This is a genomic window from Microbacterium sp. UCD-TDU (assembly GCF_000340625.1).
GTDB lineage: Bacteria > Actinomycetota > Actinomycetes > Actinomycetales > Microbacteriaceae > Microbacterium > Microbacterium maritypicum.
This window is the reverse complement of sequence record NZ_KB454448.1, coordinates 320,074-377,744: the sequence shown is the minus strand read 5'-3', so window position 1 is coordinate 377,744 and position 57,671 is coordinate 320,074. Positions and strand designations below refer to the sequence as shown.

General features: G+C 68.0%; 51 protein-coding genes (1 of these 51 running past the window's edge). 13 read left to right on the top strand and 38 right to left on the bottom strand.

Annotated features, from left to right (window positions below):
* Both D514_RS37025 and D514_RS37020 read right to left on the bottom strand, forming a co-directional pair.
* Positions 1–614: the 5' end (the start) of a VCBS repeat domain-containing M23 family metallopeptidase gene (locus D514_RS37025; protein WP_017831472.1), read on the bottom strand. It extends 757 nt beyond the left edge of the window; 614 of the gene's 1,371 nt are visible here — the first part of the coding sequence; the start codon lies at positions 612–614; its stop codon lies beyond the left edge, outside the window.
* Between the two features lie 87 nt (positions 615–701).
* Positions 702–965 carry a hypothetical protein gene (locus D514_RS37020; RefSeq protein ID WP_235563402.1) on the bottom strand — a complete coding sequence of 88 codons (264 nt, stop codon included), beginning with the start codon at positions 963–965 and terminating at the stop codon, positions 702–704.
* Between the two features lie 134 nt (positions 966–1,099).
* On the opposite strand from D514_RS37020, the gene D514_RS37015 reads away from it, so the two are divergent.
* The 3 genes from D514_RS37015 (at position 1,100) to D514_RS37005 (ending at position 3,630) form a co-directional block, all read left to right on the top strand.
* Complete coding sequence (locus D514_RS37015; RefSeq protein ID WP_017831470.1) at positions 1,100–1,405, top strand: hypothetical protein; 306 nt, start codon at positions 1,100–1,102, stop codon at positions 1,403–1,405.
* A gap of 49 nt (positions 1,406–1,454) precedes the next feature.
* Complete coding sequence (locus D514_RS37010; RefSeq protein ID WP_236611004.1) at positions 1,455–1,979, top strand: hypothetical protein; 525 nt, start codon at positions 1,455–1,457, stop codon at positions 1,977–1,979.
* Between the two features lie 229 nt (positions 1,980–2,208).
* On the top strand, positions 2,209–3,630 hold the full coding sequence (locus D514_RS37005) for a hypothetical protein (protein WP_017831468.1): 1,422 nt from the start codon (positions 2,209–2,211) through the stop codon (positions 3,628–3,630).
* Between the two features lie 86 nt (positions 3,631–3,716).
* Here the strand turns inward: D514_RS37005 and D514_RS37000 are convergent, their stop codons facing one another.
* The 4 genes from D514_RS37000 to D514_RS36985 all read right to left on the bottom strand — a co-directional run bounded on the left by D514_RS37000 (position 3,717) and on the right by D514_RS36985 (position 7,684).
* The gene (locus D514_RS37000; protein ID WP_036323944.1) at positions 3,717–4,826 is read right to left on the bottom strand and encodes an acyl-CoA desaturase; all 1,110 of its coding nucleotides are present in this window, start codon (positions 4,824–4,826) and stop codon (positions 3,717–3,719) included.
* Between the two features lie 155 nt (positions 4,827–4,981).
* Positions 4,982–5,266 carry a hypothetical protein gene (locus D514_RS36995; protein WP_144053107.1) on the bottom strand — a complete coding sequence of 95 codons (285 nt, stop codon included), beginning with the start codon at positions 5,264–5,266 and terminating at the stop codon, positions 4,982–4,984.
* 201 nt (positions 5,267–5,467) lie between these two features.
* On the bottom strand, positions 5,468–6,424 hold the full coding sequence (locus tag D514_RS36990) for a hypothetical protein (RefSeq protein ID WP_017831465.1): 957 nt from the start codon (positions 6,422–6,424) through the stop codon (positions 5,468–5,470).
* A 75-nt stretch (positions 6,425–6,499) separates the two neighbouring features.
* Entirely contained in the window at positions 6,500–7,684 is a 1,185-nt protein-coding gene (locus tag D514_RS36985; RefSeq protein WP_236611003.1) for a low temperature requirement protein A, read from the bottom strand.
* A 309-nt stretch (positions 7,685–7,993) separates the two neighbouring features.
* Between D514_RS36985 and D514_RS36980 the strand changes: the two genes are divergently transcribed.
* From D514_RS36980 to D514_RS36970, 3 genes are read left to right on the top strand one after another with little or no spacing between them, the layout of a single operon-like run.
* Positions 7,994–9,520 carry a sugar transferase gene (locus D514_RS36980; RefSeq protein ID WP_017831463.1) on the top strand — a complete coding sequence of 509 codons (1,527 nt, stop codon included), beginning with the start codon at positions 7,994–7,996 and terminating at the stop codon, positions 9,518–9,520.
* A 4-nt stretch (positions 9,521–9,524) separates the two neighbouring features.
* Positions 9,525–10,721: a glycosyltransferase gene (locus D514_RS36975; protein WP_017831462.1), complete on the top strand. Its 1,197-nt coding sequence runs from the start codon at positions 9,525–9,527 to the stop codon at positions 10,719–10,721.
* Positions 10,718–11,854 (top strand): glycosyltransferase, encoded by a 1,137-nt coding sequence (locus D514_RS36970; protein WP_017831461.1) that lies wholly within the window; start codon positions 10,718–10,720, stop codon positions 11,852–11,854. The genes D514_RS36975 and D514_RS36970 overlap by 4 nt, the downstream gene beginning before the upstream one ends.
* Positions 11,855–11,919: 65 nt before the next feature.
* On the opposite strand, the gene D514_RS36965 is transcribed toward D514_RS36970, so the two are convergent.
* From D514_RS36965 to D514_RS36925, 9 genes are all read right to left on the bottom strand, one after another.
* On the bottom strand, positions 11,920–13,230 hold the full coding sequence (locus D514_RS36965; RefSeq protein WP_017831460.1) for a lipopolysaccharide biosynthesis protein: 1,311 nt from the start codon (positions 13,228–13,230) through the stop codon (positions 11,920–11,922).
* A gap of 10 nt (positions 13,231–13,240) precedes the next feature.
* Entirely contained in the window at positions 13,241–15,997 is a 2,757-nt protein-coding gene (locus D514_RS36960; RefSeq protein WP_017831459.1) for a right-handed parallel beta-helix repeat-containing protein, read from the bottom strand.
* A 191-nt stretch (positions 15,998–16,188) separates the two neighbouring features.
* On the bottom strand, positions 16,189–17,541 hold the full coding sequence (locus D514_RS36955) for a polysaccharide biosynthesis tyrosine autokinase (protein WP_017831458.1): 1,353 nt from the start codon (positions 17,539–17,541) through the stop codon (positions 16,189–16,191).
* Positions 17,542–17,597: 56 nt separating this feature from the next.
* Entirely contained in the window at positions 17,598–18,908 is a 1,311-nt protein-coding gene (locus tag D514_RS36950) for a hypothetical protein (protein ID WP_051056637.1), read from the bottom strand.
* A gap of 11 nt (positions 18,909–18,919) precedes the next feature.
* Positions 18,920–23,620, bottom strand: coding sequence for a PKD domain-containing protein (locus D514_RS36945; RefSeq protein WP_051056636.1), 4,701 nt, complete (start codon positions 23,618–23,620; stop codon positions 18,920–18,922).
* A gap of 92 nt (positions 23,621–23,712) precedes the next feature.
* Positions 23,713–24,246: a DUF4352 domain-containing protein gene (locus tag D514_RS36940; RefSeq protein ID WP_017831456.1), complete on the bottom strand. Its 534-nt coding sequence runs from the start codon at positions 24,244–24,246 to the stop codon at positions 23,713–23,715.
* 198 nt (positions 24,247–24,444) lie between these two features.
* Entirely contained in the window at positions 24,445–25,062 is a 618-nt protein-coding gene (locus tag D514_RS38250; RefSeq protein WP_017831455.1) for a hypothetical protein, read from the bottom strand.
* Positions 25,059–25,778, bottom strand: coding sequence for a CDP-alcohol phosphatidyltransferase family protein (locus D514_RS36930; RefSeq protein ID WP_017831454.1), 720 nt, complete (start codon positions 25,776–25,778; stop codon positions 25,059–25,061). The genes D514_RS38250 and D514_RS36930 overlap by 4 nt, the downstream gene beginning before the upstream one ends.
* Entirely contained in the window at positions 25,769–26,722 is a 954-nt protein-coding gene (locus D514_RS36925; RefSeq protein ID WP_236611002.1) for a glycosyltransferase family 2 protein, read from the bottom strand. The genes D514_RS36930 and D514_RS36925 overlap by 10 nt, the downstream gene beginning before the upstream one ends.
* 190 nt (positions 26,723–26,912) lie before the next feature.
* On the opposite strand from D514_RS36925, the gene D514_RS39325 reads away from it, so the two are divergent.
* Positions 26,913–28,910, top strand: coding sequence for a glycosyltransferase (locus D514_RS39325; protein WP_017831452.1), 1,998 nt, complete (start codon positions 26,913–26,915; stop codon positions 28,908–28,910).
* A gap of 27 nt (positions 28,911–28,937) precedes the next feature.
* On the opposite strand, the gene D514_RS36920 is transcribed toward D514_RS39325, so the two are convergent.
* Positions 28,938–29,960: a glycosyltransferase family 4 protein gene (locus D514_RS36920; RefSeq protein ID WP_017831451.1), complete on the bottom strand. Its 1,023-nt coding sequence runs from the start codon at positions 29,958–29,960 to the stop codon at positions 28,938–28,940.
* Positions 29,961–30,039: 79 nt separating this feature from the next.
* A complete protein-coding gene (locus D514_RS36915) occupies positions 30,040–31,260 on the bottom strand; it encodes a glycosyltransferase family 2 protein (RefSeq protein WP_017831450.1) in 1,221 nt (406 codons plus the stop codon).
* Between the two features lie 120 nt (positions 31,261–31,380).
* On the opposite strand from D514_RS36915, the gene D514_RS36910 reads away from it, so the two are divergent.
* Positions 31,381–31,836 (top strand): adenylyltransferase/cytidyltransferase family protein, encoded by a 456-nt coding sequence (locus D514_RS36910; RefSeq protein WP_017831449.1) that lies wholly within the window; start codon positions 31,381–31,383, stop codon positions 31,834–31,836.
* Between the two features lie 19 nt (positions 31,837–31,855).
* Here the strand turns inward: D514_RS36910 and D514_RS36905 are convergent, their stop codons facing one another.
* Positions 31,856–32,248, bottom strand: a complete 393-nt coding sequence (locus D514_RS36905) for an SIP domain-containing protein (RefSeq protein ID WP_017831448.1) — start codon at positions 32,246–32,248, stop codon at positions 31,856–31,858.
* 141 nt (positions 32,249–32,389) lie between these two features.
* On the opposite strand from D514_RS36905, the gene D514_RS36900 reads away from it, so the two are divergent.
* From D514_RS36900 to D514_RS36890, 3 genes are read left to right on the top strand one after another with little or no spacing between them, the layout of a single operon-like run.
* Positions 32,390–32,653 carry a glutaredoxin domain-containing protein gene (locus D514_RS36900; RefSeq protein WP_017831447.1) on the top strand — a complete coding sequence of 88 codons (264 nt, stop codon included), beginning with the start codon at positions 32,390–32,392 and terminating at the stop codon, positions 32,651–32,653.
* 31 nt (positions 32,654–32,684) lie between these two features.
* Positions 32,685–34,079, top strand: a complete 1,395-nt coding sequence (locus D514_RS36895; protein ID WP_036323865.1) for an MFS transporter — start codon at positions 32,685–32,687, stop codon at positions 34,077–34,079.
* A gap of 28 nt (positions 34,080–34,107) precedes the next feature.
* The gene (locus D514_RS36890) at positions 34,108–35,904 is read left to right on the top strand and encodes an aldehyde dehydrogenase family protein (RefSeq protein ID WP_017831445.1); all 1,797 of its coding nucleotides are present in this window, start codon (positions 34,108–34,110) and stop codon (positions 35,902–35,904) included.
* 3 nt (positions 35,905–35,907) lie between these two features.
* On the opposite strand, the gene pip is transcribed toward D514_RS36890, so the two are convergent.
* Complete coding sequence (pip, locus tag D514_RS36885) at positions 35,908–36,885, bottom strand: prolyl aminopeptidase (RefSeq protein ID WP_017831444.1); 978 nt, start codon at positions 36,883–36,885, stop codon at positions 35,908–35,910.
* A 66-nt stretch (positions 36,886–36,951) separates the two neighbouring features.
* A complete protein-coding gene (locus tag D514_RS36880; protein ID WP_017831443.1) occupies positions 36,952–37,836 on the bottom strand; it encodes a neutral zinc metallopeptidase in 885 nt (294 codons plus the stop codon).
* A gap of 52 nt (positions 37,837–37,888) precedes the next feature.
* On the opposite strand from D514_RS36880, the gene D514_RS36875 reads away from it, so the two are divergent.
* Positions 37,889–38,878, top strand: coding sequence for a malate dehydrogenase (locus D514_RS36875; protein WP_017831442.1), 990 nt, complete (start codon positions 37,889–37,891; stop codon positions 38,876–38,878).
* Between the two features lie 54 nt (positions 38,879–38,932).
* Positions 38,933–39,406: a recombinase family protein gene (locus D514_RS36870; protein ID WP_017831441.1), complete on the top strand. Its 474-nt coding sequence runs from the start codon at positions 38,933–38,935 to the stop codon at positions 39,404–39,406.
* A gap of 48 nt (positions 39,407–39,454) precedes the next feature.
* On the opposite strand, the gene D514_RS36865 is transcribed toward D514_RS36870, so the two are convergent.
* The 18 genes from D514_RS36865 to D514_RS36790 all read right to left on the bottom strand — a co-directional run bounded on the left by D514_RS36865 (position 39,455) and on the right by D514_RS36790 (position 57,556).
* Positions 39,455–40,216, bottom strand: a complete 762-nt coding sequence (locus tag D514_RS36865; protein WP_017831440.1) for a hypothetical protein — start codon at positions 40,214–40,216, stop codon at positions 39,455–39,457.
* Positions 40,213–41,424, bottom strand: a complete 1,212-nt coding sequence (locus tag D514_RS36860; protein WP_017831439.1) for a hypothetical protein — start codon at positions 41,422–41,424, stop codon at positions 40,213–40,215. The genes D514_RS36865 and D514_RS36860 overlap by 4 nt, the downstream gene beginning before the upstream one ends.
* The gene (locus tag D514_RS36855) at positions 41,424–41,720 is read right to left on the bottom strand and encodes a hypothetical protein (protein WP_017831438.1); all 297 of its coding nucleotides are present in this window, start codon (positions 41,718–41,720) and stop codon (positions 41,424–41,426) included. Before D514_RS36855 ends, D514_RS36860 begins: the two co-directional genes overlap by 1 nt.
* Positions 41,717–42,019 carry an SAV_915 family protein gene (locus tag D514_RS36850; RefSeq protein ID WP_017831437.1) on the bottom strand — a complete coding sequence of 101 codons (303 nt, stop codon included), beginning with the start codon at positions 42,017–42,019 and terminating at the stop codon, positions 41,717–41,719. Before D514_RS36850 ends, D514_RS36855 begins: the two co-directional genes overlap by 4 nt.
* A gap of 19 nt (positions 42,020–42,038) precedes the next feature.
* Positions 42,039–46,013, bottom strand: coding sequence for a type VII secretion protein EccC (locus tag D514_RS36845; protein ID WP_031206461.1), 3,975 nt, complete (start codon positions 46,011–46,013; stop codon positions 42,039–42,041).
* The gene (locus tag D514_RS38805) at positions 46,010–47,269 is read right to left on the bottom strand and encodes an FHA domain-containing protein (protein WP_186004866.1); all 1,260 of its coding nucleotides are present in this window, start codon (positions 47,267–47,269) and stop codon (positions 46,010–46,012) included. Before D514_RS38805 ends, D514_RS36845 begins: the two co-directional genes overlap by 4 nt.
* The gene (locus D514_RS36835) at positions 47,266–48,630 is read right to left on the bottom strand and encodes a hypothetical protein (RefSeq protein WP_017831434.1); all 1,365 of its coding nucleotides are present in this window, start codon (positions 48,628–48,630) and stop codon (positions 47,266–47,268) included. The genes D514_RS38805 and D514_RS36835 overlap by 4 nt, the downstream gene beginning before the upstream one ends.
* A gap of 64 nt (positions 48,631–48,694) precedes the next feature.
* Positions 48,695–49,105, bottom strand: a complete 411-nt coding sequence (locus D514_RS36830; RefSeq protein WP_081603958.1) for a hypothetical protein — start codon at positions 49,103–49,105, stop codon at positions 48,695–48,697.
* A gap of 68 nt (positions 49,106–49,173) precedes the next feature.
* Positions 49,174–49,650: a hypothetical protein gene (locus D514_RS36825; protein ID WP_017831432.1), complete on the bottom strand. Its 477-nt coding sequence runs from the start codon at positions 49,648–49,650 to the stop codon at positions 49,174–49,176.
* A gap of 142 nt (positions 49,651–49,792) precedes the next feature.
* Entirely contained in the window at positions 49,793–50,338 is a 546-nt protein-coding gene (locus D514_RS36820) for a hypothetical protein (RefSeq protein ID WP_236611001.1), read from the bottom strand.
* Positions 50,272–51,843 (bottom strand): hypothetical protein, encoded by a 1,572-nt coding sequence (locus D514_RS36815; protein ID WP_017831430.1) that lies wholly within the window; start codon positions 51,841–51,843, stop codon positions 50,272–50,274. Before D514_RS36815 ends, D514_RS36820 begins: the two co-directional genes overlap by 67 nt.
* Entirely contained in the window at positions 51,840–52,169 is a 330-nt protein-coding gene (locus D514_RS36810) for a hypothetical protein (protein ID WP_017831429.1), read from the bottom strand. The genes D514_RS36815 and D514_RS36810 overlap by 4 nt, the downstream gene beginning before the upstream one ends.
* A 28-nt stretch (positions 52,170–52,197) precedes the next feature.
* Positions 52,198–52,488 carry a WXG100 family type VII secretion target gene (locus D514_RS36805; RefSeq protein WP_017831428.1) on the bottom strand — a complete coding sequence of 97 codons (291 nt, stop codon included), beginning with the start codon at positions 52,486–52,488 and terminating at the stop codon, positions 52,198–52,200.
* A complete protein-coding gene (locus D514_RS38245) occupies positions 52,488–52,895 on the bottom strand; it encodes a YbaB/EbfC family nucleoid-associated protein (protein WP_081603952.1) in 408 nt (135 codons plus the stop codon). Before D514_RS38245 ends, D514_RS36805 begins: the two co-directional genes overlap by 1 nt.
* Positions 52,896–52,912: 17 nt before the next feature.
* Positions 52,913–54,217: a S8/S53 family peptidase gene (locus D514_RS36800; protein WP_031206458.1), complete on the bottom strand. Its 1,305-nt coding sequence runs from the start codon at positions 54,215–54,217 to the stop codon at positions 52,913–52,915.
* A gap of 180 nt (positions 54,218–54,397) precedes the next feature.
* Positions 54,398–55,789 (bottom strand): hypothetical protein, encoded by a 1,392-nt coding sequence (locus D514_RS39445; RefSeq protein ID WP_017831424.1) that lies wholly within the window; start codon positions 55,787–55,789, stop codon positions 54,398–54,400.
* A complete protein-coding gene (locus D514_RS36795) occupies positions 55,779–57,122 on the bottom strand; it encodes a S8/S53 family peptidase (protein ID WP_017831423.1) in 1,344 nt (447 codons plus the stop codon). The genes D514_RS39445 and D514_RS36795 overlap by 11 nt, the downstream gene beginning before the upstream one ends.
* Positions 57,122–57,556 carry a hypothetical protein gene (locus D514_RS36790; RefSeq protein ID WP_017831422.1) on the bottom strand — a complete coding sequence of 145 codons (435 nt, stop codon included), beginning with the start codon at positions 57,554–57,556 and terminating at the stop codon, positions 57,122–57,124. Before D514_RS36790 ends, D514_RS36795 begins: the two co-directional genes overlap by 1 nt.
* Positions 57,557–57,671: the final 115 nt, after the last annotated feature.

The following is a 57,671-nucleotide window of genomic DNA, read 5'->3' as shown; positions in this document are numbered from 1 at the left end:
GGGCCGGACTCCGTGCGCAGTCCGGGGAACGTCAGGGGGATCGTCCCACCGCGCGCGACATTCGTCAGGCACACGAAGCCGTCGTTGATCCCGGTGTACACCGCTCCGTTCCGTCGGACCTCGAAGTGCAGGTGGTACGCCGGGGAGTTCCCCGTATTGCCCACGATTCCGATCTGCTGTCCACGCTCCACCCGGGTGCCCGGAGCATAGGTTCCCGGCGAAGCCATGTGCGCGTACCGGGTGACGTAGCCGCCCGGATGCTCGACATCGGTGTAGTTGCCGTATCCGCTGTTCACCGTCCGCGACTTGATCACGCCGCTGTACGCGGCGAGGATCGGCGTGCCACCGGCGGCGGAGATGTCGATACCCTCATGCGCCCGATAGTTGCCACGGCAGCCGTCGCCGACCTTCGATTGGATGTTGCCCGAGGCCGGGTACACCATCTGCCCGTCGGTGGCCGCGGTCGCCGAGATGCTCGCCGACAATGACGGCACCAGCGCACCGATCACGACCGCGAGCGCGGTGGCGATCCCGATACGACCAAGACGCAGACGGGACGGACCCTTCATCTCGAAGTTCCCCTTGTTCGACGGCCCCAGGGGCGCGATGCCCACCGTCGTCACCGTAGCAGTGCGCCGTGCTGCGCCGCAGAGCGCGGCCGAGGCTCCCGCACATCCGTCTCCGGAGCCCCCGGCCCGCGATCACAGCAGGTCGTACTCCCCGCCGTAGGGCACAGCACTGTCGCCGGTGTCTCGCGCGTCGTACTCCACCGTCTCGACGGAGATCACGACTTGCGTCGCCGCGGTGATCAGCACGCTCACCGCGCGATTGCCCACCACGACGAATTCGACGAACCCACCGCCGGCGCGCATCGCTCCTTCCATCCGGCCTCTCAGCTCTGCGACGTCCTGGCCCTGCGCCAGGAAGAACTCTGATTCGTTGAGCGCAATCCGCGTACGCGCCATCGTCTGCACCCTGCCCTCCTCGTTGTCATTCCACTGTCGTCATGCTGCGACGGTATCGATCCGACGGCCCTTCGCAGAGGGGGTTGCGCACGGGCCGCAGAAGAGGCAGAACGCGCGCGGTGTAGCGTTCTCTCATGGGCAGACTGCGCTACGACGGGACCTCGGATCCGATCCTCATCGAAGACGCGACGCTGGCGCATCTGAAGATCGTCATCTCGACGAAGCTCCGCCGCCAGGAGAGTTTCATGATGACCTGGCGCCCCGTCACCGACGGAGTGGACAAGCGCGCCACCGTGTGGATCCACCCGGCGATCCCCCTGCAGTTCGGGTACGACGCCGCCGAGCAGCCACCGATCGATCCTCGACTGATCGCGGAGATGATGCAGGCTCTCAACGCGTCGGGCGAGCTCGTGCTCGACCATCTGATGACCTCCGTCTGACGCGCTCTGCGCGAAGGGCACGTCGGGCGTCCGGATATACGCTGTGCCCGTGGATGCTGCTGCGTACCTTCTCCTCGGCCTGCCGATCCTCGCGTTGATCATCGGCGGTCCGATCCTGAAGAGCCGCCTGGGCCGCGGAGCCTCGGAGGCCGGCACCCGAGCCGGCAAGAAGTTCGCCTCAGACCAGCTCGATGCCGCGCTCACCGAACTTGGCGCCACAGTGGTGATCCAGGCCACGGAACCCCGCGCTCGCGAGATCGTGGCATCGGCGATGGCGACGAAGGAGCGGGAATACGTCATCCACGACGACGGCGCCTACGGCATCCGGTTCGTCGAGCCCGACGATACGGTCGCCCGGCTCGTTCCCGTCGCAGACGGGACCCGGCTGCAGATCGAGACCTTCCGCGAGTACTTCGGTTTTCCGCAGACCGTGCAACTGTGGACCGATCTGCGTTCGCGTATCGCCGCCGCAGCGGAGGTCCGCGAGGTCGCGGTCGTCCCAGGAGAACCCGTGCGGTACGTGCGCGGCGAGCCTCTCGACGACAGGAACGCGCGCTGGGTGCACGAGGCCTGACCACCCGGCGCGTCGAACGCCCTCGACCGCCGCGTCGGCGGAGCAGGAAAGACGAAGGCGAAACATTCAGCAGACGCAACTAGGCTGTAGGGCGCGCCCTGCCCGCCGGTCCTCCGCCGGGTCACGGTGGTGGCGTGCGCCCTGACGACCTCCTCCGGTCCACACCGTCCCGACTGTCGGGATGGAGCCGCCGCTCCCGGTGTGGCCCCGCCAGAAAGGCAAGAAACCCATGAGCGAATCCCCCGGTACCTCCGACCGCGACGGCGAGCGCTCGCCGGACTTCTTCGACCAGCTGATCGAGACCGCGCCCCGCGAGCAGCAGGGCGCCTTCACCGTCGGCTTCCGCGGCTACGACAAGGCCGAGGTCGACGCGGCGCTGTCGGCCCTCCGCAACCAGCTCAAGCAGGCCGCCGCAGAGGTCGCAGAGGCCCAGGCCCGCGAAGAGGAAGCCGTCGAGGCGGTGCGGGAAGAAGAGCGCAAGGCTCGCGAAGCTCTCGAGAGCGAGCTGACGGCCGCGAACGCGAAGGTGTCCGACGCCGAGCAGCAGGTCGCCACCCTCACCTCCGAACTCGTCGACGCTCCGCAGCCGGACGGTGAAGAGGCTCCGTCGCGCCAGCAGTTCGAGGCGATCCTGCGGGTCGCCGAGGAGCAGGCGAACGTGCTCATCCAGAACGCGGCCGTGCAGGCCGACCGTCTGATGACCTCTGCCCGTGAGGAAGTGGCCGCGCAGCGCGCCGAGGCCGAGGCCGACGCCGAGCGGATCACCGCCCAGGCGCAGCGTGACGCGGATCAGGTGCGCCTGAAGATGGACACCGAGTACACCGCGCACGAGGCACGCATCGAGCGCGAAGCCGCGCACGCCGCGGAGAAGGTGAACCAGGCCGCGCAGGAGGCCACGGCGATCCGTACCGAGGCCGAGAAGGGCGCGGCCGCGCTGCGCTCGCTCGTCACGCGTGAGACGACCCAGCTGCGCGCCGATGCCGAGCGCGATGTGCGCGACATGAACGCCCGTGTGCTGGAGTTCGAGGAGACCCTCACCCGCCGCCAGGACGACGCGCAGCAGGAGTTCCTCGTGCTGCACAACCAGGCCGTCGCTCACGCGGAGCGGATCACCAACGACGCGAACGAGCAGGTCACGGCATCGCTCGAGCACGCCCAGCGCATCTCGGCACGCGCCGAGGACTACGAGCGTCTGACGCGCTCGCAGGCGCAGGCGATCGAGGCCGAAGCTCAGGTCCGCGCTCGTGAGACGCTCGAGCGTGCTCGCGCCAAGGCCCAGAAGATCGTCGACTCGGTCACCGGCCACACCACTGCGGTGCTGCACGACGCCGAGGACCGCACCCGTCAGCTGCGGTGGCAGCAGCAGCAGCTGACGAGCTTCATGGCCGAGGTGCGCGAGCTGATCCGTCCTGACGGGATCTTCTCCGACGACTCGCTGCCCACGGAGATCACCGGAGCGGACGCACCCGCCGCGCCCGCGCCCGCGCCCGCGCCCGCGCCCGCGCCCGCGCCCGCGACGGTCATCGCCGACGAGGTGCCGGAGGAGACCTTCCTCGGCGACGAGGTGCTCGAGGACGAGCTCGACGACGACCGCCCGCTCGAGAAGATCACGATCGACGTGGTGGAGACCAAGAAGAAGTCCTCCAAGTAGACCCACGAACGACAGAGGCGCGAGCAGGGATTCCTGCTCGCGCCTCTGTGGTTCCCGGACTGATCAGGCCCGGTGATGTCTGGGGGCTACCCCCGGCCGAACTGCGCGACTGCCGGGCAGTCGAAGGGATCTGCTCCGGCCGAGAGTCCCACCCGATTCAGGTACTCGATGACGATCATGTAGGACCGACCGAGGCTGGTCTCCGTGTAGGGCACGTCGTTCGCGGCGCAGTAGTCGCGCACGATCTCCCGCGCCTTGGCGAGGTGCGGTCGCGGCATGCTCGGGAAGAGGTGGTGCTCCACCTGGTAGTTGAGGCCGCCCATGAGCCAGGTCGTCCACCAGCCACCGCTGATGTTGCGGGAGGTGCGCACCTGCTTGGTGAAGAAGTCGAGACGGGCGCCGGGCTCGATGATCGGCATCCCCTTGTGGTTCGGCGCGAACGCAGCTCCCATGTAGACGCCGAAGACCGCGAACTGCACGCCCATGAAGGCGAAAGCCATCCCGAGGGGGAGCATCATGAACACGGGCACGAGGATGAGGGCGAACCGGAGCGCGATGATGCTGAGCTCGGTCCAGCGTCCCTTGACGTTCTTCGTCGTCATGAGGTACTTCAGGCCGAGGAAGTGGAGGTTCAGCCCCTCGAGGGTGAGGAGCGGGAAGAAGAGCCACCCCTGCTTGCGGGTGATCAGCTTGATCAGGCCCTTCGCCTTGGCGGCGTCCTCCTCGAGGAAAGAGATCGTGTCGACCTCGATGTCGGGGTCCTTGCCGACCTGGTTCGGGTTTCCGTGGTGCTTGGTGTGCTTCGAGTCCCACCATGAGTAGCTCATGCCGATGCTGGCGATCACGATGCGCGCGAGCTTGAAGTTCGCAGGCCCCGTGGTCAGGATCTGGCGGTGCGCGGCCTCATGCCCGAGGAACGCGATCTGCGTCAGGACGATGCCGAGCCCCGCAGCGATCAGCAGCTGGAACCAGCTGTCGCCGAGAAGGATGAAGCCGGTGATGAGGCCACCGAGGGCCACGGCGATGCCTGCGGCCACGAAGACGTAGAACCACTGGGTGCGCTGAAGCAGGCCGGTCTCCTTGACCACCTGCGACACCTGCTTGTACGCCTGGGCCATGGGCGGGAAGTCCGCATTGCCGGAGTACGTCTGACGAATCGGGCCCAGCGTTGCCGCGGTCGGTTCGATCTGTGTGATGGAGATAATCTTCTCCTGACGTTCGGAGCCCTCGAGCTGTGGAAGCCCAAGGCAGATGCCCAACGCTTACCTCACAGTAGCCCCGCCCACATGCGCCTTCGGGAATACATCCGCACCCCTTGACGGACACGTTCGTTGTGCGTGAATCGCTGATTTCAGGCGCGGGCGCGGCGGGTGCGGCGACGCCAGGCCCGTGGCAGCATCGGCGGGAAGACGGGCCCACGCCGGGAAGGCTGGTTCGCGTCTTCGAGCGCACGGAAGGCGTCATCGAGCGAGTCGAAGACGCCGAGCTCGGCGCCGTGGTTGTCGCGCACCAGGTGCGCGCTGCCGTCGAACTCGACGAAACCGGCGAATTCGCCGCCGCGCGTCGCGACGTGCACGTCGGTGTCGGCCTGCTTCCAGGTCAACGGATCGGACGGGGGAAATGTGGTGGTGCTCATGGTCATGCTCATTGCTGTGTGGCGGACACGCGTGGCGCTCCGCAAGATGTGAGACCGAGGGCGGATTCCGCACGCATCGATGTGCGCGGTCCGTAATGGCCCTGATCAGTGGCGACGTGGCGGCCGAGAGGGGCGATGCACACACGCTGCTCAATCAGCATAGCAGACCGACCCTCCCGGCCCCCAATCCGCGGTTTCAGCTCAGCTCGACGGCGGCCGGCCCCCGCCGCCAGCCCCGCCCTGGCCTCCGCCCGCAGCCGGGGTGGTCGCCGTGTCGACGCCCACCACGAGCGTGGCCGAGTATCCCTCCTGCACGCTTCCGGTGACGGCGGCCACCTGCAGGACACCGGAGTCATCGCCGAAGACGTTGTCGCTCGCGAGCGTGATCTGCGAGAGATTCCTCGCGGAGCCGTCATACGCAGCCTCTGCATAGACCGCCGCGCACGCCGCCTCGGGAATGGCCAGTTGCGACGTGGCGATGGCAGCGCTCGAGTCGGTGATCGAGGCCACATCCGGGTACACCTCGAAGTGGATGTGCGGCCAGCGGCCCGAGTAGCACCCGGGGAACACCGAGGTGAACGACACTCTGCCATCGGCATCGGCGACCTGCACACCGCGCAGGTAGGTGACATCCTCCAGCCCGGAGGAGTACATCGAGTACTCGCCCTGCGCCGTGCAGTGCCACGCGTACACCGCGACGCCCGCGAAGGGGACTCCCCCATTCGCGAGATCGATCACCTGCAACGCGAACGTGAGGGGAACACCGTCGGCGGTCGCGCCGCCGTCGATCGACGAGCGGATGTCCTGGCGGACGATCCCCGAGTCCTCGAGCACATCGGGACCGTTCGATCCGTCTCCCGGGTAGGGCCCTGCCGTCTCGTCGGGGATCTCGCCGACGCTCACGGCATCGTCTCCTGAGGCTCCCGACGTCGTCGTCGGCGTCGGGCTCGCCGACCCGGCCGATGTCGACGGCGCGCAGGCCGCGAGCACGACGGCGCCGAGGCCCACACCCGCGAGCCCGAGCACACCGCGCCTGGTCACCAGCGTGCGGATGTCGAAGGCGGCCCCCTGATCGACGATCTCCTCATCGCGTCGATCGAGCAGGCGCCCCTCGTACGCGGGACCATCGGGGGTCTGGGTGGGTTCCGGAATACTCATGATCTGTCTCCTCCTCGACGGACTGTTGCGTGTCCTCAGCGTCGCGGAGCTTCCGATCAGGAGACTTTGCCCAACCTATGCCTTGTCTATGCGCGAGGACGCGACCGGGGGGCGGAGCACCAGCACGACCACAATGCCGACGAGCACCAGGGCAGTGAGCGCGACCGGGATCGGCAGGACCGGATCGAGCAGCACCAGCACCGCACCCGAAGGCACCACCGTGTTCACGACACGGTCGGCGTTCTCGCGGATAGCGATCCACCAGATGGCGAGGAGGAAGATCGCGATCGGGATCGTGACGGTGAGCGATGCCGCGATGCTCGACAGATGGCTCTTCCCGGTCAAGACGTCGAGCTCCACCTCGATCCCGGCGGAGAAGGCGGCCGCCGCCCCGAACACGAAGTAGTGCGTGTAGCCGTAGCGGAGCGAGCGTCCGAAGCTCGTGATCGCGCGCTGGTGCGGCGGCCAGAAGTAGATCCACCACAGCGACGCCGTGACGACGAGGGTGAGCACCGAGATGGCGATCAGCGGCCCGAGGCTCTCGACCTTGTCGAGCGCGTCGATGATCGCGTTGGCGGAGGCGAGCAGGCTCTCTCCGAGCACGATGAGCGTGAACAGCCCGTAGCGCTCGGTGATGTGGTGCGGATGCCACGGAGTCTGCCTGCGATACTCGGCGAACACCGGGACGCTGATCTCGGCCAGCACGAAGAGCACGAACGCGACGATCTGCAGCGGGCCCGCCGGGATCAGCAGGAACAGGATCCACAGCACCTGGACCGCGGCGATGCCGAGAGCGTACCGACGCGTGGCCGACCGCAGGGGGCCTGCCGACCGTGATGCCCGCAGCCATTGCGTCACCATCGCGACGCGCATCACGACATAGCCGAGGACGGTGAGGGTGAAGTCGCCCTCGTTGAAGGCCCTGGGGATGCCCGCAGCCAAGACGAGGACCCCGCCCATCTGCACGAACGTCGTGACCCGATAGAGCCAGTCGTCCGTGTCGAACGAGGTGGCGAACCAGGTGAAGTTCATCCAGGCCCACCAGATCGCGAAGAACAGCATCGCGTAGGAGGTGATGCCGTGCAGGAAGTGCCCCTCGCTGAGCGCATGGTGCAGCTGCGCGGAGGCGATGCTCACGGCCACGACGAAGACCAGATCGAAGAAGAGCTCGAGCGGGCTCGCGGTGCGGTGCGGCTGAGAAGGATCGCGTGGCAGCATCGGTCGAAGCTGGAAGCGCGGAGTGTCTGTGTTCACGGTCACCGCGACAGAATAGCCCCCACTCACGGGCATCTCGCAGCTTTCTTTCTTCCATTCATCAGATTTACCTTCCCGTGGCGACGATGTTCCGCTACAGTGGTCAAGGTCTGCAGTGCCTGCTGTCAGCGATCATCGTTTGGGACGATGAGAACGCACTCCGTGATGTGGGAATCACGGGGAGTTTCAGCAGGACCCGAGGGGTCGGGACGCAGACGAAAGCCGTGAACGTGGGGTTCATGGTCTGGGGAAACTGGGGAATCACATGTCGCACTGGGGTTTTTTGCGTACATTCACGGCTCATGAGGCTTCGGCATGACTTCGGTCGAGGATGCCCTGAGCATCGCTCGTACCGGCTTCGTACCGGTCGCAGCTCCGCGAGCCACCAAGTCGGTGACGCGCACGGTGGTCACACCGCGCCCTTCAGCGACTCTGGAACGGCGCCGTCAGTGGGAGCGTCGCTATCGGATGCGGCTGCGGACGACGGATGCGGCCGTCATCCTGTTCGCGATGGGTCTGACGGCAGCGGTCGAGCTGGCCACCGGCGTCTCCGTGCCCGAGGTCCTGCGCGACGGCATCCCGCTCGCCGCGCTGTGGTACCTCATGCTTAGCGCGCTGCACACGCGGGACGCCGCGTTGTTCCGCGCCAGCGCCACCGAGTACCGCGGCGTCGCGCATGCCACCGGACTCGCCTTCGGGATCATCGCCATCGTGGCGGTCCTGCTCGCATGGAAGTCGATGCAACTGACGCTGCTGCTGGGGCTGCCCGTCGGTGTGCTGACGCTTCTGGTGACCAGGTGGCTGTGGCGCCACTGGCTGCAGAAGCAGCGTGCTCAGGGGAGGTTCGCCTCCCGCACCCTCGTCGTCGGCAACAGGGACGACGTGGAGTACGTGGTGCGGACGCTGCACCCGATCGGCGCGTCCGGGTACCAGGTGGTGGGCGCGACGCTGCTCGACGGCAATGCGCGCGACATCGTGATCGACGACACGAGGTTCCCGGTTCTGGGGAACGTGAACTCCGTGTCGTCGGTCGCCGCCGAGGTCGGCGCCGACACGATCATCGTGGCGAGCCGCCCCGAAGGCGAGCCGGAGTTCGTCAAGCAGCTGAGCTGGCAGCTCGAAGGGACCGCTGCCGAGCTCGTGCTCTCCAGCCGGCTCACCGACGTCGCGGGTCCGCGTATCTCCTTCGCGCCCGTCGAGGGCCTGCCGCTGATCCAGGTGCAGATCCCGACCTACGAAGGCGGACAGCACCTGCTGAAGCGGGCGCTGGACGTCGCCGTCGCTACGCTCGCGCTGATCCCGATCGGCCTGCTGGCGCCTGTCCTCGCGCTGCTCATCAAGATGGACTCGCCCGGTCCCGTCTTCTTCTTCCAGGAGCGCGTCGGCCGTGACGGCCGCCGCTTCAAGATGGTCAAGTTCCGTTCGATGAAGACCGACGCCGAGAAGCAGCTCGCCATGCTCAAGGAGCAGAACGAGGGCGCAGGTCTCCTCTTCAAGATGAAGGACGACCCTCGCGTCACCCGTGTCGGCAAGGTGCTGCGCAAGCTCTCACTCGACGAGCTGCCGCAGTTCTGGAACGTGCTCATCGGCGACATGAGCGTGGTCGGTCCTCGACCGCCGCTGCCGAGCGAAGTCACCGCCTACGACGGCACCGTCTTCCGTCGCCTGTACATCAAGCCCGGGATCACCGGCCTGTGGCAGGTCTCCGGACGAAGCGATCTCTCCTGGGACGAGAGCGTGCGCCTCGACCTGCGATACGTCGAGAACTGGTCCGTGATGAACGACCTGCAGATCATGTGGCGTACCGCCAAAGTCATGGTGCAGCCCAGCGGGGCATACTGATCGGATGAGCAATTCGAACCGCCTCACCATCGCGATGGTGGGGACCCGAGGAGTGCCCGCGGCATACGGCGGTTTCGAGACCGCCATCGAAGAGGTCGGACGCCGACTCGCGGACCGCGGTCACGACGTCGTCGTGTACACCCGCGGTTCCGAGCGGCGCGAGAAGGAGTACCTCGGAATGCGGGTCGTGCACCTTCCCGCGGTCCCCGTCAAGCAGATCGAGACGCTGAGCCACACAGGGCTGTCGGCTCTGCACCTCATGTTCCGACGCCGGCCCGACGCGACCTTCGTCTTCAACGCCGCCAACTCGCCGTTCCTGCCTCTGCTCCGGATGCGCCGAGCACCCGTCGCACTGCACATGGACGGGCTCGAATGGCGACGCTCGAAGTGGGGACCGCGCGGCAAGGCCTACTACCGCTGGGCCGAGCAGTTCGGGGTGCGCACCGCTGATGCTCTCATCGCCGACGCACCGGGGATCGCCGACTACTACCGGCACCAGTTCGATGTGCCCACCGAGCTCATCCGCTACGGCGCCCCCATCCTCGATCAGCTGCCCGAGCGCGGAGTCGCCGAGATGGGCCTGGAACCGGGCGGATACCACCTCGTGGTGGCCCGGTTCGAGCCGGAGAACCATGTGCTCGAGATCGTGGAGGGCTACCGTGACAGCGACGCGAAGCTACCTCTCGTGGTGGTCGGCTCCGCACCGTACAGCGCGGGATACACCCAGGAGATCGAACGCGTGGCCGATGGTGACGACCGGATCCGGCTCGTCGGAGGCGTGTACGACCAGGAGCTGCTGGACGCGCTCTATGCGAATGCGCTCACCTATGTGCACGGCCACTCCGTCGGCGGAACCAACCCGTCGCTCCTTCGCGCGATGGGTGCCGGAACCGCCGTCATCGGCTTCGACGTCCCCTTCAACCGAGAGGTGCTCGACGGTAACGGTTGGTTCTTCTCCGGTGCTTCCGACGTCGCCGAGCACGTGGTGTCGGCAGAGGCCGACCCGGCGTCGACCGAGGCCCGAGCCACGGCCGTGCAGGAGATCGCGCGCACCCGGTTCCGCTGGGACGACGTCGCCGACGAATACGAAGCACTCGCCCATCGCATAGCCGAACGCGCGACGATCCACCCCTCCGCTCGACGGGCACGTCGCCGGTCGACGGACTGGGTCCCCGCGCCTGCCGGGTCGGGGGCGCGATGAGCAGCGAGAGCAAGAAGCACACCGTTCTGCTCGTGCATCCCGGCGCGGAGCTGTTCGGCTCAGACCGCATGCTGCTCGAGAGCGCGATCGGACTCGTCGAGGCGGGAGCACGCGTGGTCGTGGCTCTCCCGAGTACCGGACTGCTGGTGAACGAGCTCCGCCGCGCCGGCGCCGAGGTCGTCATCGTGCCGATGCTCGTGCTGCGCAAGGTCCTGCTGACGCCACGGGGCCTGCCGAAGCTGTTCCGCGACACGTTCCGCGGCCTGGGCGCCGCGTGGCGCCTGATCGGACGCGTGCGCCCCGACGTCGTCTACGTGTCGACGATCATCATCCCCGAATGGCCACTGATCGCACGATTGCGGGGCACCCGGTCGGTGAGCCACGTCCACGAGGCAGAGGCGTCGGGCAACCGCCTCGTCAACCGCATCCTCTACTCCCCTCATCTGGCCTCCCACCGCACGCTGGTGAACAGTCGCTTCAGCCTGGATACCATCCGGACTGCGCTCCCGGCCCTCGCGCATCGGTCGCACGTGGTCTACAACGGTGTCGCCTCTCCTGCGCAGCCGATGTCTCCCCGTCCTCGCACCGAGGGTCCGCTCCGTGTGCTGTACATCGGACGGCTCTCCCCCCGCAAGGGACCCGACCTTGTGATCGAGGCCGCTGCCCGGCTGCACTCCGCCGGGCGCCCTGTGGATGTGACCCTCCTGGGCGCCGTCTTCGAGGGGTATGAGTGGTTCGAGCGCGATCTGCGCGCGCAGGCCGCAGAAGCCGGGGTCTCCGTCGACTTCGCCGGATTCCACACCGACATCTGGCCGTTCCTCGAGAAGACCGATGTGCTGCTCGTGCCTTCGCGCATCGATGAGCCTTTCGGGAACACCGCCGTCGAGGGAATCCTCGCGCTGCGCCCGGTGATCGCCAGCGACAGCAGCGGTCTTCGGGAAGCGGCAGGCGGCTACGGCACCGCGAAGCTCGTCACCGCGGGCGACTCCGCTGCGATCGCGTCCGCTCTGACCGACATCGACACCCGCTGGGACGAGATGGTGTCGACCGTCGCAGACAGCCGTGGTGAGGCCCTTCGCCGTCACGCGCCCGAGGTGTACCGCTCCAGCATCACCACGCACCTGCTGGGCTGACGCCCGCGTGCGGGACTGACTCCCCCACCCATCCGGCACGGTTGCCACGGTCGCGCACCGCTCGGCTAGACCTGCTCGAGGTCTCCGACGGTCAGTCGCTTCTTGTTCCGGACGATGTAGATCGAGAACGGGATCAGCTGGCAGACGACGAGCGCGAAGGCGACGCCGATCAGCGGTCCCGCGATTCCCAGCACGGGCGTCAGCACGAAGGAGAGCGTGATCCCCACGGCGGCCATGCTGAGGGTGGGGATCACCTGGAAGCGGATGCCCGGCTTGTCCATGATGAACATGCCCAGCGGATACACCGCCGCGGTCATCATGATCATCAGACCGAAGGCGAAGATCGTGCTGGGACGCACAGTCAGCTCGCCCTGCGTGATGAACCCGAACAGCCACGGACCCACGAGCCACACCATCACGGTGGCGAGTCCGATGGCGACGGCGAACAGCGCCGAAAGCAGGAACGGCCCCCGCCGGAGGTCGCCATCGTGCCGGCTCTTGGCGAAATGGGGCCAGAGTGCGAGGCCGCCCGCCATCACCAACCCGTTGAGGGCGAAGAAGACCTGTCCGGCCACACCGTACTCGGCGACGTCGGTGGGGCCGCCCAGCTGTGCGATCACGTACCGCTGGGAGCCGACCGCGATCGGATAGGTGACCATCTGCGCGAGCATCGGCCAGCCGACATCCATCACCCGCACTCCCGGGTACCGCCGGGGCCGCAGGACCATCCGCGCGGCCGAGGGGATCAGGGGCGACGTGGTGCGCGCCGTGATGAGGATTCCGAGCACCGAGACGAGGAAAGATGCCGCGAAGGACGCGATGGCCACGAAGGAGTGCAGGTTGTCGCCGCCGAACGTGAGCATCAACCAGACACCGGTCATGGTCAGCGGAGAGATCAGCCCTTGGAGGAGGATCACGATGTGATTGCGGCGCTGCCCCAGCATGATCCGCGCCCAGACGCCGAGAGGGATGCCCAGGCAGAAGATCGTCACGCAGTAGAACGCCGCCAGCGAGGCGCCGGGGCGTCCTCCTGCCTCACCGAACACCAGCTCCCAGGCCCCGGTGAGCACCAGGATGGTGTTGATCGCCATCGCCGTGGCAGCGAACATGAGCAGCACGCGCCCGACCGACGTGAGCTGGTAACGCAGCTTCTCATCCGTGCGCACGTTCTCACTCGTCGCGACGGCGTTGACCAGCACCGCCCCACTGCCGAGGTCGGTGAAGGTCAGCAGCGACGGGATGGTCGTCAGAAGCGTGTACAGGGCGAAGCTGTCGACGCCGGCACCGCCGATGATCATCCGGGTCGTGAGGACGCCGCAGACCAGCGCGATGACCATCGTCAGCGCACGCGCGCCGACAGCGAGAAGAGAGCCCATACTTACATCGTCACCGGGGCAGAGCCCCCAGCGCCGTGCCGTTGCCGGGGAGTCGCGATACTGAGGCGATATCAGACGGCACCGGAACCGCCACGGATCCCTGTGCGGCGGCGTACGCAGGCAGCAGCGCATAGCCACCGTCGACCACCGGCGCACCCTCGACGAACTGCGAGCGCCGATCCTGGCCCGTCGCGGCCGTGAAGGCGGCGAGCGTGTCGGTCACCGCAGGGTCTCTCGAGACAGAGCCCTTCGACCACGCGGAGAACCACCTGGGGGTCCCCGGCGACGTGCGGTGGTAGAGGTTGCCCTCGACGCTCGACACCATCTGGGAACCGGTGTACTGCAGCGAGAAGTCCTGCACGCAGACCAGGCAGTTGCCGGCGCTCTCGGCGATGACGTTGTTCGACATCACCACGTTGCGCACGATCCACGAGGCCTGTGGCGCGTACCGGGTCCGCGGGTCGTGGCCCGGGGTGTTGGGGTCGGAGGCGCGGCGGGAATCCATCCCGATGCTGATGTTGCGGTTGCCGTTGCCGACGAACGTGTTGTTCCAGATCTTCACGTTGCCGGAATTCAGCACGAACAGACCGAATTCGCCGTTGCGGGCGATGACGTTGTCGGCGACGACGGCTCGTTCCGAGAGCTCGACCATGACGCCGTGACCGGTGTTGCCGATCACGTCGTTTCCGGTGAATGCGACGTCGAGCACGGACTCGTCGAACCATGGGCCGCGCCCGTCATTACCGGTGAACGCGCTGTCCTTCACCGTCACCCCGCGGGTACGCGTGACCTTGAAGGCTCCCGACACCGGCGAATGATTGAAGTGCTCGGCGTTGTTGCCCACCGAGAGCATCTGCGTCACCGTGAGTCCGTCCGCCTGCGACGCACCTCCGCCGAGCAGGCCGTTGCCGATCAGCGAGACGCGCGTCAGCGTGGTCGCCGGCGCCCAGGAGTAGAAGCCCGTGGTCGAGTTGTCGCGAATCGTCACGTCGGTGAGTGAGACGTTCGGGGCGGCTGCGACCACCGTTCCCATCTGCGGAACGCTGGTGGCGTACCGGCGCACTCCTATTCCCCGGACCTCCGACCCCGCCGAGCGGATCGAGAGAGCCTGCGTGAGCACGCTCGCTTCGACCGACTTGCCCGTCGGGTTCGTGCCGATCACCAGACGCTTGGCGGAGTCATCGACGAAGAAGGTGCCTTCTTCGACCTGCGATGCGGAGGCCACCTCGCGCAGCTGCACGCCCGCGACCCAGATCTGGTCGGGGTGCGCGGCCATCGGGTGGGCCGGGTCAACGAAGCGCCAGTCCGCCGCCGTGTTGTCCGGAGCACCCTTGGTGTACGTCGGGCTCGCGTCGAGAGCCGTGTTCCAGCCGTCGACGACCCACGCGCTTCCCGAGGCCTTCCAGCCGGTGACCGGCTTCGCACCGTCGAGCCACACCGACTCGTTGGGAGCGGGTTGGATGGTGACCCGCTTCTGCGCAGGCACCACGATCTCCTCGTGATAGGTCCCGCCGCGAAGGACGATCGTGCCTCCGTTCGGGACGACCCGCAGCGCGGCAGCGATCGTCTTGACGGGCGAGTTCTTGGTCCCCGACGCTCCGTCGAATCCTGCGGGGGCGACGTAGACGGCCGTTGCAGGGGCGTCATAGGAGAGCGTTCCCGGCGCCTTGGCACCGGGTTCGCCACGCACACCCTCCGGCGTGACCGGGGGTACCGGCTCCGTCACCGGGGGCGCCGGCGTGGGAGTCGGAGTCGGGGTGGGCGTCGGAGTCGGCTCCGTCGTGGGCTCCGGCGACGGCTCGGTCGTGGGTTCCGGCGACGGCTCAGTCGTCGGCTCCGGCGACGGCTCAGTCGTCGGCTCCGGCGACGGCTCAGTCGTCGGAACCGGCGAGGGCTCAGTCGTCGGCTCCGGCGACGGCTCAGTCGTCGGCTCAGGCGACGGCTCGGTCGTGAGCGCGGGGGTGGTGAGGGTGACGTCGTCGATGCCGACCGGCACAGCGGTGCGGGCTCCTGAGGACGTGTAGAGCGCGAACGCGTAGCCGCCTGCGGCCTGGATGCGGGCGTCGGAATCGTCGGTGTACGTCACCTGCCAGTCGCTCGGCTCGGCAGCGCTCGACTCCCAGGCCTTGGCGCCCAGCTCCACAGGACTCGCACCGGTGACGCTGAGCGCGACCGTCATGGTCGTGCCGCTCGTCACCGTGAGGGGGAGCTTGCGCTCGCTGAGGTGCTGCACACGCATGAGGTCGGAGAGCCGCACGATCGACACATATGCCGAGCCGTCGGGATGAACGCGCACGCGCACACCATAGGAGTCGCCACCGGAGACCCGAACCGCTTGAGAGAGGTAGAGCGGCCCTCCGACGGGAAGCTCGGGCACCGTCAGCGAGAAGCGGCTGTCCACGTCGCCCGCAGCGACGCCGTCGAGAGTGGCTCTGGCGGTGATTCCCGGCTTGCGGCTGGCGAGCTGGGCCTGTTCGCCCGACACGCTCGCCGTGCCTTCCACCACACGCCATGCGCCCTCAGGAGACGAACCCCATCCCGAAACGACCGTGCGATCCATGTCGTCGTCGATGACCGGGGTGTCGGTGGACGCCGCACGCTGGGAGAGGGGCGCGGCGTCGTCTGCGAGCGCCGACGCGGGAACGGCCGTCAGCGCGGCGGTGACCGCCAGGACAGCGCTCAGTGCGCCGGCGAGAACCCTTCGAGGGTGCCGGTGAGGCGGAGTGGAGGTCTCACGTGATGCGAGATCGAGGAACGGAGTGGACACGATGTCACCGTCTTCTGGGGCAGATTCATGATCACCCCGCATCTCCGCCGCAGTTTAAACCCCGGCAGCAAAGAGCGAGTCCCCCTCGCAACTCATGAAGAATACCCGGCTACCCGGGCAAAGACAAACGGACACAGCGTCTCACCGATATGCTGCGCTGCTGCGTCTTCCGAGCCTGGCCCGACGATGGCTCAGTCGCTGTAGTACTCGCTGCGATGCCGATCCGGGCGGGCACGGTTGAGCACCGTGCCGAGGATGCGCGCGCCACCCGACTCGAGCGACTTGATGCTCTTCGCGAGCGCGGCACGACGAGTCTTCGTCGCGTCAACGACGAGGATCACGCCGTCTGTCTGGGTTGCGAAGAGGTTCGCATCGGCCACGCTGAGGATCGGAGGAGAGTCGATCACCACATAGTCGTACTCCGCCGCGGCGAAGTCGAGCAGCTGCGCCATGCGCGCCGAAGTGAGCAGCTCTGCGGGGTTCGGAGGGACGGTGCCCGCGGGCAGGATGTCGAGCGTGCTGTCGGCCACGCTGTGCTTGGCGACCTCGAACTCGACCTCGTCGAGCAGTACACTCGTCAGCCCGATCGAGCCGTCGATGCCGGCGTGCTCGTGAGCCCGCGGCCGCCGCATGTCGGCGTCGATCAGCAGCACGGAGTTGCGCAGCCCGGCGAGGGTCATGGCCAGATTCACCGACACCGTCGACTTGCCCTCGGAGGGCATTCCCGACGTCACCAGCAGCACCTTCACCCGCGAGGAGACGTTCGCGTAGGCGAGCGCCGAGCGGATGCGACGGAACTCCTCCGAGGTGTGGCCCAGCGGCTCCTGGGCCACGGCGATGCCTCGCATGGCCAGCAGCGGAGACTTCGAGACGACGCCCAGCACAGGATCGCCGCCCGCCTCGGTCAGCGTCTCCTCGGTGCGCATGCGGGTGTCGAGCACACCGATCAACGCTGCGATGGCGAGTCCGAGGACGGCACCGAGGAACCCTCCGAGTAGGGCATCCCGAGGCTTGCTCGGCGTGAACTGGAACTCGGGCACGACGGCGTCATCGATCACCTGGGCGGTGATCGTGGACTCGCCCTGCGGGTCTTTGGGCGCCACATCCTTGACCACGATGATGAGCTGTTCAGCCACGGCGTCGGCCAGCTCGGCGGCCGCCTTCGCGTCATCGGTGATCCCTGTGATGCGCAGCGTCACGGTGCTCTGCGGGATCGTGACTTCGATGTCACGTGCGAGGGCACGCGGCGTCGTGTCGAGGCCGAGCTCCTCGATCACAGGATCGAGCACCCGCGAACTCGTCGCGAGCTGCGCGAAGGAGAGCATCTGGCTCTGCGTGTACACCGAGCCCTGGTTGAGGTCGGATGCGCTGGTGCCCTGGTTGAGAGCGAAGTACAGCGAGGTCGTCGCCTGGAAGAGCGGAGTCTGCAGAGAGGCGTAACCGTAGGAACCTGCGGCCCCGACGACCCCGAAGAGCACGACCATCCACCAGAACTTGCGCAACGAGCTGGCGATGACGCGCAGACTCACCCGGCTCTCGCCCATGACTCCCCATTCCCCCCTGAGACTTCGATTCTAGAGGAGTGTTCTCTTCGACGACTTCAAGATTGTCCAGACGCTGCTCTGCGCCCTGCTGCGGGTGCGAACGGATCGGGCGATCCCTGCCGCAACTCCGAAGGCACCTCCCGTGCTCCGCGCAGCATGTCGGCGTCACGGGCCCACGTGATGGCGAGCCCCACGCAGAACCAGAGGAACATGCTGTACTGCGTGATGAGCGCGACGACCACCAGGCTCGGCAGCTGGCCGACGACGGCGATCGACGCCGGGCTCCGGGTGGAGCGCCGCACGGTCATGATCGCCGCGCAGACGAGGGCCGCCATGATCAGAAGGGTCGGCACATAGCCGTACCGGAGCAGGGTGAGGACGAGCGCGTTGTCGACGGAACGTGCGAAGTAGCCCAGGTAGTAGTCGCCCGAGACGAGCGAGTGCCAATCGCCCGGGTTGCCGAAGAGCTGCACCTGCTGGAGGAGGACGAGCAGATCGGTGCGATAGTCCGCGCTGCCACCGGCTTCCTCCCCCGCCGCCCCGAAGACCGAGTCGATGATCGGGATCGCGATGGCGGTGCCGATGACACCGGCGACGACGACGGAGATCCGGAACTTCCTGGACACCCCGACGATCAGGAAGGTGGAGAGCACGAGCGTCAGCACGAGGGTGAGCTGACCGGCACGACTGAAGGTCAGAACGGTCGCCACCGCGAGGATCACCACTCCACCGATCTTCGGGATCAGCCGCCACTTGGTCGCCACGACGAACGCCGACGACATCGCCAGTGCGGCGCCGAGGGCGATCGAGTGCCCGAAGGCTCCCTCGACCCTCAGCACACCGCCCCGCTCTTGGAGAGGGCTCCACGTGTCGTAGACGACGCCAGATCCGGGGATCAGGACGAACGGGTTGAACGAGGTGAAGAACTCGACGATGCCGAGGACCGCCGCCACGATCGCGACCACGGCGATCGTCGACGTCACCCACTCCGCGCCGATCCGCGCGAGCACGACGCGACCCCAGAGGTACGGGATCACCCACTCGAGCAGTGCGGCGACGAGCGATGCGAGGTCGACCGTGCCGAAGCCGTACAGCCCCACGATCACGATGACGAACGCCACGACCCACGCATCCGCAGCACGCAGCGGCACCACCGACCAGTTGACGATGATCATCAGGGCCGTGAGCAGAGTGATCGCCGCCCAGTAGAAGCCCACGTTCACGCCGACCCAGAGCGGCACGAAGAAGAGCACGCAGGCCCACACCACGAAAGCAGTGCGCGGCAGCAGCCGGAGCACGAACACGACGATGGCCACTGCTGCGATTCCTCCGACGGCGAGGAGCGCGATCGGAACAGCAGTGGCCATGCGTCAGGATCTTACTGGGGCGCGGTGACGCGGAACGAATCGAACGAGACGTTCAGCGGCGCCGTCGAGCTGCCCGACCGGTTGCCGCTGAGACCGACGGAACCTGCCGCCAGCCCCGTCGCGTCCGTGGCGTTGAGCTGCCAGTTCGCCGGCTCCGTGGTGCCGGTCGCCCAGATCTTCGCCGAGATGGCGGTCGATGCGGATCCGGTCACGGACACCTTCAGGCTGTACGACGTGTTCGCCGCCCAGACGAGTCCGGGTACGGCCTGCGTCAGCAGCACCGTCCCTTCACGGTGGACCACGAGCCACACGGTTCCGTCAGGACGCAGCCACGCACGGGCGAAGTACTTCCCGGCAGCGGTCTGTCGCGCGATGACACCGATGTAGGCGCCACCAGCGGCAGGAGCCTGGTCGACGCGGAACTGCGTCTCGAGGATCGCATCGCCGATCGAGGTCGTGTTGAGCGTCGCGTGACGGGTGTCTCCGGCGACCAGGCTCAGCTTGCCCTGACCGTCGGCGACGGTCGCCGCCGCCTGCGAGCCCCCGGCGATGCTCCAGGCGCCGCCCGTGACCGCCGAGCCCCATCCGGGACCAGCCGTACGGTCGAACTCATCGCTCACCAACGCGGCCGGGTTGGGTTCAGGCTGCGGGTCGACCGGCGGTGCCGTGACCGTGACCTGCTGGGTGGCGGTGTTGGTCGCACCCTTGTCGTCCGTCACCGTGAGGGTCACCGTGTAGGTGCCCGCCGCAGCGTAAGCACGGGAACTCGTCGCTCCGGTGCCCGTGGATCCATCGCCGAAGTTCCAGGCGTAGGAAGCGATGGTGCCGTCGGAATCCGTCGATGCTCCACCGTTGACGTTGACCGTCAGGCCCGAGGCCGTCGCCGTGAACGCGGCCGTCGGGGCGACGTTCGTGGGCTGGGGTTCGGGCTCCGGCTCCGGTGCCACCACGCCGAGGTTCTTCAGCGTGTAGTCGTCGAAGCTCGCGAGGTTGGTACCGGTCGCACTGCCCGCACGGTAGGAGAAGACGGTCGGCGCTCCGGCGGTCTGCAGTGCCGGCGTCGCGTCTGTCATGGAGAGCTGCCAGTTGGCAGGCTCCGCGGCTCCGGCAGCCCACACCTTCGCGCGGATCGTCGTGGTTCCGGAACCGGTCGTCTCCATGGCGAGGTTGAACGTGCTTCCTGCGGTCCAGGTGAGACCGGCGACAGCGGTGCTGGCGATGGCCGTGCCGTTGCGGTGGATCACGAGCCACGTGGTCCCGTCCGCTCGGTGCCACGCGAGCGCCCGGTAGCCGTTCGAACCCGAGCGACGTGCGCCGAGACCTTCGTAGGCGACACCCGTCGACGGACCGGAGGCCAGCGTGTAGCTGATCCGTGCCGAGGTGTCGAGGAGGGACGTGCCCTGCAGCAGCATCTCGCGGGTCTCACCCGGCGAGAGGTTCACCTTGCCGACTCCGTCTGCAACGGAGGTGACGGCGGCCGAACCGCTCATGGGCGCCCAGGTGCCGCCGACATCAGCCGCACCCCAACCGCTCGAGACCACGCGACCGAACGAGTCGGAGGCGGCGAACACCTGCGCCTGGACCGTCACGGACTTCGTGACGCTCGCCGATCCTCCGAGGCTGTCGGTCACCGTCAGGGTGATGTCATGCGCGCCCGGCTGGGTGTAGGTGTGACCGGCGGTCGCACCGGTGCCCGCTGCGCTGCCATCGCCCCAGTTCCAGGAGTAGGAGAGCGTCGCGCCGTCGGAGGCACTCGATCCTGCGGCCGAGACGTCGACGTTCATCCCCGACGCGGTCGAGGTGAAGGTCGCGACCGGGTTCGCGTGGGTCGTGACGGCCTCTCGCGTGGTCGTGGCCGTGCCACCGCGGTTGTCGGTGACCGTCAGAGTGACCGTGCGCGTTCCCGCCGAGGCGTACACGTGGCTGGCGACCTGGCCGGTCGAGGTCGAACCGTCTCCCCAGTTCCAGTCGTACGACGCGATCGTGCCGTCGGAATCGACCGAGGCGGAGGCGTCCGCCGAGACCGAGAGCCCGGCGCCTGTCACCTCGAAGGAGGCGGTGGGCAGCACGTTCGCCGCTTCGACCACGACGGGATTCTCGGTCGTGGTGGTCAGCCCGTTGCTGTCGGTGACCGTGAGCTTGACCGTGTAGGTGCCGGCAGCCGCGTAGGTGTGCGAGGCCGTCGCACCCGAGGCCGTCGCCGAGTCGTCGCCGAAGTTCCAGCTGTAGCCGGTGATCGTGGCCGAGCCGGTCGGCGCGGACGCGCTGGCGTCGAACGCCACAGCGAGATCGGTCGGTGTCGCCGTGAAGGCGGCCGTCGGCGGCTGGAAGCCCTTGCCGATGCCGTAGTGCGTCTGCACCTGTGCTGCGGTCAGCGCGTAAGGGTATACGGCCACCTCGTCGAGGGCTCCCTTGAAGTACTTGGAACTCGGCGCGGAGGGCCAGCTGGTGATGTTGTCCCCACCGATGCGCCAGTACCCGAGGGTGTTCTCTGCGCTGGTCGCACCGGGCGCAGACGCCACGAGCGCACCGTCGACATACAGCTTCATGCCGTCCGCGCTCTGCGTCGCCACCGCGTGGTGCCACGCGTTGTTGTTCAGCGCCGTGGAGTTCTGGATCGTCTGCGTGCTGCCCTGGTAGGTGCCGAAGATCAGGCGACCGTTGTTGGTCATGTAGAGATGACGGTCGTAGCTGGTGGAGTCACCAGAGGCCGCGTTCCCGTAGCCGATCAGCTTCCCACCGGTCGTGGTGTTGGTCTTGAACCACAGCTCCGTCGAGAACTCCGCGGGTGGGGCGACCTTGTTGGTCGATGCGACGCGGCCTGTGGAGGTGCCGGTGAAGGTCGATGCTCCTGTTGCCGTGTTCTCCACACCGGACGACGAGGAGGTCACACCCGAGCCGAACACCGGGGTGTTCGATCCCGCCCAGTCCTGCGGCGCGGTGCCCAGCGGGTAGTACAGCTGAGGGTTGTCATCGATCACCGTGTTGGTGTAGCTCGAGACAGCTCCCGATGCGACGGTCACCGACATGGCCTGGCTGCTCACCGTGTTGCCACTGGCATCCTTCGCGACGACGGTGTACTCCTGCTGCGAGCCCGGCGTAGCGGTCTTGTCTTCGAGAGTGACGGCCGGTCGCTTCCACCAGGTTCCATCGGCCGTGGTCGTGGCGACGGGCGTGGCCGTGCCGGTGCGCCGAAGCTCGTAGGTGAGCGTCAGGTCATCGCGGTCCCAGTTGGCCGGAATCGAGACCCGGACTCGTCCAGGGATGAAGGACTGTGCCGTGCCGGTCCAGTTGGCCGCCGAGAGACGAGGGCCGTCCTTGGCTCCGCCAGGAGGGTTCGTCGAGAAGCGCACGAGCCCCTCGAAGCGACCGTTGTTCACGGAACGGAACTCTCCGCCGATCGAGATCATGTTGCCGGTACCGGTGATGGAGAGTCCGGCCTGTCCCATGCCCGTCGTCACACCGACAGCCCAGTCGGGCGTCCAGGCGTACGGCGACGGACCGGGGGTTCCCGCCCAGTTCTTGTAGGTGCCACCGGCTGCCGGCTGGTTGCCGAGCGTTCCGCGAGCATCGGCCGTGTACGCCTCCGAGTAGCGGTGCGTGCGCGGGCTCTGCTCGGGGTGCAGGCTCATCGTGCCGCAGGCGTGGGTGTGGCTCGTCGTGTAGACGACCTTGCCCGTCGAGTAGACGCCGTAGTGGTCGCCGAGGCAGTCGGCGATCCAGCGGACCTGTCCGGTGCCGGCTTCCGCCGCGAAAGTTCCCTCGAGGTTTCCGGTGGCGGCGTCGGCGTAGACCCAGCCGGTGCCGTAGACGGCCGTCGAGTCGGCGGCGAGGCCGAAGATGCCGGCCTTGCCGGAGTTGCTGCCCGTGTTCGAACCGTTCTTCACGGTCTGCGGCAGCGCCCAGGACGAGTCCACGGCACCGGTCGTCTTGTCCAGCGCGACCGTGCCGCGCATGGTCAGGTCGCCGTTCACCTGCGAGAAGCGACCGGCGGCGATGACGTTCTGACCCGCGGGGTCCATGACCATCGCATCGACTTGGAGGTCGGTCTGCGGAGCCCAGTTCAGCAGGGCGCCGTTGGTGGCGCTGAAGGCGGCGAGGTTCTTGCGGGCGGTGCCGTTGCCCTGGGTGAACAGACCGCCCACGTAGACACTCGATCCGGAGGCTGCGAGGGCGTAGACCCCACTGCCGCCGATCGACGGCGAGAAGCCGGGGACGAGCTGGCCGGTCGTGGCGTCGAGGGCCGCGAAGTTCCAGCGTGCCTGGCCGTTGACCGAGTTGAACGAGCCGCCGATGTAGATGCGGGTGCCGTCGGGCGACGCGGCGACGGCCTTGATCACGCCGTTCACCTGCGGGGCGAACGAGAGCAGCTGACCCGTGTTGATGTCATAGGCGAGCACGTTGGAACGCGCCGTCAGGCTGGTGCCGGGTGCGGCCAGGGGTGCACGGGCGTTGTCGAACTTGCCCACCGCGTACACGGTCGATCCGATCATCGTCTGAGCCCAGACATAGCCGTTGTCGATCTGCACCGTCGGGATCGGATCCGACGTGACGACGTTGTCGTCGCGCTGCAGCAGAGGCGGTGGCGTCGACGGAACGTCTGCCGACGCCGCCTGCGCACCCAATGTCGTCATGCCTGCGACGAGCAACGCCGCCGTCACGACAGACGCAAGCGCGCTCAGCGCCCGCCTCGTGGTCGATGTGTTCCCCATAGTGACTCCCCAGCCGCCAGTTTTCTTCTTTGAAAGTGAGTTAGTGCAAGAACGAAATACCGAAATGTTGCGATGGTGCGCGTGTACGAGCGTCAGGAAAGCTGGCCGGCGAACGTCGCCACCGGCTCCCCCGCCGCGTAGTTGACGCTGATCTTCACCGAGCGCCCCTGCGTCGGATCGAGCATGAACACGTAGGTGCCGGTGGTCTTCGCACCGGCGGCGAGCTCGCCCTGCAAGGGCTTGTTCGGGCCTGCCGTGGTGGCGACCCCGATGTCACCGTCGTCTGTGACGAGGCTGACCACCGCGGAGTCGACGCTCTGTGCGCGCTTCGAGTCGTTGGCGACCGACAGCGTGACGACGACAGCGGACCCGGCGTACTCTCCGGGCGTCTTGGGCTCGATCGTGGTGGTCGAGATCTTGTCGATCGTGACGACCACGTCGGTGGAGAGGGTGATCGGGGCGTCGAGCGCCCCGTTCTCCTCGGTGAGAGCCGGGCCCTCGGTGGGGCCCTCGGCCTCCGTGTCGGCGGGCGGCGTCCAGTCGGTGGTGCTGGTGCCCTCAGGTGCCGGCGTCTCCGACGCGTCTGGCGCTGCCGTGCAGCCGGCCGTCACGAGTGCGAGCGCCACCAACGGCGCGACGAGTATCGCGCGTAGCGATCGCGAAGTGCCGTCCCCAGAACGGCATGATGAAACATTGAACACTGCAGCTCCCCAGAACCCAGATTCCCCATCCCAAAGCCCCCTCGGCTTCGGGTCCCCTTCAACCGCGCAGAACGCGGCGTCGGCTAATGGTAGTGCGAGGAGCGGAATATCGCAAGTGTTCGCTCAGGACGAATGGCGCCGATGCCCTCCGAGTTGAGCGAGGATGGTCGCGACGGAGGCCTCGACCTCCGCGATCGTCTCCAGGTGTCCGCGGCTTCCGTGGCGATCGGCGATGCTCGTCGGGTCGACGGTCGTGCGGCCTCCGAAGCGCTGTCGCAGGCGGGCGCCGACTCCTCCGGACGGAGTCAACGGAACCGCTCGCGAGCGGGCCCGGTCGAGATGGGCGACATACTCCGCCACCCGATCGGGCGCGGACGACGCGAAGCCCTCGCCGAGGTGGGCGGCTTCCTTGATCGTGAACATCCAGTCACGGGACCGCGGCGCGAGTCGCACCAGCTCGCCGCGGATGTCGCGCGATGCCGTGAGCACGATGCTCGCCTGTTCGATCTGCTCGATCGTGACCGGCGTCGCCCGGTGCGCCTGGGCCTGGGCCTGCCACTGCGCGTCATCATGCAGCGACGCCACGGCGGAGCAGATCGGATCGCCGTCGTTGACCCGGACACCGGCGCTGCTCACGGAGAGGGAGGAATCCGCCCGGAGTCCGCGCCGCAGTGCGAGTTCGGCCAACGGCGATCGACAGACATTGGCGGCGCAGACGACCAGGATCTTCTCGTCGGTCATGCGGACGCACCGAGCCTTTCGATCTCGCGGAACCACTTCACCGCGGCGAGCGCGAGGAACAGCACGGCGGCGAGGCAGAGCGCGCCGTAGCCGATCAGGAACGCCGGGGTCCACCCCCACAGGACGAACACGAGGCACACGAGGCCGAAGTCGGTCGGCAGCAGGATGAGGGAGCGCATCAGGGTTCCCCCGCCGCGCTCATGAGTCGATGCCACCGAATGCTTGCCCTTGAGCAGGTCGTTGAGGAGCATGCCGGAGAAGGTGGTCGTCGCGACGATGCTGAACACGATGGGGATCAGCAGAAGCAGAGGCGTCTCCGGAACGACACGGTAGAGCCCGATCAGCACGCCCAGATGCAGCGAGGCGATCTTGAGGGTGTCGATGAAGTGGTCGAGCCACTCCCCCTGGGGACTCCCACCCCCACGCAGACGTGCGACCTGGCCGTCCGCGGAATCCCAGGCATACCCGAGCACCAGAAGGAGGGCGATCAGGAGGCCCATCGGCACGTTCACCGGCCCGAAGGCGATGAGACCGATCGCGACGAACGAGTGCACCGCGCTGATGATCGACACCTGATTGGGGGTGAGCCCGATCCGATAGGCGACGGCGGCGAGCACCCTCCCGATGCGGCGGTTGACGTACACCGAATACGCGGGCGCCCCGCGGGCATGCCCCTTCTGCGCACGCGCGAGACGATGGTAGGCGTCTACGACCATTTCCTGCCCTTCTGGACCGTTGTGTGCGTCCGTGCGATCCGGCGAGCCTCGCGCACACCGCGGAGGTAGGCCCGGATCGGCGCGGCCGACTGGATCAGCTGTCGACGTCCGCCGCGGAGGATGACCTCCCTGGCCGTTCGGGGAATCGAGCGGCGCCAGCGCTGCACGGCCGCGTCATCGAGATGGCGCACGGCGTACAGCATCCGGTTGCGGATGTTGTAGTAGTAATAGCCCTCGGATTTCGCCCGTGAGGTCTCGGGCTCCGCGCGCTGCGTCCCTCCCTCGTCGTGCACCGCCCTGGCGTCTTCGACGAGCATGAGGGAACCGCCGGCTGAGACCACCCGACGCGAGAAGTCGACGTCTTCCCAATACAGGAAGTAATCGTCATCGAAGCCGCCGGAGAGCTCCCACACCTCGCGCGTGATCCACAGGCAGGCCCCGCTCAGCCAGGGCTCGAATGGCTGGGTGTCGCCCTCGACACGCTTGCGGCGAGCGCGCATGGTGCCGTCGTGGAGCAGAAGGTCGATTCCGGCGAACCACGTTCTTCCCTCCGAGTCCGTGATCATCGGCGACGCGAGAGTCGTGCGCGAGGCTGCAGTGGCGGAGGCGAGTCGATGCAGCGAGTCGCGGTCGATGTGCGCATCCGGGTTGATCACGAGCACATCGGTCGCCCCTTCGGCGAGCGCACGCGTCACTCCGAGGTTGACGCCGCCACCGAAGCCCGAGTTCGCCTCCGGCTCCATCAGCACCCAGTCGTGCTCGCGCGCGATGTCCTTCGCGGCGCGACGCTCGTCCGCGTTCGACCAGTTGTCGACGACGATGACGAGAGCGTCCTGCGCGATCGCTCGCGCTTCCTGTTCGACGGCCACCAGGTTGCGCTGCAGAAGCCCGGCCGAGGCGTAGTTGACCACGACCACGGCAAGCCGTCCGTGCACGATTGACACGCGATCCTCCCCCCGGATCCGGCTCGCGGATCGCCTCGGGCGCCGGTCGAATTCCCCAGAGTCGCGACCGACGTCGACTCCCAGGACAAAGACTATACGCGAGCCCGCTCCGCAGACCGGTCTCAGGGGTTCACGATACGATGAGCCGGCGTCGGAGTCGAGGCGCGCTACTGCCATGGGGATGGGGCGGATGACCAGGGGACCGGAATCGAACGACATGATCGCGGTGACGATCGGCGTACCCACGTATCGGAGGCCAGAGCTTCTGGCGGCACTGCTGCGCACGCTGCCATCGCGCATCGCGGAGTGCGACGCCCTCGGCATCGCGGTGGACGTGCTGGTCGTCGACAACGACCCCGCAGGCTCTGCCCGCGACGTGGCCGCGGGCGCGGACCTTCCGGTGCGCTACGTCGTCGAGCCCGCGCCGGGCATCGCCGCAGCCCGCAACCGGATCCTGGATGAGTGCGTGGATCGCGATCTGGTCGCCTTCATCGACGACGACGAGATCCCCCGGGAGGGATGGCTCTCCTCACTGATCGAGGTCTGGCGCGAGCACGGGGCCGACGCGGTGATGGGCCGCGTGATCTCGGTCTTCGATGAGGACGTCGATCCCTGGCTGCTCGCCTCCGGAACTTTCCGGCGACCGCCCAGGCAGACGGGCACCGTGCTGCAGGTGGCCGCCGCCGGCAACCTGCTCCTCGATCTACGCTCCATCCGCCGGCTCGGGCTGCGCTTCGACACGTCGCTCGGCCTGGGCGGTGGCGAGGACACCCTCTTCTCCCGCCAGCTCGCCCATCGCGGTGGACTGATCGTGTGGTGCAACGAGTCCGAGACCGAAGACCTCGTCGTCGCCTCGCGGCTGAGCCGCTCCTGGGCGGCGCAGCGCGCGTTCAGCTCGGCGAACGCCGGCACTCGCATCCAGCTGCAGTTGACCGAGGGGAAGGCCCGGCGCGGCGTCCTGCGACTGCGGGCTCTGATCGGCGGTGTCGCGCGGATCGTCGTCGGCGGTCTGCGGAGGACCTTCGGAGCACTCACCTCGAACATCACCCACCACGCCAGGGGGACACGCCTGGTGCACCGCGGCCGCGGCACGATCGCCGCCGCCCTCGGCCGCCGCTACGACGAGTACCGTCGCCCATCGGAGGATGACACGACCATGACCGATACCGGATCGACCATCCGCGTGATGCAGTCGCTGGGCGCTCCGCGTCCGACGACGAACCCGTACAACAAGATGCTCGATGAGGCACTCGGCTCCACGGAGGGCCTCACCCGTCTGCGCTTCTCCTGGGGCACGGCCCTCTTCGGGCGCTACGACGCCTTCCACTGGCATTGGCCGGAGGCGAAGCTGCACGGGTCCACCTGGTGGAAGTCCACGGGCAAGTTCCTGCTCACCGCAGCACTCGTGTTCCGCCACCGCCTCTCGCGCCACATCGCTGTGGTGCGCACGGTTCACAACATCGAGCTTCCCGACGACAATGCGCCGCGGCTGTGGCTGCTGCGCTTCATCGATCGCCACACCGACTACCGGATCGTCATCAACGAGACGACTCCGCTCGCGCCCGGCACCCCCCACAGCCTGATCCTGCACGGCGACTACCGCGGCTGGTACGCGAAGTTCCCCGCGGCAGAGCGGGTGCCGGGGCAGCTCGGGTCGTTCGGTGGAATCCGCCGCTACAAGGGGCTGGAGGGCTTCATCGACGCGTACGGCGAGGCGGTCGCCGTCGAACCGGCGCTGAGCCTGCGCATCGGCGGGCGCCCGTCCACCCCTGAGCTCGGAGACGACCTCCGCGCACGCACCGCAGACCTGCCCGGAGTGTCGCTGCACCTCGACTTCCTCAGCGACGCCGAACTCGTCCAGCTCGCCACATCATCCGACCTCATCGTGCTGGCCTACCGCTTCATGCACAATTCCGGCAGCGTCCTCGCCGCCCTGTCGATGGATCGCCCGGTGCTCGTCCCCCGCAACGAGGCGAACGAGGCTCTCGGACGCGAGGTCGGCCAGGAGTGGGTTCTGATGTACGACGGCGACCTCGACGCTCCCACGGTCGTCGAGGCGTGGCGTGCCGCGACGACGCTCACGGGCTCACCCGATCTCTCCCGGCGCGACTGGGCCGACGCCGGTCGCGCGCACGCCGATGCGTTCCGCGCGGCCGTGCGGGTGAAGCGACGCGGCGCGAAGGACTAGAGCGCCCCGACCGTCCTCGGTTCGAGGTCAGATCGCGGGCAGCAGCCCTCGCGCCAGGGATGCGACCATGATCTGCGTCGTGAAGTGCCGTTCCACCTCGATGCGGCCGTTCTTCCCGAGCTCTGCGGCGCGCGCCGGGTCATCGAGCAGGCGGAGCACGGCGAGGGCGAGCTCCGCCGGATCCTCCGGGGGGACAAGGTGTCCGGTGCGGCCCTCGCTCACGTACTGGTGCATCCCCGGTGTGTCGGTGACGACGACAGGACGGGCCGTCGCGAGTGCTTCGAGCGCCACGGTCATCCCGGAGGCGTGCAGGTTCGGCCTGGTCGGTATGACGACGACGCTCGCGGTCGCGTAGAGGTCGCGGAGTTCCGCGTGCGGCAGGTGCCGGACGACCTGCACCCCCTCAGGCGGGGCGAGGTCCGACCGCGTCTGCACCACCGCTTCGGTCTCGGGACGGATCGCGAGGATGCGAGTGAGCGCCGCGAAGAGGGTGGCGGGATCGCGATCCCTGTCGTTGCCGACGCTCACGATGCGCGGACGGGCCGGATACGGCCTCGGAACGAAGAACGCGCTGTCGATCCCGAAGGGCACGGCGAACACCCGAGTCGCGCCAGGGCCCAGCATCTTTCGCAGGGGCTCGACCTGTGCTTCGCTGAGCACCCACGCAGCCTCGGCCCTCCCGAGCATCGCGACCATCCGCGTCGGCGCGTCGCCGGTCTCGGCCATGTCCGTCAGCCAGATCACACCGGTGGCGAATCGGGTGCGCGGATGGGTCGTCTGCATCCGATAGGCCGTGTTCTCATCCCAGGTGAGCGCGAGCCCGTCGACGGGCCGCGGCCCGACCGCGAATCGCGCACGGGCTCGAGCGATCCGGCCCGGTGGGGCGAGATCGATCAGCTCGACGTCGGCATAATCGCGCAGCGCGTCGAGGCCGTACGGCCAGATGCTGGGCACCTCCCCCCTGGCGTGACTCTGCTCCCAGATGCGCACCGACTGTTCGGCACGATGCACCCAGGTGAGAGACGACGAGGGACCGCCCTCGGATTCCACGAGCCAACTATGGACCTCCCCAGGCGTCCTGGCAAGAGGCGTCACGGCCGACCGCCCGAAGCGGATGCCAGAGGAGTCTCTAGAGCTCGCCCGGCTTCATGACCTCGACGTCGATGGCGCGGATCACGCGCTGAGCCGCAGTATCCGTCGGCGGCTCGGCACCGATGGCCTCTCCCTTGCGCCGCCGTCGAGGCGCGTACACGACGAGGGAGTGGAACAGGAACCGGGCGAAGAAGGCCACGATGAGCGAGAGACCCGTCGCGACGACGCTCGAGATGTGCCACGACTCGACCATCAGCGCCATCACCGGGATCCGCAGCGCGGCCTCGACGTTGTTGAACGCGAAGGAACTGGCGAAGCGGATGCCGAGGGCGCGCGCATCGGTGCGCATGTCGGCGAACACGAAACGCTCCTGCAGCACGAAGTTGCCGATGATCGTGACCTCGGCGCCGATGATCGCCGCCCAGATGTACGGCACCCCCGCAGCGGTGAGCGCCCACATGATCCCGAGGTTCGCGGCGGCGCCGATCACGCCGATCAGCGCGAACAGCGACATCTTGCCGAAGCGCAGTCGCGCGAGGTGCTCGAGGAACATCGCCCCCTGGCGAAAGCTCGCCTTCGACGTGCCGTGTCGTCGCTCGGCGAACTCCATCGGCACCTCGGCGATGCGCAGGTCGTTGCGCGCGAGGATCTCGAGGAGGATCTTGAAGCCCCGAGGCTGGAGCGTCGACACGTCGAGGCGATCGCGGTCGACCAGGAAGAACCCCGTCATCGGGTCGGTGCTGCGAGCGAGGCGAATCGGGAACATCGCCCTGGTCAGCCAGGTCGCGACGCGGGAGACGCCGAAGCGCACCGCTGTGCCGAGCCCGCTCGTGTCTCCTCCGCCGACGTAGCGGGAGGCGGCGACGACGTCGGCGTCCCCCTGCGCGAATCGAGCGAGCAGGACGGGAAGGAGCTCGGGCGGATGCTGCAGGTCACCGTCCATCACGATGCAGACATCGGAGACCGCCGCCTCGAGGCCGATGACGACGGCGCCGCCCAGCCCTCCGGTGTTCTCGGAGCGATGGATGACGCGCACCGGGATCGGAGAATCGGCCGCGACGCGCTCGACCTCAGCGGCCGTGTCATCGGTGCTGTCGTCGACGAACAGGATCTCGGCGTCCCACCCCTCGAGCGCCACGGCGGTACGAGCGACGAGCTCGGCGACGTTGTCGCGCTCGTTGAACGTCGGCACGATGATCGTGACCGGTGTCCCCACGTCCGCCCCCTGTCCCCCACGCGCATCGCGTGCGGCCTCCATCGTTCCACGGGATCCTGTGCAGAGAGAAACCCGAACCTGCTAGACTCTCGAACCGCGGCTGTGGGAGTCGCGAAGCGGATGGGGATCCGCTTACTGGGGAATTACTGATCTGGGGAGATCATGGGGACGCGTATCGGCTATGCCGTTGGTGCTTTCGACCTGTTTCACGTCGGGCATCTGAATCTACTTCGTCACGCCAAGCAGCACTGCGACATTCTGATCGCAGGCGTCGTCAGCGACGAGATGCTGCGTCAGGTGAAGGGCATCGAGCCCGTCATCCCGACCGCGGAGCGTGCGGAGATCGTGAAACACATCTCGTTCGTCGACGACGTCTACGTCGAGACGACGCCGTCGAAGATGGACTCGTGGCGCGACGTGCAGTTCACGCACTTCTTCAAGGGCGACGACTGGCGCGGCACCGACAAGGGCCTGCGCCTGGAGCGCGAGTTCGCCGAGGTCGGGGTCGAGGTCGTGTACTTCCCGTACACGGCGCACACGTCGAGTTCGTCGCTGCGGCGTGCGCTCGATGCGATCACCGCGGGTGCCAACGCTCCCGCGGTCGCCGCCTCACGCTGAGCAGCACGCCGCCAGGCAGTCAGTTCGCGACGCCGAGCAGGCTCCGCGCCATGCGCGCCACGTGCGGAGGCGTGTGCGGTCCGAGCCACACCGTCCATTGCGACGGCGGCTCGCTGCACGCCCACTCGACGCACCAGGCGTGCACGGCGTTCGCGAGCCGTTCGCCGCGCGTATGCGCCCTGGTGCCGTCTCCCCGCACCAGCCAGCGCACCGACACCCCATCCGGAACGTCGATGTGTCGGAACTGGATGCGAGCCGCAGCCTCGAGGATGACGACGCCCTGGGCGTCCCACGGCAGCCGCGCGGCGATGCTCGCGATGAAGCCGGCGTCAGCCGCATCGCCGGCGATGAGCACGGCACCTTCTATGTCGTCCCAGTCGGGATCCTCCAGGTGCTCGCATGCGCCGCTCATGCCCCCAGTGTAGGTAAGGGCACCCTTACTTACAAGAGATGTGCCCGGATCCGCGCCGACGGGGCCCCTCTTCGCACGAGTCCGACCATGGGCCGCTCGACACTCAGCGCCACCTCACCCGAGCGGTCGTAGGCTGGATGCATGACTTCTCCTGCCTCCGACACCATCACGATGTTCGGCGCCGACTGGTGCCGCGACTGCATCCGCACCAAGAAGCAGCTCGATGCACTCGGCGTCGAGTACACGTACGTCGACCTGGTCGCCGAGCCCGCCGCCGCAGACGTGGCGAAGGAGATCTCGGGTCGCACCAACATCCCCGTCGTCGTGTACCCCGATGCCTCGCATCATGTCGAGCCGTCGAACGCCGATGTCGAGTCGAAGCTGCGCGAGCTCTCGCTGATCTGATCCCGCGGCATCGCGCCACTACACTGGCGCGATGAGCACCGAGGCTCGGTCCGAACGAGCGCCCGTCCGTCTTTCTCCGCGAACGATCGCGTTGTACGCGATCGGCTCGCTCGGGACCGGCGGCTACGCCACGCTGCCCGGGCTGGTGCTGACGTACTTCCTCACCGACAATCTCGGCGTCGCCGCACTCGCGGCAGGGCTGATCGTCACGGCGGCGAAGATCTGGGACGTGCTGATCGACCCGTTGATCGGGGCCGCGTCCGACCGCCAGCTCGCGCGCACCGGCTCTCGCCGCGGGTTCATGGTGACCGGCGCGCTCGCACTCCCCCTCTTCTTCGCCCTCACCTTCGCCGTACCGCCCACCTGGGGTCCCGTCGCCGGAGCGATCAGCGTGCTGCTGGCTTTCCTGGCGACCGCGACGGCTTTCAGCCTGTTCCAGGTGCCGTACGTCGCCCTTCCCGCGGAACTGACCGGCAGCTACGACGAGCGCACGCGTCTGCTCGGATGGCGCGTCGTCGTGCTCACCGCAGCGATCCTGCTGTTCGGCGCCGGCGGCCCCGCACTGCGCAATGCGGGCGATGACCCGGTCAGGGGATACCTCTTGATGGGCATCGCCTCGGGCGTCGTGATCGGCGTCGGGATGCTCGTCGCCGCTCGAACCGCGGATGACGCCGCCCAGCGGAGCGCTGTCTCTCCCGCGACGACCGCGACCGTCTCGACCTGGCGCGACCAGTACATGTCGGGCTTCCGCGCCCTCGGCCGCAGTCAGCCCTTCCGCGCGCTGCTCGGCACATTCGTGCTGCAGGCGCTCGCGACGGGCACCATGCTCGCCGGCGCACAGTACGTCGCGACCTGGGTGCTGCGGTCGGAGGATGCGGTGACCTTCGTCTTCGTCGCGTTGGTGGGACCAGCGCTGCTGGCCACCCCGGGGTGGACGGTCATCGCGCGACGAGTCGGCAAGGAGCGGGCCTTCGCGATGGCCAGCCTCCTGTTCACGGCGGCAGCGGCATCACTCGTCTTCGCGGTGTGGTCACCAGGTGCGTGGATCTACGCATCCGTCGCCGTGGCCGGCATCGCGTATGCGGGCCTCCAGTCGTTGCCGATGGCGATGCTCCCCGACGTGATCTCCCACGACGAGCGCACGAGCGTGCCCGGCCAGGCCGGCACCTTCACCGGCATCTGGACGGCGGGCGAGACGGTCGGCTTCGCACTCGGAGCGACAGCGGTGTCGCTGACGCTCGCGGCGACCGGGTACATCTCGACCGTCGCCGGCACCACCGTCGAGCAACCGGAGGCGGCTATCACGGGTATCGTCCTCAGCTTCAGCATCCTGCCCGCCGTGCTGATGGGCGCCAGCCTGCTGACGCTGCGCCGGTACCGCCTGCGTCGCGCGGACATCGATGCCGTCGCCGATTCCGACGCCTAAGCTGGGATCCCGTCCGAAGGAGACGTCGATGACTTCTGCGAGCACCACCGCCACCTCCGCCACGCCATCGAAGCGTGCGCCGAAGAGCGGGACCCCGACGCTGGGCGAAGCCGAACGAGAGCGCCTCGACTCCGCTGTCGACGCCCTCCGGACCGGAGCCCGCACCTGGTCGGCCCTCACGGTCGCCCAGCGGGTCACGCTGCTGCGCGCGGTGCGCACGAGTGTCGCCGCGACCGCGGAAGACTGGGCGACCACGGCCGCGGCCTCGAAGGGCCTCGATGCCCGCCATCCGCTGCGCGGCGAGGAGTGGCTCAGCGGGCCGTACAGCGTGCTGGGCGCGCTCGACGCCTACATCGAGACCCTGTCTCGTCTGGCGAAGGGCGCGAACCCCCTCGACGGGATCACGCTCGATCGCGCCCCGGGAGGGCGCACTCGCGTGCATGCCTTCCCGCTGACCGGAATCGATTCCTTCCTCCTTTCGGGCTTCACGGGCGAGGTCTGGCTGGAACCGGGCGTCACACCGGGCGCCGCTCGCGCGTCGGCGGGTCTCGCGCAGCGCACGCCCACCGAATCGGGCGGCGTCGGTCTGGTGCTCGGCGCGGGCAACGTGACCTCGATCCCGGTGCTGGACGTGCTCTACGAGCTGCTGGCCCACAACCGCACCGCGCTGCTCAAGGTGAATCCCACGCAGGATGCCCTGGTGCCGGTCTACAAGCGCGCGCTCGCACCACTCATCGAGCCCGGCTTCCTGCGCATCGTCCGCGGCGGCCCCGAAGTCGGCGCCCATCTCACCGCGCACCCCGGTCTCGTGCACGTGCACATCACCGGCTCCGCGGCGACGTTCGACACGATCGTCTGGGGCCCGTCGAAGGGCACGGGCGCGGCGGCGACCACGCGCCGTCGGCGCGAGAACCGCCCGCAGCTGAAGAAGCCGATCACCGCAGAGCTCGGCGGCGTCTCACCGATCATCGTCGTCCCCGGCGCCTGGACCGACGCCGACCTCACCTACCAGGCCGAGCACATCGCCACCATGCGTCTGCAGAACTGCGGCCACAACTGCATCGCCGGTCAGGTCGTGATCATGTCGTCCGACTGGGACCAGGCCGACGCCTTCCGCGCTGCCCTCCGACGGGCCTACGCCAACGCACCGGAGCGTCCGATCTGGTACCCGGGGTCCTCGTCGCGGATGGAGCTCGCGACCGACGCCTACCCCGACGCACTCGTGCTGGGTGACCGGCTGCTCGTCGAGATCGACGCTGATGACGACCCGAAGGCTCTGGAGACCACCGAGTACTTCGCGCCGGTGCTGGGTGTCGTGACGCTGCCCGGCACGGGCCAGCAGTTCCTGGACGCCGCCGTGACGCACGCCAACGACAAGCTCCAGGGCACCCTCGGCGCGAACCTGCTGATCGACCCCGCGACCGAGAAGTCGCTCGGGGCCGGCTTCGAGAGGGCGATCGCGGCACTCCGCTACGGCTCCATCGCGATCAACAGCTGGACGGCATTCGCATTCATCACCCCCACTCTCACGTGGGGCGCGTTCCCGGGCGGGACGATCGGCGACGTGGGCAGCGGCATCGGCATCGTGCACAACGCGCTGCTGCTCGACCGGGTCGAGCGCTCCGTGCTCCGCGGCCCGTTCCGCCCGTTCCCTCGATCTCTGCCGATCGCGAACGGCGGCGGACGATTCACGATCCTGCCGAAGCCGCCATGGTTCGTCTCCTCCCGCACCGGCGCGACCGTGAGCGAGGGTCTGACCCGCTATCGGGTGGATGGGCGCATCGCGGGTCTCGTCAAGACGCTGACGAAGGCGCTGCGGGCCTGAGGGTCAGCGCGCCGCGCGGGCGAATCTGTCGGTCGCCGCGCGGAGCGCCTTCTTCGTGCCGGGCTCGGTGGCGGCGTGGCCGGCATCGTCGACCACCACGAGCTCCGCCTCCGGCCACGCCCGGTGCAGATCCCAGGCCGTCATCATCGGCGTCACGACATCATGCCGCCCCTGCACGATGACGGTCGGGATATGACGGATGAGGTCGACGCCGGCGATCAGCTGTCCCTCTTCCCACCAGCCTCGATGGACGAAGAAGTGGTTCTCCATGCGAGCGAAAGCGGTGGCCTTCACCGGGTCGGACATCGCCTCGATCTGCGCAGCGTTCGGCGTCAGCGTGACGGTCGACGCCTCCCAGGTCGCCCAGGCGACCGCCGCCGGCACGTGCACGGCGGGGTCGGGATCGAACAGTCGACGGTGATACGCCTCGATCATGTGCGACCGCTCCAGCACCGGGATCGGCGCGATGAAGCTCTCCCAGAGGTCAGGGAACAGGGCGGCGGCACCGCCCTCGTAGAACCACTCGAGTTCGACCCTGCGCAGCGTGAAGATCCCACGGAGCACCAGCTCCGTCACGGCATCCGGGTGCGCCTGCGCGTAGGCGAGTGCCAGGGCGCTGCCCCACGATCCGCCGAACACCTGCCATCTCGCGATGCCGAGGTTCTTGCGCAGCAGTTCGATGTCGGCGATCAGGTGAGCCGTCGTGATGTGACGGAAGTCGGCATCCGGAGCGCTCGCGTGCGGCGTGCTCTTGCCACAGCCGCGCTGATCGAGCAGCACGATGCGGTAGCGCTTCGGGTCGAAGAACTGCCGCTGCCACGGCGAGGTTCCGCTCCCCGGACCGCCGTGCAGGAACACCACGGGCTTGCCTTCGGGGTTGCCGCTGACCTCCCAATAGACGCGGTGGCCGTCGCCGACGAGCAGCTCCCCCGTCTCGTACGGTTCGATCGGTGGATACAGTGCATCCGTCTTCTTCATCATCGGCCCCCCAGCCGGTCGTGCTGACTGCTTCGTCAACGGTAGCGGACGTTCACTCGTGCGTCGGGATCACGGATCCAGCTGGTCAGCGGGAAGGCTCAGCGCCTGCTCGCAGACCCCTAGTCCGTTCTGGTAGCCCTCGGCGAACCAGCGCTGCCGCTGCGTGCTGGAGCCGTGCGTCCAGCTCTCCGGGTTCGAGAACCCCGACTGCGCCTGGATGCTGTCGTCTCCGACCGCCGAAGCCGCGTTCAGGGCGTCTTCGATCTGCTGTTCCGTCGGCGCGATCAGGTAGGGGTCGCCGTCGGCATCCGTCTGCTCCGTCATCCGTCCGAGCCATGCACCGGCGTAGCAGTCGGCCTGCAGCTCGATCCGCACGCCGTTGCTGCCGGGACCGGTCCCGTTGTTCGGGTATCGATCCATGTAGCCGGTGATGTTCTGGATGTGGTGGCCCCACTCGTGACCGACGATGTAGAGCTGCGCGAGATCGCCGGCCGATGCTCCGAACTGCTGCTGCATGAGCTGGAAGAACGTGGGGTCCACGTACACGTTCTCCTCGGGCGGGCAGTAGAACGGACCGACGGCGTTGGAGGCGGTGCCGCACTGCGTCGACGTCGCGCCGTCGACGACGATCATCTCCGGCGCGCGGTAGCCCTCGACGTTGTCGCTCCAGAAGGCATCGAGCGCGACCTGTGCCCCGGCCATGCGGCAGTCGACATCGGCGTTCGCGTCGGCACCGGTGTCGCAGTTCTCGATGGCCGACCCGCCGGCGGGCTCGCTCCCGCCGCCCGTGGTTCCCCCACCGAGCAGCCCGGTCAGGTCGATGCCGAGCAGAGGCCCGGCGATGAGGGCGATGATGCCGAGCACGCCGACACCGGCGCCGCCCGCGATGGCTGCCGTGCGTCCGCGACGGCGGGTGGTGTTGCCCGAGATGTCGGCATCGGGATTGAACGTCATGCGTCGAGATTACTCCGAGCAGAAGCATGTCGAACGGACGTAGGCTCGGGGCATGACGACCACGATCACCATCACCGGCGCGGGCGGACAGATCGGCTACGCACTCCTCTTCCGCATCGCGGCAGGAGACCTGCTGGGGCCGGACGAGAAGGTGCGGCTGCGACTGCTGGAGATCCCGCAGGGACTCGGTGCCGCCGAGGGTGCTGCGCTGGAGCTGCAGGACGGTGCGTTCGGTCTGCTCGAGCACGTCGAGGTGACCGACGACGCGGCGGTGGGCTTCGACGGCTGCGACCTCGCCCTGCTGGTCGGGGCACGGCCGCGCGGCCCCGGCATGGAGCGCGCCGACCTGCTCGCAGCCAACGGCGGCATCTTCGGCCCGCAGGGGGCTGCCATCGCCGCCAATGCGGCAGCCGGCGTACGCGTCACGGTGGTCGGCAACCCCGCCAACACAAACGCCCTGATCGCGGCGGCTGCGGCCGACGGTGTGCCTGCCGAGCGCTTCACCGCGCTGACGCGGCTCGACGAGAACCGCGCGCGGGCCCAGCTGGCACACACACTCGGCGCTCCCGTGCACACCGTTCGCCGCGTGCCCATCTGGGGCAATCACTCGGCGACGCAGTTCCCCGACATCTCGCACGCGACCGTCGGCGGGCGACCGGTCACGGAAGCACTCGAGCAGATCGTCGGCGACGTCCCCACCTGGCTCGAGACCACCTTCATCCCACGGGTCGCCAAGCGCGGAGCGGAGATCATTGACGTGCGCGGCTCGTCGTCTGTGGCCTCAGCGGCGAGCGCCACGATCGACCACGTGCGCGACTGGGTAAAGGGTACGGACGACTGGACCTCCGCCGGCGTGGTCTCGCACGGCGAGTACGGCGTTCCGGAAGGTCTCATCTCATCGTTCCCGGTGCGTTCCGTCGACGGCGAGTGGCAGATCGTCGAAGGACTGGAGCTCAGCGACTGGGCCCGCAGCAGGGTCGATGCCTCCGTCGCCGAGCTGGTCGAGGAGCGCGAGTCGGTGCGGGGGCTCGGCCTCTTGTGAATCCGGTCTCCGCAGCGCCGGGCGACAGGGCAGAATGGATGCCGGAGGTGCGCGATGAGCGAGACGATTGATCCCACGAAGACGGCTGCGGTGGATGAGGCTCTCACGAGCCCGCTGCACCTGCCGCACGACGCCGCGGCCTGCCCGAAGTGCTTCACCGAGCTGCAGCAGAACCGCAACTTCTGGACCGCGCGACCGGACGGCTCACGCCTGGTCGGGCTGGTCGTCGCGCGGGACGGTATGCCGTCCGTCGTCGAGCAGCGCGACGACCTCACCCGCTTCGGCGTGCCGATCGAAGGCTTCCGCCACCCGGCCCCCGACATCCTGGAGAGCTGGAACGACCGGCTCGCCCGCCTCATCTCGACGCTGAAGCACGGCGACGTGCTGGTCGTCGTGAACATCAAGGCCCTCGGCCGCGATTCGGACGAGGGAGCACGCACGGTCACCGAGCTGCGCAAACACGGCATCATCGTGAAGGTTCTCAATCACGATGCGCGGCACCTCGCCGACGCTGCAGCCGCCCGCTGATCTTCCGGCAGCGTCCGGTGCCCTCCTCCGCCCAGACCGCCCGCGTTCCTAGAACTCGCCGGATCGCAGACGGGCGAGCGTGCCCGCCCCGATCTCGGCACGGGCGTCGGGACGGTTCGCGTAGAAGGTGACCAGCTCGGCCAGGAGCACAGGGTCGCTGGCGAGGTCGGCCGCCGCCCACGAGGACGGCTGAGCGGTCGCCGTCCGCAGCACCACGCGGTTGCCTTCCACGCCGGCGTCGACGACCTCGTCCCATGCCACGGCCGCGTTGTTGCGCGGAATCCGGAGCTGCAGCCCGTCGGGGCGCAGCGTCAGGCGATGGGCGGAGGGAGCCCGGAACCACGACCGGATGCCGGCGATCGTCATGATCAGCGCGACCACCGGGAGGAGGAGCAGGGTGAGCAGTGGCAGTCGGTCCGCGGGCACCGTGAAGATGCTCCATGACCACGCCGCGAGGAGCAGGGCCCCCACGGGCGCGAGGGCGCGGAGCGGCCAGACGATCCCCGCGGCGCCGCCGAACGCGATCGCGGGACCGTCGACGACCGGCCGGACGACTCGGACGCGGGAGACGCGGGCGTGGGCCACCATCAGCCAGACGCCCACGGCGACGGCCGCGAGCATACCGATCCCCAGAGCCTTCATCGCCGGAGCCGGATCGGCGAACAGGATCAGGCTGAACAGCAGGACCACGATGGCGAACACGACGCCGAACACCGTAAGCGCCGTGGTCGCGCGCTGCTGCCCCTGCCACCCCGGATGACCGGGTACCCAGATCGTCTCCGGAGACGTCGACTGCTGCTGACCTGTCACCCGAACAGTCCCTTCCACGCCTTGCCGATGTTGTGCCCGGCGTCTCCCACGAAGTCGGTCGTGTTCTCCCAGGCGTCCTCCGCGAAGTCCGTCGTGGCGTCCCACGCATCCGCCATGCCGGCGTCGATCGACTCCCGGACGTCCTGCGGGACCCAGTTCTCGTACGCCCACACCGCACCGGCACCGACCGCCACCGCAGCCCCGCCGACGACGACCGCTGTGCCCCACACGGGGAGCGTGACGACACCGGCCGCCGCGAGCGCGGCGACACCGGCAGCCGCAGCCGCACCACCCGCCGCACCGCCGATGATCTCCACCGCGGTGGACGACGGGTCGTCGCCCGACGACATCGCCGAGCCCAGGTTCCAGGCGTCGACGCCCCAGCCGATGAACGGCACCGCCCGACTCGCGCGAGAGAGTCCGCGGGCCAGATCCTCGGCCTCGTCCGCCGCCCACCGCATGCCGGTGGGGTTGGCGGCCTCGGCAGCGGCCTTGACGGCGGGGTTGCCGGAGCGCAGCTCGCGAACGAAGTCCGATGCTCCGAGACGGAGGTCCTCGGCGTGAGAGGTGAGCTCGGCCGCCGTCTCCTTCCACGCCAGGCCCTGGCCCTCGAGATAGATCTTCGGGACCTCGCCGCTCGCCTCCCGCAGACCGGACAGGATCCTGTCCGCTGTGGACTGGCTCGGCATGGTGCCGAGGAAGCCGTCGAGGTTCTCGCTGATCCAGACCTCGAGCTCGCCCCACCAGGAGCCGACGTCGGCGGCGATCTCGTTGTACAGCTCGATGCGGTCGAGGTGCTCCTGCCACTCGTCCCAGTAGGGGTCGTCGCGCGACGTGGGGCACACCGGGATCAGGGATACCGGGCGGCCGATGATCATCCCGTTGACCGGGAGCCCTGCCGCCCTGGCGTTGTCCCGGTGCTTCGCGAAGTCCTCCCTCATCCGCCGCAGCTGCCCGGCGTACGACCGGAGCTTCTCGGCGGAGTCACGGGCGAGGTCCTTGATCTCCTTCGCGGCGTCGGTCGTGCGCGAGAGGATCGTGACGTAGTCGTCCGCCGACTCGCCGTACCAGTGCCCGCGCACGCCGGTCGGGATGAACGTCGTGACGTTCGAGGAGGCGTCTGCGGCATCCTTCAGGTCGGGGTCGAGCCAGTCCGCGGCCGCCTGCACCTGGTCGGCGTCGCCGTACGTGGTCGTGTCGATCGTCATCAGAGGTCCTCGACGATGGCCGCGACCGGGTCGAGCTGATCGATCACGTCCTGCTCGTTCGTCTCCGCGTCGTCGGCGATGGCGCGGACGATCTCTCCCAGGGTGCCGTTGATCCGGTACAGGGCGTCAACGCCCTCCCCCACCCGCTGCATGATGGCGGCGACCGTGTCGGAGGCGAGTCCGCCGTCCACGGCTGTCGGGATGCCGGAGAGCTTGGTCTCGATGAGCTCGACCGCCTCCTCGTGCATGTCCGCATGGACGGCCATCACCTCCGGCTCCATCGCGATGCGGCTCATGCGATGGCTCCGTTGCGGCGGTAGGACGCGGGCACGTCGAGGTCGAAGATCACGACGTCGTAGGGCTGCGTCTCCTTGATCTGACCGAGGTCTTCGGTGCGCACCAGTGCCCAGGGCTGTCGCTCTCCCGCGAGCTGCAGCAGCCGGTCCAGGGCGGTGTAGGCGAGCAATGCACGCCGCCCGTCCTTCAGCTCCCGGATCTCGACGAGCTGCTCCTCGGGCGTCGACGTGACGCTCAGGGGCAGGTACAGCACGGGCGGGACCATCGGCGCTGCGGCCGGCATGGGTTCGAAGGTCATCTCGGTCTCTCCTCGGTTGTCACTCGTAGCTCGGTGGCACCCACAGCAGCTGCGCGGAGACGAGGCCCCGATCGCGGCTGACGATCTGCGCGCGGCCGGGGATGGCCGGGACGGCCTTGACCTTGCCGATCAGCTGGCCTTCCTCCGGGTTGCCCGAGAGCAGGATGCCGGTGGCGCCGAGGTCGGTCATGCGCTGGATGATCGGGTCGTACGCGGCACGGCTCGCGCCACCCGTGCGGCGGGTGAGGATCACGTGGAGACCGAGGTCGGCTGCCTGGGCGAGGAGCGGTGCGAGCACAGCGACCGGGTTGCCCTGTGACGTCGACACGAGGTCGTAGTCGTCGATGAGGACGAATCCTTCCGCGCCCTTCCACCACGACCGGCTGCGAAGCTGATCGGGTGTGACATCGGCACCGGGGATGCGGCTCTGGAAGAACTGCGCCAGCTCGCTCATCCCTCCCTCGGTCATCTCGTGCGATGTGAGGTAGGCGCCGAGGTACTCCTGCGGGATCTCCCCCAGCAGCGCACGACGGTAGTCGACCACGAAGATCTTCGCCTCGGTCGGCCCGTACAGTCGGGTGATCTCGTGCACGACCCCGCGCAGCATCGAGGACTTCCCCGAGTCGGCGTCGCCGTACAGGTACAGCAGCGGTTCGGCGAGCGGATCGATCGAGAACGGGGCGAGGTTCGCCTCGTCGATGCCGAGCAGGATCTCGCGTGGCTCGGAGCCATCGGGCGAACCCGCGGCGGCGACGGCGCGCAGGTCGGCGTGACCGATGCGCGAAGGCAGCAGGCGCAGCTTGGGACCGGCTGGTCCATGCCAGGCGCCGGCGACCCGCGCGACCAGGTCGTCGATGCCGTCGGCGAGCGAGGAGGCGTCGTCGACGCCGTCGACGCGTGGCAGCGCCGTGAGCATCTGCAGGCCGCGATCGTTCAGACCGCGACCGGGGATGGCCGTGACGTTCTCCGCCGCCTTGCGGTTGACCTCGGAGTCGGTCGGGTCGCCGAGCCGCAGCTCGATCCGTGTGCCGATGAGGTCCTTGATGTTGGCGCGGATCTCCATCCAGCGCGCCGCGGTGATCACGACGTGCACGCCGTAGGTCAGACCGCGCGCGGCGATCGCCTGGATCTGCGGCTCGAGCATCTCGAACTCGGCGCGGAGCGTGCCCCAGCCGTCGACCATGAGGAAGATGTCGCCGTAGCCGTCGTCAGCGAGGCCCTGGGCGCGGCGCTGGCGGTACGCATCGATCGAATCGATGCCGTTCTGACGGAAGTACACCTCGCGGGCGTTCAGGAGGCTCGTGACCTCGGCGACCGTCCGCCGGACCACATCCGGCTCCGACCGCGTCGCGACGCCGCTGACGTGTGTGAACTTCTGCAGACCGGTGAAGCTGCCGCCACCGAAGTCGATGACGAAGAACTGCACCTCCTGCGGGGTGTGCGTCAGCGCCAGGGCGACCATGGTGGTGCGCGCGAGCGTGCTCTTGCCGCTGAGGGGCGCACCGACGATCGCCATGTGTCCGGCTGCGCCGCCGAGCGAGACCGCGAGGTTCTCGCGACGCTGCTCGAGGGGCACGTCGACGATTCCGAGCGGCACGGTGAGCGCGCCGGCACCACGCCAACGCGGGGAGATCAGGCCCAGCGACGGATCTTCGACCAGGTCGCCGAAGAGCTGATCGAGCGTGGCCGGCGTCTCCAGCGGCGGCAGCCACACCTGGTGCGCTGCGGGTCCGCGTCCACTCATCATCTCGACGGCGATCTCGAAGGTGTTCCGCTTCTCCTCCGGTTCGGCGTCGACGACGACCTCCGGCTCATCCACGGGTGCCTCAGCGCGCCAGACGGGTGCGGCCGTGAAGAGTTCGACCGCGGTGGACCCGGAGGTCTGCCCTGACCCCGAGGCAGCGCGACGGCGGCGGCGAGGCGGCGGACCCGACACGTACGCGGCACGGAACTGGGTCATCGTCTCGGTGTCGGACTTCAGGATGCCGGCACCCGGCTGGGTGGGCAGGTGATATGCGTCGGGGACGCCGAGGACGGTGCGCGATTCCGCGGCCGAGAAGGTGCGCAGACCGATGCGGTAGGAGAGGTGCGTGTCGAGGCCGCGCAGCTTGCCCTCTTCCAGCCGCTGCGACGAGAGCAGCAGGTGCACCTGGAGCGAACGGCCGAGGCGACCGATGTTGACGAACGTGTCGACGAACTCGGGCTTGGCCGACAGCAGCTCGGAGAACTCGTCCGCGACGATGAGGAGAGCAGGAAGGGGCGCGAGGTCGGTGCGCCCGCCACGGCGGGCCTTCTCGTAGTCGGCGACGTTGGCGAAGGGCCCGGTTGCGCGGAGCAGCTCCTGACGGCGCACCATCTCGCCCTGCAGCGCATCCTGCATGCGGTCGACGAGCGAGATCTCCTCGCCGAGGTTCGTGATGATCGCCGAGACGTGAGGCATGTCGGCCATGCCGGCGAACGTCGCTCCACCCTTGAAGTCGACGAGCACGAAGTTGAGCTGCTCGGGAGAGTGGGTCATCGCGAGTGCGAGGACGAGCGTGCGGAGCACCTCCGACTTGCCCGATCCGGTCGCACCGATGATGAGACCGTGCGGCCCCATGCCCTGCTGGGCCGATTCCTTGATGTCGAGGATCAGGGGGCTGCCGTCCTCGGTCTGACCGATGGGCACCCGCAGGCGGTCGCGTTCGAGACGCGGTGACCATGCCGCGTCGAGGTCGAGGTCGCGCACGTCGGGAAGGCCGAGCAGCTCGACGAGTTCGGCCTGATCAGTCGCACTCTTCTTCTTGGTGATCGTCGTGCCACCCGAGTACAGCGCGATGAGTCGCCGGGCTGTGGCTTCGGCCTCGACGATGCTGATCGCGTCGGCCTCGAAGGGACGGGCAGGAACCTGCAGGCTCACGAGCTCAGCCCGCGCACCCTTGCCGCCCGCTTCGAAGGCGATGCGGAGCGCGTTCGGATCATCGAGGTCGCCCCAGCGCGCCGGGAGGTCGATCACGGTCACACCCTGCACACCCTCACCGCTCACGAGCATGTCGTTGAACGAGGTAGTCGCCCCGTCGGTGACGATCACGATGTGCGGTGCCTTCGCGCCGGAGCCGTCACGGACGAAGCGCGAGCGCTCGCGCACCTCGGCCGGCAGCATGTCCTCGAGCTCCGACAGCTGGGAACCGATCATGCGCGCGGCGCCGAGCCCGTCTCTGACCGTGCGCGAATGCGTGTGCGGCAGCCATTTCGCCCATTCCCACTGCGGCAGCACATCGGGGCCTGCGGCGATGACGATCTGGACGACGTCGGGGTCGTGCATCGTCGCCACGTGCAGCAGCATCGCCCGCGCGAGCGCCCGCGTCTCATCTTCATCGCCGGTGATCTCGATGCGGGCGTAGTCGCGCAGCGTCACGCCCAGCGAGAGGTTCTTCTGGATCTCGTGCGTCAGCATGAAGCGGTGGGCGGCGGATGCCGCGACCGGGTCGAGCTGGGCGAGAGGCGGCAGCTCCGGGGCTTCGAGCGTGATGCACAGCTGCTGGTCGTTCGTGCCGACGCGCACCGAGAGGAAGTCGGGGTCGTTGACACCGCGCTCCCACACACGCGTGCGCTCCTCGGCGATGTACGGGAGGGTCTCCGGCGCGGGGAGGTGCCAGTTCGCGGCACGCCGCTGCTGCCGGGCCGCGACGCGGACGGTCTGTCGCAGCTCGGTCAGGTAGGCCAGGTACTCCCGGCGGGCGCCGAGCGTCGCCGCCTGCCGCTGCGAACGCTGACGCCAGCCGTTGACGGCGACGAATCCGAGCGACGAGAGCAGGAACATGCCACCGGTGAGCAGACCCGTGACCGACTGGTTCGACATGGTGACCATGACGATCGCGCCCACGCTGCCGAGCATGGGCAGCAGCGAGCCGAGGATGCCCATGCCGCCGTCGTTGGGCTGCAGCTCCGGCGGCGCCTGGACGGGAAGTTTCCCGGAGGGGACGCGGGGCGGGGCGAGACGGGGTCCTGTCATGCTCTCTCTCCGGCGCTGCTGTCGGTGCCCAGCAGAAGGCTGATGGTGAAGCTGCGGTTGCCGATCCGGACGCGGTCGGCATCGTCGAGGAGCACACGCTCCCCCGCGACGAGCTCAGTCGTCTGGCCGTCGTCTGCGCGGATGTCGGAGCCGTTGGTCGAACCGAAGTCGGTGACCCAGGTGCGACCGCGCGAGTGCTCGATGCGCAGATGCGTCTTCGAGACCGACGCATCGGGGTCGGTGACGATGATGAGCCGGTCATCGTGGGCGCTGGCGACAGGCGCCCGGCCGAGGTTCGCGGCGAGCGGGAGGGCCAGCTGTGCACGCTGTCCCGTGTCGAAGATCAGCAGCAGCGCTCCGGTCTCGGATGCCGTCGCCGCAGCATCGGTGCCGCCGGCCTGCGGCGCGGGCGTCGGGGCGACACTGAACAGCGGCTTGTCCGTTCCCGGTGCGGTCGGCTCCGGCGTCGCAGTGCGGTGGGATGCGGCACGGGCGTCGGTGGGCTCGGAGTCTTCGTCGATCACCGCGGAATGCGCGCCCAGCGGCACGACCTGCGGCGGGGCCAGCGACTCGACGGCATCGACGGCAGGTGGCTGCGGCTGCGGCTGCGCCTCGGCCGCGGCTGGGGCGGGCACGGAGAGCACGACCGTGCCGGCGACACGATCGGCCCACGACTGCCGCCGCCCGCTGCGGTCCCACGCACCGGACGCGACGATGACCCAGCTGCCCACCGCCACGAGGAACCCGGCGCCGGTGATGATGCCGCGCACGAACTGGCGACCGATACCCGGCGAGTACGGCCGGTCAGCGCGGGCGCTGCGAAGGCGCAGCACGGCATTGCCGAGGGTGATGCCGGTTCGCGCTTCGAGGACCCAGAAGAAGATCGCGAGCTCGAAGACGGCGAGCCCGGCGAGCAGGGGGCTGTGAGAGATCATGAGGACGATGGCCGCGGCGAGCACGACCACTGCGGCATCGAGCGTGAAGGCGGCGACGCGCAAACCGGTTCCCGCCGGCGAACCGGCGAACGCCGGCCCGAGGCCGTCTGCGGGCTGTCGTGCGGCCGTGCGTCGGGATTCGATCCGGGTCGGCGACGGCGGAGTCTGCGCCTGCTGCAGTGGGGCCCCGTCGACGCCGGGAGGCGCCGCGATCAGCGCAGGGGGCAGCGCCGGGATCTCGCCCGGCTGGCCGCCTCCGGGTTGCATCGGAGGGATCGGGCCACTGCCCGGCCAGGGCTGTGGTTCGCCGTTCCCGCTCATCCGGCCATCATTCCACGAACGAGGGCGAGGGCATTCGCGTAGAGCAGCGCGGAGGGCAGCGCGAGTGCGACCGCGAGCCATTCGAAGGCGTCGCCGAACCTCGACCAGATGAGCGAACTCGCGCCGCGCGAGATGGGGATGACGACGGCGACGGCCACGAGCCCCACGCCGAACAGCACGGCGGCGCCGAGCACCTGGAAGCCCGCACCGAGCGCGGTGGCGGCGTGGATGCCGGCGACCAGGAACACGACTGCGGCGGCGGCGCGCGGGAACCAGCGCAGGATGCGCGATGTCGTATGCCGCGGCGTGAGCAGGAGCGCGAGGCCCAGGCAGCAGAAGAGGGCAATGCCGCCGGAGATCACCAGGGGGTCGTCCGGCCATGGACGCAGGAACGCGATCGGCGCCATCAGGGCGGCGACGACGCTCAGCACGGCGGTCCCGGCGATGAGCCGCGCGGACGAATCGTCGACGACGGCGGTGATGCGCTCCGGCCGCAGCAGTCCGACCGACTCGGGGATGGCTCCGCGCACGGTCCACCGGCTGGTCATGAAGTGCTTGTAGTCGATGAAGTAGCCCTCGGGAAGGTTGACGAGGCTGCTCGGAAGCGCTCGCAGGCCCAGGGGGATGAGCCCGAGCGAGATGGCCGCAGCCTCCGCCTGGCCCCAGCGCATCAGCAGGGCGAGGCCCCAGACGGCGGCAAGGGCGACGAGCAGCACGGTCGCCGTGCCGGCGGCAGCCCGCATGGGGCGCACCTTGGCGGTGACGGCGATGATCGCGGTGGTGGTTCCCGCCGCGAGGAAACCGGCTGCGGCCGAGAGATGCGCACTCGCTTCGAGGTCGGCGGGGATCAGGAGCGCGCCGGCCGCGAACGAGAGGAGGACCGGGGCGAGCACGCCGAGGATGCCGCGCACCCCTGCTGCAGAGTCGCGACGCGCCCACGCCACCGCGCCGCTGATCGCACCGGCTGCCACCAGGAGCGCGATCAGAAGCCGGAGCAGCGGATCGCCCGCGCCCTGCGCGAAGACGGCGACGAGCAGCAGTCCGGCGACCGCTAGCATCCACCATCGCGCGCCGTGGTCGGCACGGGTGGAGCCGGTCGTCGTGCCTGCGGGACGAGCCTGCGGGGCCAGGGCCGTGCGGTCGATGAGCGCGTAGAGGCCGCCGTCGACGAGGTCTTCGCACTCGGTGTCGCCCGGAATCTCGAACCCACCGGGGCCGATGGTGACGAAGCGATCAGCCGTCGACAGCCCGCTCAGGATCAGCGCGTCTTCGAGGGTCTCGTCGAGCGGGAGCGAGAGATCGATACGACGATCCTCGCTCTGGAGCACGATCCGACGCCGCTCTACGATCTCGACTGACACACCTGCACCCTATCCACTGTGCGGGACATGCGTCGTGCGGCAACGCTGCGCGATGTTCCCCGCGTCACGACTGCTCCGTGTCCACTGCGTCGATGATCTCGCGCGCACCGTCGGTCGTGAAGCGCACATCATCGCCGACGGTCACCGCGACGACACCCGGGACAAGGCGCTCCATCATCGAATCGAGGTCGATGTCCTCGTCGTTGACGTCTACGACCCCGATCTTGAGTTCATCGATCGGAAGATCGTTCTCATCCACGATGATCTGCAGAATTGACGCGAGTTCGGAGTCTCTAAGTTCATCATCATCGAGATAGACATTCACCGCCAGGTAGTAGGTGAAGCCGGACACCGTCTTATCCGCACCCGCCTTCGTGATCCCGATGTCGGAGGCAAGCAGCGCCGCAGGGATCTCCTCCACCTCATCGTCAGCAAGATCACCCGCGATAAAGGAGCAGCCGGCGAGTGACGCCATCAACGTGGCTCCGAGCAAAGCGGCCGCCAGACGGATGCGGTGACCGCCGGTGCGCGATCCACACTCCATCAATTGTCCGATCCCACGGCATCGATAATCTCGCGTGCACCGTCCATCGTTATCTGGATGTCCCCGTACGACGAGACGACCACCACGCCGGGCACGAGGCGATCCGCAATCTGCTCCACGTCGATCGACTCGCGGTCGGAGTTCATGACCGTCAGGACTATGGTGTCCGTCGGCAGATCGTTCTCGTCCACGATGATCTGGAGAATCGCTCCGAGCTCGGAATCTGTGAGTTCGTCATCATCGAGATAGATAGTCACCGAAAGGTAGTAGGTGAAGCCGGACACTGCCTTATCCGCACCCGCCTCCCTAATTCCGATGTCGGACGCAAGCAGCGCCGCAGGGATCTCTTCGACCTGATCGTCAGCAAGATCACCCGCGATAAATGAGCATCCGGTGAGCGACACCATCAACGTGACTCCGAGCAACACCGCGGCAAGGTTGCGGCGCGGACCCTGCGGGCGCGAGGCCAGACGCATCAGTGCTCCACTCCCGAATACACCTGATGGTCGATGACCTGACCGCCTAGTCCCGCGAGATTCCAGGGGTCTTCACCGTCGTTGCTCGATCGATACTGCTCTTCCGACGCGGAGACAGAGTCGGCATAAAGAGGATTGCGCGTCACGACTGCTCCGACCCCACGGCATCGATGATGTCGCGCGCCCCGTCCATCGTGATCCACACGATCGACGATGAGGAAACCTCGACGACGCCCGGGACGAGGCGCTCCATCATCGATTCCACATCGATGCCGCCGCCATCGGCGTCATCGACACCGAACCTGATGCTGTCCGTCGGAAGGTCGTTCTCCTCCACGACGATCTGCAGAATCGAGGCGAGCTCCTCGTCTGTCAGTTCGGCATCGTCGAGATCCACGCCGACCCAGAGGTCGAAGGAGAGTCCGTTCGTCGCTTTTACCGCGAAAGCTTCGGTAACGCCGATGTCAGACGCCAGCAGCGCGGCTGGAATCTCCTCGACCTCGTCATCCGCCAGATCCCCCGCGATCATCGAGCACCCGGCGACCGGCACCAAAAGCGTGATACCAAGCGCCGCCGTTGCAAGGCGAATGCCGCGCCGTTTCGCGCGCGAGGCCCGACGCATCAGTGTTCCACTCCCGAATACACCTGATGATCGATCACCTGTCCGCCGAGTCCCGCCAGGTTCCACGGGTCTGCGCCGTCGTTGCTCTCTCGATACTGCTCCTCCCATGCGGCGACAGAATCCGCGTAGAGAGGATTGTTGTGCGCATCGAACAGATGCTTCCCGGGAGGATCGGGGAGCGTGATCTGATGCATGTTGGACGGGAGGACGGTGATCGGCGAGTTCGGCACGTCGATCGGTGCGATGCCGGGGAGGCCCGGCAGCGCGACGGCGCTTCCATCAGTCATCGGCACGATGTCCGATGCATGCTGAAAGGCGTAGACGGGGATGTGCGGCGGCACCGCGAAGTTGTCGACGGGCGACCCGTTCGTCACCACCCCGATCGGCTTGTAGGGGAAGGTCGGATCGGCGGCGAGGTTGACCGCCATGATGCCGCCCTGGCTGAAGCCGGTGAGCACGACGTCCGCCCCCGCGGGAATCCCCGCTTCCTTCATCGCCTGCAGGACGGCACGCTCGTACTGGCCCCGGAAGATCGGGTTGTCCATCATCAGTGCGAGGTTGCTGTCACGGTCGTTCATCGCACCGTGCGGCCCATCGAACTCCCACGGCTGCGTCGATGGCAAAGACACCACCCAGTGCGTCGTACCATCCGGCGCCAGCACCTGCTTGATGTCGATGGCTGTCGAGTCCTGGCCACCCATCGCGTCTGTCCACGTGTTGACGTCCACGAGATCCGAAAGTGAGTTGAGTGTGGTGACCTTGTGCGCCTCATTCCATGCCGTGCGCTGCTCTGCAGAGAGGTCATCCGGATCGATCTCCCGCATGTCGACATCCGTATCGAGGAAGTCGTCCAGCACGTTCCCGCCGAGCACTCCGAGCGGGCCGCCGAACAGCACCCCGACGATCGGCATCATGTCGGCGATCACACCACGCAACTGCTGAAGGGCGTCGCCGATGAGCGGAGCGAGCTTGTACAACAGCTGCGCGAGCGACACGACGGCGCTGATCAGACTCTTCACGAGCGCCCCGCCGACCGTGATGAACTCGGAGGCCGACGTCGCGAAGCGCTCGATGTCCTGCAACTTCGACATCGGGTTCAAAGAGAACCCGAAGAGGTCATCGGCGAACCGGCTGAGGCGTCCCAGGAAGTCGCAGATCAGCACCCGGGTCGACTCGATGATCTGCGAGACCATGCGGACGGCGCTCGCGGTCGCGCCCGTCCACTGCACTCCGTCTTCGGCGACGGAGATGAGGTCGGTGAAGCGCTCACGCAGGGCTCTGATCATGCGGCCATCGAAATCGACGAGCGTGCGCTCGGCTCCGCGCAGCACAGTCAGCACAGACCCGAGCGCACGTTCGGAGTCCTCCCAGCGTGAGGCGAAAGCGCCGACGGTGCCCGGGTCGCCGAGCAGGTCATCGAACCACTCCCGGAGCGGGGCGATGTACTGGATGAGAAGCCCCGCGACACCAGGGATGCTGGCGCAGTCCGCCTGGGCGGAAGTGTATCCCGCAGCGCCGGCAGCCCAGGAGCCGGATCGCACCTGACCGCTGACGGCGGCGACCGCCGTCATAGCGCCAGCCCCTCGATGGCGCGGAACGTCGTCACCGCTGTCTCCTCGATCTCGCTGAACTGACCGGCAGCGGCCTGCAGTGCCGCGGAGGTCATGGCGGACAGCGCACTCGCGGTCACGAGCGTCGACCGCGAGGCGTCCGCGAGGCCCGACACGGCGGGGCCGAGCATCGGTCCGCACATGGCGCCGAACGCCTCGACTCCCACGCCGCTACCGGCGTTGGCCGCGGCGGCTCGCAGGACGTCTGCGGCATCCGCGAGCGCGCGCACGTGCGCCTGAAGAACTTCCGGATCGATGATGATCTGCTGATTCGCTGCCGCTGTCATGGCTGTCCTCTCTGCCAGGTCGAGGGTCTCAGCCGCCGAGGGCGCGCTGGCCCGCGAGGTCAGCTTCCGAATACGACGTTCCGAGGTCGGCGAGTGTCGTCGCGATGGCGTCGACGAGCTCCGCGCGCTCCCGCATCGACAGGTCGAAGCGACCGTGTGCGGAGTCGAACGCCGACTGGGCGTCACCGGACCAGGAGTCCCGCAGCACACCGGCGACGGCAATGAGCTGCTTCAGCGCCGCGTCGATGTTCACGGAGGCATCTCCGATCGACCGCGCGGCCGCTGCGAGGCGCGACGGGTTGACCTCGAGCGCCGACATCAGCGGTATCCCAGAGAGCTGTCGCCGGGCGCCGGGAACACGGCGTCGACGTCGCGTCGGACGGCATCGACCAGGCCGGAGTCAGCGCCGAGCGTCTGCGCCATCGATTCCAGCACGATGTCGGCCGCGGCACGCTGCGCCTTGGCGATGGTCGCCGTGATCACCGCTCCGAGCGCCGCGGCGTCGTCGGCCGCCGCGCTGGAGAGCCGCACCGCGGTGATTCCGCCGGTCGGCTGCGCCACCACGGTGACCCGCCCGTCCGGCGATGTCACCGTCGCCGTCACCTGAGTCGCCTCGGCGGCTACGCGCGCAGCTTCGCCCGCCCGCACACGCGACTGCGCGATCTGCGCATCGATCTTCGCGTTCAATGCCTCCATCGACGCCAGAAGGTCATCGTCCCCCGACATGTACGCCCCCGCTCTGCCTATGGACCATGGTTGCCCCCTCGCTCGGCGCTACGTCGCCGTGAAGAACTGGTCAGAACTATCGCCACTGTGCCGCCGATGATCAACAGAATCACGATGATGCCACCGACGATGAGCCACGGCATCACACCCGTCGCCGCTTGCGGGCTCTCCGGTTGATCTGGTGTCGCGCTCGCACCGTCGAGCCGCGCGGCAGCCGCGCGGACATCCGCAGCGTTCGGTGTCGCATCGGGGTCATCAGCGTCAAACAGTGGATTCTCATCCGGGTACTTCTGCGGATCCACTGCGAGCATCCCCGTCAGAGACGCCGCACCATACCCGGTGCTGTTGTTCCACTCAGGGGTGTGCTCCCCCTTGGTGCCCGTGTTATGTATGAGGCTTTGGATCAGCTGGCCCGCGGTCGCCTCCGGGTACTTCTGCTTCACGACTGCAAGGAAGCCCGCCACGATCGGCGTCGCCAAGGATGTACCACTCGCGAGCGTCTGGGCATCCCACGAATCGGCGGTGCCCTGAACGAGTAGCCCTACTCCTGGAGCGGCGATGTCGACATCGTTGCTCGTATTCGGGATGCCATCGCTTCGCGTGGCGATAGAGCCTTGAGCGTCAAAAGCTTGAACAGCGACCACCCCGTTCATGCTTCCAGGCGGAGCGGCAATCGGAGTGTCGTTCGGCATGGCTGCGACGATCACGACGCCAGCCGCCTGCGCCTTGGCAATGGCGTCCTCTATGAACGGAAAGCCGTCTGCGGAGATCGAGATGATGTCTGCGCCGGCGTCGACGGCGTCAGAGATCGCGCGGCTCATTCCCTCTTCCGTGCCGGTATCGGAGTCGGCGAACGCTTCACCTGTCTCCAGAATGCAGCTCACCGTCTCTCCCTCAGCATCGGGCGCTGCGTTGATCCCTGCGCTGAAGTAGAGGACCTCGGCGCCGGGCGCCACGCCGGGAGCCGGTACCCCGCCTGGTGCCGTCTCACCAGTTCCGGCGATGATCGCCGCGATGTTCGTCCCGTGTGATGCCGCGACGTAGTCGGTGGAAACGGTGGGAATCGGAGATCCTGCCTCGTCCATGCAGTAGGTCTCTTCCCGGACGTCGAGGTTCGCGCCGCGAAGACCCGGGACGTCCGGGTTGATCTGACTGTCGATAATCGCGATCTTCACCCCGGTGCCATCGAACCCCGCGTCGTGGGCCTCCTGCACGTTGCCGCGATCGAACCACCACAAGCCCGAAGCCAAGTCGGCAGCGACAGCACCCGACGGCAGCATGACCGTCAACCCGAGAGCAACCACGCTGAACACCGCAACCACCCAATGACCGTTTTTCATCGGGTGCTGTCCCCCTCGAGGGCACGCAAACGGCCGATCTTCGCGTTCAATGCCTCCATCGACGCCAGAAGGTCATCGTCCCCCGACATTGCGTTCCTCTCTCCGGTCGGCTCGAATGAGCCCTGCTTCCTTCGCACGCGGCCCCCCGACCGCGTCAATGTGTCAAGTGGTGGGCTCGTCGCGGGATCCAGCCCTCGCGCCCTTGGCGCGGGGACCGACCTCTTCGTCATCTTCGAGCTTCGGAGCGATGGGACCACCGAGGCCTGACCGCTTGGCCTTCTCCTCCTCGTCAGCGCCACCGGCGCCGCCCATCATGCCCATGCCAGGACGACCACCCGCACCGGCTGCGCCCGAGGAACCGGTGCCTGCCGCGCCTGCACCACCGACACCGCCTGCACCACCGACGCCGCCCGTACCCGCGGCACCGCCGACACCGCCCGCACCGCCGAATGTCGAGTTGCCGAGCAGCCCGCCGCCCGCCTTCAGACCCGCACCGGATGCCGCACCGAGACCCGAGCCGCCGAGGCCGCCCATGCTGCCGAAGCCCGCGATCTTCGAGCTCGCAGCAATGGCTGCCGCACCCGCGCCGCCGCCGACGATGCCGCCGAGGCCTCCACCTCCGGAGCCGCTACCGCCGGGAAGCAGTCCGCCACCAGGGCCGACGGGGTAGCCGCCACCGGTTCCCGCGCCGCCACCGGGGCCACCGGGGAGTCCGGGCAGCACGCCGCCGCCGGGCGAGTCGACCGAGGGATCCTTGCCTCCGGGAAGAACGGGGCCATCGCCGCCCGGATCCACCGGATGCCACCCCCCAGTCCCCGGTCCGCCGGGAAGAGTCGGTGCCGTGGGGGACGTCGGGACCGGCGGCTGGTACTCACCGACGCCACCGGTGGGCGGCTGGTATCCGCCGACACCAGGTGTGTAGCCCGAGGGACCACCGCCGACACCCGGCGACCCGATCCTCGGGGCAGCGATCTGGGGACCGATGGGCCCGTCGCCGTTGTTGTCGTTGTCGTCGTCCGACCTGATGTAGTTCTGCCTTCGAAGCTCGTCGGATGCCTCCTGGAGCTTCTTCGTGGGCTCGATCAGCGACGCCTCCACCCTCTCGACAGCCTGGCGGGCCGCTTCCTCACGCTGATTCCCGAGGAAGTCACCGATCGCGTCGAGTGCGGAATCGGCCGCGAGCGGTCCGAGGACGGGATGGATGACGAAAGAAGCACCCTTGGCCGCATTCGCCCAGAAGGGGTCGATCGACGCGGAGGGAAGTTCTGCTGAGGCAGCAGTGCGCCGTGCTTCGTTGCCTTCACCGATGGCGGAATCGATGGTGCCGACGATGTCGCGGACCTTGCTGAACTTCCGGCGAATCTCGTCGATGTCAGCGGTGGCGGCCTCTGCGGTACTGCCCGTCCACGACTCGGAGATCCGGACGGTCGATAGTGCGCGATCTAGCGAATACAGCGCATTGAGCAGCGCTGATGTTTTCGGGATGATCGAATCCGAAAGTACACGAATGCGGTTCAGCTCTGCCTCGTAGCCGCCGCCCTGCTTACCGGCCATGGTTCCCCCCTTGTTCGGTGGTCTTTCGTCGTGAGGATCGTGTCAACACGATCGCAAGGATGATGCCGCCGATGACCAGCAGCACGAGAACGACTCCGCCGCCGATGAGCCACGGCGCCATCGCGGAAGCCCCGGTCGGCGGCTCGGCCGCACCGGGTTCGGTGGTCGGGCTCGCCGTCGAGTCGCCCTCGCCGAGCGCTGCCTTGGCCTCATCCACCATCCATTGAGACGGCGAGGCATTGGGATCATCGGCATCGAAGATCGGATTCACATCCGGATACTTGGACGGGTCGACAGCCAGCATCCCCGTGAGAGACGCCGCCCCGTACCCGGCGGCGTCGTCCCACGTCGGTTCGTGCTCGCCCTTGGTGCCCGTGTTGTGGATCAGACTCTGGATCAACTGCCCTGCCGTGGCTTCGGGGTACTTCTGCTTCACCACGGCGAGCATCCCCGCCACGATCGGCGTCGCAAACGACGTCCCCGACCCGAGCTCCTGCGCATCCCACGAATCCGACGTCCCCTGCAACAGCAGATCCAACCCGGGCGCGGCGATGATGACCTCATCGCTCACGTTCGGCTTTCCGTTCTCGCCGTTCTGGATCTTGCCGTCCTCACCGAACGCCTGCACAGCCACCACACCGTTCAATGCGGCCGGCCAGAGCGCGATACCGTCTTCGTTCGGCATACCGGCCACCACCACCACGTCATTCGCGTACGCCTCCGCAACGCCCTTCGCGACGTCTGTGAGGCCACCGCTGGAGATGGAGATGATGTCCGCTCCATCGGCCACGGCATCCGAGATCGCGCGGTCGAGCCCGAAGCGACCGTCCTCACCGATCGTGGTGCCATCCTCCTGCAAGCACTCCTCATCCACGCCCTCATCATCGACGACGCCGTCCAGCACCCCACCGGAATTGTAGAACAGCAGTTCCACGCCCGGAGCGACCCCCTTCACCGGAGCACCCCCGGACGGTGCTTCACCCGTCCCCACGATCATCGACACGACATTCGTGGCATGGGACGCCGCCACATAGTCGGTTGACACCGTCGGATACGGAGAGCCAGAAGCATCGAAGCAGTACGACGGCTCCCGCACCGTCACATCGGCCCCACGGAGACCGATCACATCAGGATTGATCTGACTGTCGATCACCGCCACCTTCACACCCGACCCATCGAAACCCGCATCATGCGCAGCCTGGATGTTGCCCCGGTCGAACCACCACAAACCCGACTCCGCCGCGCCGGCAACAGCCGCCGACGGCACCATGACCGCGACCGCGAGCCCTGCCACCCCGGCGAGCGCTGCGAATCCACGATGCGCACGTCTCATCAGAAGTCGACGTCCTTCTTGGGCTGGTCGGTGGAGCTGTCGATTTCGCCTCGGTCTCCGCTCGTGGACCCGCCACTCGCGCCCGTCGCCGTACCTGTCCCTGTCCCTGTGGGCGAACCTGCCTGTTCGACAGCCGAATCCAGAAGCGACACGATCAGCTTCGTCTCGTCCGCGAGCGCGGCATCCTGCTCCGCGATCTGGAGGACAGCAGCCCGAATCGTGTCGTGGGTGTTCTGCAGCTTTTCCAGTGCCTTCTCCGTGGCCACGCTCATCGCAGAGGCGGCACCCAACACCGCTCGGTGAAACTCGCGAGTCGTCTCCGACACGTCGCCCTCAGCGACACCCACCTCATCCGGACTCGGGAACTCCTGCAGTTCGCGCAGAAGTCGCTTCAGCTCGGCGAAAACTCCATCGAAGTCGACTGCGATAGCCATCGACGCCCCTCCTTGTTTACAACGGCGAATCCCGTGACATCTGCTGTACCGTCCGGTCACTCACCGAAAAGCACAGCAGACGGCGCGGGTCCGACGCATCTCTGCGTCGGACCCG

What these genes read in the sequence shown, in the direction of transcription:
- D514_RS37020 (WP_235563402.1), bottom strand. Translation starts at nt 965, where the DNA reads ATGGCGCGTACGCGGATTGCGCTCAACGAATCAGAGTTCTTCCTGGCG.
- D514_RS37015 (WP_017831470.1), top strand. Translation starts at nt 1,100, where the DNA reads ATGGGCAGACTGCGCTACGACGGGACCTCGGATCCGATCCTCATCGAA.
- D514_RS37005 (WP_017831468.1), top strand. Translation starts at nt 2,209, where the DNA reads ATGAGCGAATCCCCCGGTACCTCCGACCGCGACGGCGAGCGCTCGCCG.
- D514_RS36995 (WP_144053107.1), bottom strand. Translation starts at nt 5,266, where the DNA reads ATGAGCACCACCACATTTCCCCCGTCCGATCCGTTGACCTGGAAGCAG.
- D514_RS36990 (WP_017831465.1), bottom strand. Translation starts at nt 6,424, where the DNA reads ATGAGTATTCCGGAACCCACCCAGACCCCCGATGGTCCCGCGTACGAG.
- D514_RS36980 (WP_017831463.1), top strand. Translation starts at nt 7,994, where the DNA reads ATGACTTCGGTCGAGGATGCCCTGAGCATCGCTCGTACCGGCTTCGTA.
- D514_RS36975 (WP_017831462.1), top strand. Translation starts at nt 9,525, where the DNA reads ATGAGCAATTCGAACCGCCTCACCATCGCGATGGTGGGGACCCGAGGA.
- D514_RS36970 (WP_017831461.1), top strand. Translation starts at nt 10,718, where the DNA reads ATGAGCAGCGAGAGCAAGAAGCACACCGTTCTGCTCGTGCATCCCGGC.
- D514_RS36965 (WP_017831460.1), bottom strand. Translation starts at nt 13,230, where the DNA reads ATGGGCTCTCTTCTCGCTGTCGGCGCGCGTGCGCTGACGATGGTCATC.
- D514_RS36955 (WP_017831458.1), bottom strand. Translation starts at nt 17,541, where the DNA reads ATGGGCGAGAGCCGGGTGAGTCTGCGCGTCATCGCCAGCTCGTTGCGC.
- D514_RS36950 (WP_051056637.1), bottom strand. Translation starts at nt 18,908, where the DNA reads ATGGCCACTGCTGTTCCGATCGCGCTCCTCGCCGTCGGAGGAATCGCA.
- D514_RS36945 (WP_051056636.1), bottom strand. Translation starts at nt 23,620, where the DNA reads ATGGGGAACACATCGACCACGAGGCGGGCGCTGAGCGCGCTTGCGTCT.
- D514_RS38250 (WP_017831455.1), bottom strand. Translation starts at nt 25,062, where the DNA reads ATGACCGACGAGAAGATCCTGGTCGTCTGCGCCGCCAATGTCTGTCGA.
- D514_RS36930 (WP_017831454.1), bottom strand. Translation starts at nt 25,778, where the DNA reads ATGGTCGTAGACGCCTACCATCGTCTCGCGCGTGCGCAGAAGGGGCAT.
- D514_RS39325 (WP_017831452.1), top strand. Translation starts at nt 26,913, where the DNA reads ATGACCAGGGGACCGGAATCGAACGACATGATCGCGGTGACGATCGGC.
- D514_RS36915 (WP_017831450.1), bottom strand. Translation starts at nt 31,260, where the DNA reads ATGGAGGCCGCACGCGATGCGCGTGGGGGACAGGGGGCGGACGTGGGG.
- D514_RS36910 (WP_017831449.1), top strand. Translation starts at nt 31,381, where the DNA reads ATGGGGACGCGTATCGGCTATGCCGTTGGTGCTTTCGACCTGTTTCAC.
- D514_RS36905 (WP_017831448.1), bottom strand. Translation starts at nt 32,248, where the DNA reads ATGAGCGGCGCATGCGAGCACCTGGAGGATCCCGACTGGGACGACATA.
- D514_RS36900 (WP_017831447.1), top strand. Translation starts at nt 32,390, where the DNA reads ATGACTTCTCCTGCCTCCGACACCATCACGATGTTCGGCGCCGACTGG.
- D514_RS36895 (WP_036323865.1), top strand. Translation starts at nt 32,685, where the DNA reads ATGAGCACCGAGGCTCGGTCCGAACGAGCGCCCGTCCGTCTTTCTCCG.
- D514_RS36890 (WP_017831445.1), top strand. Translation starts at nt 34,108, where the DNA reads ATGACTTCTGCGAGCACCACCGCCACCTCCGCCACGCCATCGAAGCGT.
- pip (WP_017831444.1), bottom strand. Translation starts at nt 36,885, where the DNA reads ATGATGAAGAAGACGGATGCACTGTATCCACCGATCGAACCGTACGAG.
- D514_RS36880 (WP_017831443.1), bottom strand. Translation starts at nt 37,836, where the DNA reads ATGACGTTCAATCCCGATGCCGACATCTCGGGCAACACCACCCGCCGT.
- D514_RS36875 (WP_017831442.1), top strand. Translation starts at nt 37,889, where the DNA reads ATGACGACCACGATCACCATCACCGGCGCGGGCGGACAGATCGGCTAC.
- D514_RS36870 (WP_017831441.1), top strand. Translation starts at nt 38,933, where the DNA reads ATGAGCGAGACGATTGATCCCACGAAGACGGCTGCGGTGGATGAGGCT.
- D514_RS36860 (WP_017831439.1), bottom strand. Translation starts at nt 41,424, where the DNA reads ATGACGATCGACACGACCACGTACGGCGACGCCGACCAGGTGCAGGCG.
- D514_RS36855 (WP_017831438.1), bottom strand. Translation starts at nt 41,720, where the DNA reads ATGAGCCGCATCGCGATGGAGCCGGAGGTGATGGCCGTCCATGCGGAC.
- D514_RS36850 (WP_017831437.1), bottom strand. Translation starts at nt 42,019, where the DNA reads ATGACCTTCGAACCCATGCCGGCCGCAGCGCCGATGGTCCCGCCCGTG.
- D514_RS36845 (WP_031206461.1), bottom strand. Translation starts at nt 46,013, where the DNA reads ATGACAGGACCCCGTCTCGCCCCGCCCCGCGTCCCCTCCGGGAAACTT.
- D514_RS38805 (WP_186004866.1), bottom strand. Translation starts at nt 47,269, where the DNA reads ATGAGCGGGAACGGCGAACCACAGCCCTGGCCGGGCAGTGGCCCGATC.
- D514_RS36830 (WP_081603958.1), bottom strand. Translation starts at nt 49,105, where the DNA reads ATGGCGTCACTCGCCGGCTGCTCCTTTATCGCGGGTGATCTTGCTGAC.
- D514_RS36825 (WP_017831432.1), bottom strand. Translation starts at nt 49,650, where the DNA reads ATGCGTCTGGCCTCGCGCCCGCAGGGTCCGCGCCGCAACCTTGCCGCG.
- D514_RS36815 (WP_017831430.1), bottom strand. Translation starts at nt 51,843, where the DNA reads ATGACGGCGGTCGCCGCCGTCAGCGGTCAGGTGCGATCCGGCTCCTGG.
- D514_RS36810 (WP_017831429.1), bottom strand. Translation starts at nt 52,169, where the DNA reads ATGACAGCGGCAGCGAATCAGCAGATCATCATCGATCCGGAAGTTCTT.
- D514_RS36805 (WP_017831428.1), bottom strand. Translation starts at nt 52,488, where the DNA reads ATGTCGGCGCTCGAGGTCAACCCGTCGCGCCTCGCAGCGGCCGCGCGG.
- D514_RS38245 (WP_081603952.1), bottom strand. Translation starts at nt 52,895, where the DNA reads ATGTCGGGGGACGATGACCTTCTGGCGTCGATGGAGGCATTGAACGCG.
- D514_RS39445 (WP_017831424.1), bottom strand. Translation starts at nt 55,789, where the DNA reads ATGGCCGGTAAGCAGGGCGGCGGCTACGAGGCAGAGCTGAACCGCATT.
- D514_RS36795 (WP_017831423.1), bottom strand. Translation starts at nt 57,122, where the DNA reads ATGAGACGTGCGCATCGTGGATTCGCAGCGCTCGCCGGGGTGGCAGGG.
- D514_RS36790 (WP_017831422.1), bottom strand. Translation starts at nt 57,556, where the DNA reads ATGGCTATCGCAGTCGACTTCGATGGAGTTTTCGCCGAGCTGAAGCGA.